This is a genomic window from Citrobacter sp. wls829 (assembly GCF_005280825.1).
Taxonomy (GTDB): Bacteria; Pseudomonadota; Gammaproteobacteria; order Enterobacterales; family Enterobacteriaceae; genus Citrobacter; species Citrobacter gillenii.
In genome coordinates, this window is sequence record NZ_SZWP01000069.1 from 1 (window position 1) to 57,671 (window position 57,671).

Sequence of the window (57,671 nt, forward strand, 5' to 3'; positions counted from 1 at the left end):
TCCTGACGGATGGGCTTTTTTGCGTCTGTGTTTTTGGGAAGTGCTTGCTCGCTGCCGGAATGGTAGGCCTGATAAGCGCAAAGTCATCAGGCACAATTTTGCAGATTACCGGTTGGTTAACGTCCCAGCCACTGTGCAACAAACCCTGCAATTTGTTGTACGTCGTTGATATCTAAAAGTGCGACATCCACTTCAAGTGGAACATCACTGGCAACCGCAACAACATACTCATCAATCGTCAATTCTTGTGCACTATGCCCGCAATTTTCACGAAAAAGCAGGATCTTGGCGACAGGTTCGTGTTTAAAACCCTCAACCAGTACCAAATCCAGTGTTGTAGCATCCATTCGGCTCACCAGATAGGCTAAATCTAACTCAGGTTCTGCCGGTGTTTCCGTCATTAACGCCCAGCGTTGTTGGCTGGCAACCAGTGTTTGCGCTGCGCCAGCTTTACGTAACTCATAGCTATCCTTGCCGGGTTTATCGACGTCCATGTTGTGGTGGGTATGCTTAATTAATCCTGGACGAATGCCTTTGGCGCACAGTTCCGGGATCAGTTTTTTGAGCAGTGTGGTTTTTCCTGTGCCGCTCCATGCGGCAATACCGAGCAATGGGATCATGATTTATCCTGCCATCTGGCCAATTCTTCAGGTGTGTTCACATTCACAAACGCATCTTTATGATCGCTAAAATCGATGGCGTGTCCGCCGGCCTGGCGCATAAAGACCATCACCCGTCGTTCACCTGCCTGAAGATACTCCTGCAGTAACGGCTGCATTGCTCTGTGCATCAGCGCAATTGTCGGGTGATCCCGCTCCCCATCATGCACCCACACCACTGGCGCATTTTGGCGCTGTTCTGCCAGTCTTGCGACCAGGTTGTGGGGAATATAGGGCATATCGCAGGGGCAGAATAAAAACCAGTCACCTGCCAGTTGTAAAAATACCGACAGCATTCCGGCCAGCGGGCCAGGGAAATCAGGTAATGAATCAGGGATAACTTTCAGACCACTTTGCTGATAAATATCCTGATGGCGATTGGCATTAACCACGACGGTCTCGACCTGTAAGGCGAGCGCATCGGCGACGTGCCGCCACAAAGGTTTGCCGTCTAGCTCAAGCAGTCCTTTATCTGCACCCCCCATCCGCCTGGCCTTACCGCCCGCCAGGACAACCCCTGTAATTGCACTATCCAGAATCACTGATATCGCCTCTTTTAATGTGGGATTGACCCTGCTAACGTATCTGTATTAAGCGTAAGGAGCACAACCATGAAATGTAAACGTCTGAATGAAGTTATTGAACTCCTCCAGCCAGCCTGGCAGAAAGAACCCGATCTTAACTTGATGCAATTTTTACAGAAACTGGCGAAAGAGTCAGGTTTTGACGGAGAACTGGCGGATTTAACTGATGACATTCTGATCTATCACCTGAAAATGCGTGACTCAGCGAAGGATGCGGTGATCCCAGGTATTCAGAAAGATTATGAAGAAGACTTTAAAACCGCATTGCTGCGCGCTCGTGGCGTAATTAAAGAGTAAAAGCTTGTAATCGCCGCCACCGAAAGTGCTGCGAAATGATATCCTGAATCATTCGTAGTAATTTCCGGATGATGGGATGAATAACAACGCTTTTACTTTCCAAACGCTACACCCGGATACCATCATGGATGCGCTGTTTGAGCAGGGGATCCGGGTGGATTCCGGGCTTACCCCGCTCAACAGCTATGAAAACCGTGTCTACCAATTCCAGGACGAAGACCGTCGACGCTTTGTCGTAAAGTTTTACCGCCCTGAGCGTTGGTCCGTCGATCAAATACAGGAAGAACATCAGTTTGCACTGGAACTGGTGCGTGATGACGTGCCGGTTGCGGCACCGATGGTGTTTGATGGTCAGACGTTACTGGGGCATCAAGGGTTCCACTATGCGATATTCCCCAGCGTAGGAGGTCGGCAGTTTGAAGCCGACAATATCGATCAAATGGAGTCGGTTGGCCGCTATCTCGGGCGTCTGCATCAAACCGGGCGAAAACAGCCCTTTGCTTTTCGACCGACCATTGGCCTCGACGAGTATCTGATTGAACCGCGTAAACTTTTCGACAGTGCACCGATTATTCCATCAGGACAAAAAGCGGCATTTCTGAAAGCAACGGATGCGCTTATCACCGTGGTTACCGAACGGTGGCATACGCGTTTTGACACTCTGCGTCTGCACGGTGACTGTCATGCCGGAAATATTCTGTGGCGCGATGGTCCGATGTTTGTCGATTTAGATGATGCCCGCAATGGCCCGGCCATTCAGGATTTATGGATGCTGCTTAATGGTGATAAAGCCGAGCAGCGCATGCAGCTTGAAACCATTATCGAAGCTTATGAAGAGTTTACTGAGTTCGACGTCGCTGAATTAGGACTCATAGAACCTTTACGCGCCATGCGTTTAGTTTATTATCTAGCCTGGCTGATTCGACGTTGGGATGATCCTGCGTTTCCAAAAAACTTCCCGTGGTTAACCGGAGAAGATTACTGGCACCGTCAGACGGCGACCTTTATTGAGCAGGCAAAAATTCTGCAACAACCCCCCTTACAATTAACGCCAATGTATTAATCGGAGAGACATGGACATGAAAAAAATATGGCTGGCGCTGGCTGGTATGGTTTTAGCTTTTAGCGCATCGGCAGCGCAGTTCCAGGATGGTAAGCAGTACATCACACTGGAAAAGCCTATTGCGGGTGAACCGCAGGTGTTGGAGTTCTTCTCCTTCTACTGCCCGCATTGCTACCAGTTTGAAGAAGTGCTTCACGTGTCTGATAACGTGAAGAAAAAACTGCCTGAAGGCACCAAGATGACCAAATACCACGTTGAGTTTTTGGGACCTCTGGGCAAAGATCTGACTCAGGCGTGGGCGGTTGCGCTGGCGCTGGGCGTAGAAGATAAGGTCACAGTACCGTTGTTTGAAGCGGTGCAGAAAACTCAGACCGTCCAGTCTACCGCTGATATCCGTAAAGTATTTGTTGATGCGGGTATTAAAGGTGAAGACTATGATGCGGCATGGAACAGCTTCGTGGTGAAATCACTGGTCGCTCAGCAGGAAAAAGCGGCTGCCGATCTGCAACTGCAGGGGGTTCCGGCGATGTTTGTGAATGGCAAATATCAGGTGAATCCGCAAGGCATGGATACCAGCAGCATGGATATCTTTGTACAGCAGTATGCCGATACCGTGAAATATCTGGTAGGCCAGAAGTAAACGAAAAAGCCGGTCAGAGACCGGAGGCTTTAATCGCATCTATTTGCGCATCTTTCTCGGCCCAGAGCGTATTCAGCCACAGCTGGAACCGACGCTTAAACCCTTTATCGTTGACGTAATCACCGTGTAATTCCTCTTTCACCGGCTCCAGATTCACCCGTACTACAATGCGCGTTAACTTACCGCTCAGCATGTCGTAGAAAGGATGGCTGCTGTTTTGCGGATAACACAGCGTGACGTTCAGCAACTTATCGAATTGCGATCCTAAGACATTCAGCGCCATCGCAATACCGGCAGCCTTAGGTGGCAGCAGGTTTTTATAGGGAGATCGGGTCTGCTGGCATTTCTCGTGGGTGAACCGTGAGCCTTCGACAAAATTCACGATCGTTGTTGGATGCACACGAAACTTCTCACAAGAAAGACGTGTTGTTTCCACATCTTTACCACGTCGTTCAGGGTGACGGAGCAAATAACCGCGCGAATAGCGTTTCATAAATGGCATATCCAGCGCCCAACATGCCAGACCAATAAAAGGCACCCAAGCTAACTGCTGCTTAAGAAAGTATTTATTCATCGGGATATGCTTACGAAACAAAACGCAAAGCACAACGATGTCGGCCCAGCTGTAGTGATTACAGATGAGCAGATACCAATTTTTCTTGCTCAGACCTTCCAGCCCCTCAACATCCCACTCCAGTCGTGGATTAAGGTGTAGCAATAGCGCCAGACCTTCACACCAGCAGTACATCATGAAATTACAAAAGAGGGATACCTTGCGCCAGACGAAAGGAATAGGCAAAAGCAGTTTTACAACTCCGGCCAGGATGATTGGCACGGAACATAAAATCGTGACCAATATGGTCAATGCGATACTCAGCAGCAGCGTTATCGCGGCGAGTATTCTCGCCATAATTAAATTATTCAAAAGGTTAGCCATAAATAGTGCGCTAAAAGGGCGCAAGGGGCTAATTTTATCAGAAAACGAACCAAATGATGGATCTTCGCTGAATAGAAAAAAAGGGAATATCTATCCACATCCAGCTATAAGCTGAAAAGATGATATAAAATTCTGCGTCATGAAATAACATAATGAAAAATATGCAGAATTATTATGATTCATAAATTATCTTGCTGTATTTAAAGGGCTGAAAATTATTTATTCACAAACTTATCCACAGCTCACATTGCGAACAACGCAGAAGATCTGCAAAAGTTTTTCGACAAATGCGGCGAAAAACTCATGTTTTCATCCTGTCTGTGGCATCCTTTACCCATAATCTGATAAACAGGCATGGACATTATGGTTCAGATCCCAGAAAACCCACTTATCCTTGTAGATGGCTCATCTTACCTGTATCGCGCATACCATGCGTTCCCACCGCTGACCAACAGCGCAGGAGAGCCTACGGGCGCGATGTACGGTGTCCTCAACATGCTGCGTAGCTTGATTTTGCAATATAAGCCGACGCATGCGGCGGTGGTATTCGACGCCAAGGGTAAAACCTTCCGTGATGAATTATTCGAGCACTACAAATCGCATCGTCCGCCGATGCCAGACGATCTACGCGCGCAGATTGAACCGCTGCACGCGATGGTAAAAGCCATGGGGTTACCCCTGCTGGCTGTTTCAGGCGTAGAAGCGGACGACGTTATCGGTACGCTGGCGCGTGAAGCAGAGCAAATTGGCCGTCCGGTGCTGATCAGTACCGGTGATAAAGACATGGCTCAGCTGGTGACGCCGAATATCACCCTCATCAACACCATGACCAATACGATCCTCGGCCCGGATGAGGTGGTAAATAAGTATGGCGTGCCGCCGGAACTGATTATCGACTTCCTGGCGCTGATGGGCGACTCTTCTGATAACATTCCTGGCGTGCCGGGCGTGGGTGAAAAGACGGCTCAGGCGTTACTCCAGGGGCTGGGCGGGCTGGATACGCTCTATGCTGAATCAGAAAAAATAGCGGGCCTGACGTTCCGTGGCGCAAAAACCATGGCTGGCAAGCTCGAGCAGAATAAAGAGGTGGCTTACCTCTCTTATAAGCTGGCAACCATCAAAACGGATGTCGAGCTGGAATTAACCTGCGAGCAGCTGGAAGTACGACAACCTGCAGCGGACGAGCTGTTAAATCTGTTCAAACAATATGAGTTCAAACGTTGGGTCACCGACGTTGAAGCCGGGAAATGGCTGCAGGCAAAAGGCACAAAACCTGCGGCAAAACCACAGGAAACCATCGTTATTGATGAAACGCCTGAGGAGCCCGCCACGGTTCTCTCATACGATAACTATGTGACGATTCTGGACGAGACGACGCTGGAAGCGTGGATTGCGAAGCTGAAAAAAACGCCGGTCTTTGCTTTTGATACCGAAACCGACAGCCTGGACAATATCTCCGCGAATCTGGTGGGACTCTCTTTCGCTATTGAACCGGGTGTGGCGGCGTATGTTCCTGTCGCGCATGACTACCTGGATGCCCCTGACCAAATTTCCCGTGATCGGGCACTGACGCTGCTGAAGCCGCTACTGGAAGACGAAAAAGCGCATAAAGTTGGGCAAAACCTGAAGTATGACCGTGGCGTCCTGGCGAACTACGGTATCGAACTGCGCGGTATCGTCTTTGATACCATGCTCGAATCCTACATTCTTAACAGCGTTGCCGGGCGACACGATATGGACAGCCTGTCTGACCGCTGGCTGAAACATAAAACGATCACCTTCGAAGAGATCGCCGGGAAAGGTAAAAACCAACTGACCTTTAACCAGATTGCGCTGGAAGAAGCTGGTCGTTATGCCGCAGAGGACGCCGACGTCACGCTACAGCTGCATCTGAAAATGTGGCCAGAGCTGCAAAAACATAAAGGACCGCTAAACGTCTTCGAGAATATCGATATGCCGTTGGTCCCGGTCCTGTCCCGCATCGAGCGCAACGGTGTAAAAATCGACCCTGCCGTGTTGCACAAGCATTCAGCAGAGCTGACGCTGCGTTTGAACGAGCTGGAGCAAAAAGCGCACGAGATTGCCGGGGAAGCCTTTAACCTCTCTTCCACTAAACAGCTGCAAACCATTCTGTTTGAAAAGCAGGGCATCAAGCCGCTGAAGAAAACGCCGGGCGGCGCGCCGTCAACGTCAGAAGAGGTGCTGGAAGAGTTAGCGCTGGATTATCCGCTGCCGAAGGTGATTCTGGAATATCGTGGGCTGGCAAAATTGAAGTCTACTTATACAGATAAACTTCCGCTGATGATCAACCCTAAAACTGGCCGTGTGCATACCTCTTATCATCAGGCCGTTACGGCGACCGGGCGTTTGTCTTCTACCGATCCTAACCTGCAAAATATTCCGGTGCGTAATGAGGAAGGACGCCGTATTCGCCAGGCATTTATTGCACCAGAAGATTATGTCATTGTCTCGGCGGACTACTCGCAGATTGAGCTACGCATTATGGCGCACCTCTCGCGTGATAAGGGGCTGCTTACCGCCTTTGCCGAAGGAAAGGACATTCACCGCGCCACGGCTGCAGAGGTCTTTGGCTTACCTCTTGATTCCGTGACCAGTGAACAGCGCCGCAGCGCGAAGGCCATCAACTTTGGTCTGATCTACGGCATGAGTGCCTTCGGTCTTGCACGCCAGCTCAATATTCCACGCAAAGAAGCGCAGAAGTACATGGATCTCTATTTCGAACGCTACCCGGGCGTACTGGAATATATGGAACGCACGCGTGCGCAGGCAAAAGAGCAAGGGTACGTTGAAACGCTGGAAGGACGTCGCCTCTATTTACCGGATATCAAATCCAGTAATGGTGCGCGTCGTGCAGGTGCGGAACGTGCGGCGATTAACGCCCCGATGCAAGGCACCGCTGCGGACATTATTAAGCGCGCTATGATTGCCGTAGACGGCTGGCTGCAAACCGAACAGCCTCGCGTACGTATGATCATGCAGGTACATGATGAACTGGTGTTTGAAGTGCACAAAGATGATCTCGATAGCGTCTCGAAAAAAATCCATCAGCTGATGGAGAACGGAACGCGAATTGATGTGCCGTTGCTGGTGGAAGTCGGAAGCGGTGAAAACTGGGATCAAGCGCACTAAGGGTTTGCTGAATAACACGCTCTTTTCGTAACTAAGCAACATAAGTTAGCGCTTTTTGTGATGACCATTAAAATTTCCTATGCCGGGAGTGAAAAAAAATTACAAAAAGTGCTTTCTGCGCTGCTCAAAAAAGAGTAAAGTTATTCTCGTAGGGTACAGAGGTAAGATGTTCTATCTTTCAGACCTTTTACTTCACGTAATCGGATTTGGCTGAATATTTTAGCCGCCCCAGTCAGTAATGACTGGGGCGTTTTTTATTGTGCGAAAGAAAGGTTTCGCACATGCTGTAGGCCGGATAAGACGCGCAGCGGCGCCATCCGGCATATCGGTAGGTTATTCCCCGTCCTGCATCTCTTCAATAGGCGCCAGTTCGCTAAACCAGGTATCCAGTTTCTGACGCAGTTTATCCACACCCAGCTTTTTCAGCGATGAGAATGCTTCTACCTGTACATCGCCATTAAACGCTAGCACTGCTTCACGCACCATATTCAACTGTGCTTTGCGTGCGCCGCTGGCCAGTTTGTCCGCTTTGGTCAGTAATACCAGCACCTGGACGTTGCTCTCTACGGCCCACAAAATCATCTGCTGATCGAGATCTTTCAGTGGATGGCGAATATCCATCAGTACGACCAAGCCTTGCAGGCTTTGACGTTTCTCCAGATATTCTGCCAGCGCGCGCTGCCATTTGCGCTTCATCTCTTCCGGAACTTCTGCATACCCGTACCCCGGCAAGTCAACCAGACGTTTACCGTCAACCACTTCAAACAAGTTGATGAGCTGAGTACGGCCCGGCGTTTTAGATGTACGTGCCAGACCCTTTTGATTTGTCAGGGTATTTAGTGCGCTGGATTTGCCTGCGTTGGAACGGCCAGCAAAAGCCACTTCAATTCCTGTATCGGAAGGTAAATGGCGAATATCAGGCGCACTCATCACAAAATGCGTCTGTTGATAATTCAAGTTAGTCAACGTGGTCGTCTCCATCAATCAAGGCTTTGCAGCGATTATACCTGAACACCAGCAAAAGGCGGATTTTTCGACGCGCGGGTTATGTAAGTTAAAAGCGCGGGCTTTGTGAGACATTGCCGATAGTATTTATGCGAGATGAGAGAGTGTATAACAATATAAATTAAATAAATCATATAATTACCATTAAGAAATATTCTGAAAAGCTGAAACTGTTAAGTCGGTTACTTGTGCGTGTTACCCAAAAGAGTAAAGTAGCGTCCATAGCAAGGGAGCTAACAGGATAAACGACTCAGGATGAGGGTCAGGAGCGCCAGGAGGCGAAGACGCAGGATTGTCAGGAAGACAAACGTCCGGAGACGTTAGTAAAAGGAAATGGAAACAACACGGAATGTTTCTGGCTAAGGGAAAAACAGGGTGTGTTGATAGCCGACAGGGATTGTAGGGCCCGTTAAGGGTTGAGAGTCAGGAAAAAAGGCGACAGATTACTCTGTCGCCTTTTTTCTTTATTTCTGCTAGATTCCGGCGCAATTATATACTGAATAAAAACAGCCAAAGACGAATCATGATGAAAACAACTTCTACACCTCGCGGGAAAGGTCCTGCAAAGGCGCGTCGTAAGACACGCGAAGAAATTAACCTGGAAGCTCGCGACCGTAAGCGTCAGAAAAAACACCGTGGTCTTGCGGCGGGCAGCCGTGCGACTGGCAGCGACGGTGCATCAGGTGGCGGAAACCAAAACAAACACAAAGATCCTCGTATTGGCAGTAAAACTCCCATTGCATTGGGTGTGACTGAAAAAGTCACCAAACAGCACAAACCGAAGAGTGAGAAACCTATGCTTTCACCACAGGCTGAGTTGGATTTACTGGAAACGGATGAGCGCCTGGATGCGCTGCTGGAACGTCTTGAAGCGGGAGAGATCCTGAGTGCTGAAGATCAGTCCTGGGTGGATGCCAAGCTGGATCGCATCGATGAGCTGATGCAGAAACTGGGGCTCTCTTACGATGATGACGAAGAAATTGACGAAGAAGAAGAAAAGCAGGAAGACATGATGCGCCTGCTGAAGGGCGGTAACTAACGGTTTTGTACCGTGGGTCTTCCCGTCCTGCTTATAACCCTTCCGGTTATATGTTATCTGGTGTGGTTATTCGTTAAACTACAGCGATTGTCGCGGCGCCAAAAGTGGCTGCGCAACCGGCTTATCACTCGCAGTGGGGGTAAGCCGGTACGCCGTACCCGCCAGAAACGCCATCGGAAGGAGTGAGCATGTCTGAGCAGCTAATCGACTGGGACCTGGCCCTGATCCAGAAATATAACTATTCCGGGCCACGATACACCTCGTATCCGACCGCGCTGGAGTTTTCTGCAGACTACGGTGCTGAAGCATTTCTGCAAGCCGTAGCGCGTTACCCTGAACGTCCACTCTCTTTGTACGTCCATATCCCGTTCTGCCATAAATTGTGCTATTTCTGCGGCTGCAACAAAATTGTGACCCGCCAGCAGCATAAGGCCGATCAATATCTGGACGTTTTAGAACAAGAGATTATTCATCGCGCGCCGCTGTTTGCTGGCCGTCATGTTAGCCAGTTGCATTGGGGCGGCGGTACGCCAACCTATCTGAATAAAGCGCAGATTAGCCGCTTAATGACGCTGCTGCGTGATAACTTCGATTTTAACGCGGATGCAGAAATCTCGATCGAAGTTGATCCGCGTGAAATCGAACTCGATGTGCTCGATCATTTACGTGCTGAAGGCTTTAACCGCCTGAGCATGGGGGTGCAGGACTTCAATAAAGAAGTTCAGCGCCTGGTAAACCGTGAGCAGGACGAGGAGTTTATCTTTGCACTGATTAATCGTGCGCGTGAGATTGGCTTTACCTCGACCAACATTGACCTCATCTATGGTCTGCCAAAACAGACGCCGGAAAGCTTTGCCTTTACCCTGAAGCGGGTGGCTGAGCTCAATCCCGACCGCCTGAGTGTCTTTAACTATGCGCACCTGCCAACGTTGTTTGCCGCGCAGCGTAAAATCAAAGATGCTGACCTGCCCAGCCCACAACAGAAGCTGGATATTTTGCAGGAGACCATCTCCTCGCTGACCGAAACAGGTTATCAGTTCATTGGAATGGATCACTTTGCCCGCCCGGATGACGAGCTGGCGATTGCCCAGCGCGAGGGTGTTCTGCACCGTAATTTCCAGGGTTATACCACCCAGGGCGATACCGACCTGCTGGGCATGGGCGTTTCCGCCATCAGTATGATTGGCGACAACTACGCGCAGAACCAAAAAGAGCTGAAGCACTATTATCAGCAGGTGGATGAGCAGGGAAATGCGCTGTGGCGCGGTATTGCACTGACCCAAGATGACTGTATTCGCCGGGATGTGATTAAACTACTGATCTGCAACTTCCGCCTCGACTACGCCGTCGTAGAACAGCAATGGGATCTGAACTTTGCTGACTATTTTGCTGAAGACCTGAAGCTGTTGGCTCCGCTGGCGAAAGATGGGCTGGTGGATGTGAATGAGAAGGGGATTCAGGTGACGCCAAAAGGTCGTCTGCTGATCCGCAATATTTGCATGTGCTTTGATACGTACCTGCGCCAGAAAGCACGGATGCAGCAGTTCTCGCGGGTCATCTAATGACGTTGCCCGGTGGCACTTCGCTTACCGGGCCTACGACATCTCAATATGTAGGTCGGGTAAGCGAAGCGCCACCCGACAAACCCGCTAGCTAAACAGCCCAACCAGCGCTGCACACAGCACCGCGGCAACCGCAGTTTGCGGCGTATGGCTTTCAACCGAGCCGCTCGACAGCAGATTAATAATTGATTCCAGCATGATGGCTTCCCCCGTTTTCCGGGCACGATCATACTTAACTCATCGGAACAGTAAAGCGCAAAATAGCAGCGCTTTGCGCTCAATTATCAATCTTTACACAGCGAAAATCCCTTACTCCATGCCAAGCTCTTTTAACTTACGCGTCAGGGTATTACGCCCCCATCCGAGTAAGCGCGCCGCTTCCTGTTTATGGCCCTGAGTATGGCGCAGCGCGGTGGTTAACAGCGTGCGTTCCATTTCAGGCTGCGCTTCAGAGAGTAAGTTTTGATGACCGGAACGTAGCGCCCGGTCAGCCCATTGTGCCAGCAGTGTTGCCCAGCTGTCAGGCTGCATATGTGAGGGCGCGTCCGGAACGCTTGCTTCAAATAGCTCAGCCGGCAGGTCCTGAATCAGCACTTCCTGCCCGGCGGCCATCACGGTTAACCAGCGGCAAGTGTTCTCTAGTTGACGAACGTTACCCGGCCAGGCCAGACGCGTCAGTGCGGCCTCGGTTTCAGGGTGTAACTGCTTGGCTTCCACACCCAGCTCGTGAGCGGCTTCCTGCAGGAAATGACGCGCCAGGCGAGGGATGTCTTCCCGTCGCTCGCGCAGCGGTGGTAAATGAACGCGAATGACGTTCAGTCGGTGGAACAAGTCCTCGCGGAACTTGCCTTCCTGTACCCGCAGTTCCAGATTCTGGTGCGTAGCCGCGATAATGCGCACGTCCACCTTCACCGGCGCATAGCCGCCGACGCGGTAAAACTGTCCGTCGGCCAATACACGCAGCAATCGCGTTTGCACGTCCAGCGGCATATCGCCAATCTCATCGAGAAACAGCGTGCCGCCATCCGCCTGCTCGAAGCGTCCCTGACGAATGGTATTGGCGCCGGTAAAGGCGCCTTTTTCGTGGCCAAACAGTTCAGATTCGATTAAATCCTTCGGAATTGCCGCCATGTTAAGGGCGATAAATGGCGATTTGGCACGCGGGCTGTGACGGTGGAGAGCATGAGCGACCAACTCTTTACCGGTCCCGGACTCACCGTTGATCAAGACGCTAATTGAAGAGCGGGAAAGCCGGCCAATTATGCGAAAGACATCCTGCATCGCTGGGGCTTCACCAATGATATCGGTGGTGGGGCCGTTGATCTGAACATTACGCGGCTGCTGCTGTTCCTGATAATGGCTTATGGCGCGTTCGACCAGCGCCACAGCTTCGTCAATATCAAACGGCTTGGGCAGGTAATCGAACGCCCCTTGCTGGTAGGCGCTGACGGCGGCGTCCAGATCAGAGTGCGCGGTCATGATGATGACCGGAAGCATCGGATGACGCTGTTTAATTTGTTTTAACAGCGTCAGGCCGTCCATCCCCGGCATGCGGATATCCGACAACAGCACGTCCGGCGTTTTACTGGCGAGCGCGTCCAGTACCTCTTTACCGCTTTCAAATGTGGTGCAGTTGAGTCCTGCCCCTGCGAGCGCACGTTCAAGCACCCAACGGATGGAACTATCGTCATCAACGACCCAGACTATTCCTCGTTGCATAAACGTCACCTCTATTTCCTGATAGGCAGGTAAACCGAGAACTCGGTATGACCCGGCCAACTGGTAAATTCAATTTTGCCGGAATGTTGATCAATCAAATTACGGGCGATAGATAATCCCAGCCCGGTTCCCCCCTCGCGACCGCTGACCATTGGATAGAACAGCGTATCCTGTAAATGTGGAGGAATACCCGGACCGTTGTCCTCAACGTCAATACGCGCCGCCAGGCGGTAACGCATGCCGTGCAATGTGAGCTGAAACGCGGTGCGGGTACGCAGAATAATCTCGCCACCTTCCGGTCCCAGCGCTTGTAACGCATTACGCACGATATTCAGCAGAACCTGTTCTATCTGGTCAGGATCGTGCAGTATTTCTGGCAGACTCGGGTCGTAATCGCGGATCAACGTGACGTTCTCCGGGAGTTCCATCGACACCAGTGCCACAACGCGTTCTGCCACCTTGTGAATACTTTCCGTGATGTGCATACCGGGTTGCTGCGGCCCCAGCAGGCGGTCGACCAGGTTACGCAGGCGGTCTGCCTGCTCAATAATGACTTGGGTATATTCCTTGAGGGCTGGATCCGGTAGCGCTTTACTGAGCAGTTGTGCTGCACCGCGTAATCCACCCAACGGGTTTTTAATTTCATGCGCCAGACCACGTACCAGATCGCGGGCGGCTATTTGCTGGGCATGCTGGAGCTGCTCCTGACTCAGACGGCGCTGGTTATCCATGGGCGCCATCTCCAGCAGAATAAGGCCATCAGGCAGCCTCTGGGCGGTCACAGAGAGGATATGCGAGTGGCTATCTATCACCAGCGTCACTTCGTTGTCCGTAAAGCCCTGACCCGCTTCCAGGCTCTCTCGCATCAGCCCGATGTTTAATGAGAAATAACTCAGCAGTTCAGAAAGCGGCGTGCCAAACAGTTTGCGGGAACTTTGGGCAAGCAGCTGCTGTGCCGCGGGGTTGGCGTAATGCACCGCCAGCTCATCGTCGACAAGTAAAATGCTGTTAATTAACGAATTGAGGATCTGCCCAGCATCGGGCAGCGTGCCGGTTGCCATTCAGCAGTCTCCTGAAAAAGGTTGCACCAATTTAGTGCATTATAGCTTTCACGTAGAAAAAGCGCGAAGGATCAGTTCGTTGGCGGAGAAAAAAGCCCATCGTGTGATGGGCTGAAAGTTTCCACGGCAACTCAATTCCAGGTTATCGCGCCAGCGCGTGACGCGACCTTATCTGGAAAGTACAACTCAAACGATTAAACGCTGTAGTACAACTCAAACTCTACCGGGTGCGGGGTCATGCGCACGCGGTCATCTTCTTCGCGACGCAGCGTAATGTACGCATCGATCGCTTCATTGGTGAACACGCCGCCTGCAGTCAGGAACTCGCGGTCCAGATCCAGTTCGTTCAGTGCTTCTTCCAGAGAGCCTGCAACCTGTGGGATCTCTTTTGCTTCTTCTGGAGGCAGATCGTACAGGTTTTTGTCCATTGCTTCGCCCGGGTGGATCTTGTTCTTGATACCATCAAGACCAGCCATCAGCAGTGCTGCAAAGCACAGGTACGGGTTAGCCGCCGGGTCCGGGAAGCGTACTTCAATACGGCGTGCTTTCGGAGAGGCAACGACTGGGATACGGATAGAGGCAGAACGGTTACGGGCAGAGTACGCCAGCATAACCGGTGCTTCGTAACCCGGGACCAGACGCTTGTAGGAGTTGGTGGTCGGGTTCGCCAGGGCGTTGATCGCTTTAGCGTGTTTGATTACACCACCGATGTAGAACAGCGCCTGCTCGGACAGACCTGCATACTTGTCACCGGAGAACAGGTTTACGCCGTTCTTGGACAGAGACATGTGGCAGTGCATACCGGAACCGTTATCGCCGAACATCGGTTTTGGCATAAAGGTCGCCGTTTTACCGAAGCGGTGCGCGACGTTGTGAACGACGTATTTGTAGATCTGAATTTCGTCCGCTTTTTTGGTCATAGTGTTAAAGCGGGTAGCAATTTCGTTCTGGCCCGCAGTCGCCACTTCGTGGTGATGCGCTTCAACGACAAGGCCCATCTCTTCCATGACCAGACACATGGTAGAACGGATGTCCTGGGAAGAATCGACCGGAGGAACCGGGAAGTAACCGCCTTTCACGCCAGGGCGATGACCTTTGTTACCACCTTCATATTTGGTGGAGGAGTTCCATGCGCCTTCGATATCATCGATAGCGACGTGGGAACCGGAAATAGAGCTGCCGAAACGGATGTCGTCGAACAGGAAGAATTCTGGCTCTGGCCCGAACAGCACGGTGTCTGCGATGCCGGTAGCACGCAGATATTCTTCAGCGCGTTTTGCGATGGAGCGCGGGTCGCGGTCGTAACCCTGCAGTGTGCCTGGTTCCAGGATATCGCAACGGATGATCAGAGTAGACTCTTCAAAGAACGGGTCAATGAGTGCAGTAGAAGCATCTGGCATCAGAACCATGTCTGATTCGTTAATGCCTTTCCAGCCACCGATTGAGGAGCCGTCAAACATTTTGCCTTCTTCAAAGAATTCGGCATTTACCTGATGAGCAGGAATCGTGACGTGCTGTTCTTTACCTTTAGTGTCAGTGAAGCGCAAATCAACAAACTTCACTTCGTGTTCGTTCAGCATCGTCAAAACGTGTTCAGCGGACATACTTACTCTCCCGGATTGGTCATTGTCGTCGTGGTAACGAGGTCTTCAATTCTGCAAAAATTGGCCGTGTCGCCGTAAAAAATATAAAGCGAAATCTGTGCCAACTTTTAAATTGCCCCCAAAAGGCGTTATCATGCGCATCATCGTGCAAAGGGGTTGCACCATGAAGGTTGTATTGCACCATTATAGTGCCTCTTTGTGAACATTAAGCACTATAATGGTGCAATTGACATGAGATTACCCCTTTTAACGCTCCGTGAATGTGATCACAAAGAAACTCTGCAATACTTGTTTGCGGAGGATGTTTGTGATCCTGTTTTGTACTGCGATTAATCCGTGTACAATAACGCGCTATTTCTAAAATGCCTGAGGCAAAGTTGTGATCGAAAATTTGCGTAACATCGCCATCATCGCGCACGTAGACCATGGTAAAACCACCCTGGTAGACAAGCTGCTCCAACAATCCGGTACATTCGACTCTCGTGCCGAAACCCAAGAGCGCGTGATGGACTCCAACGATTTGGAGAAAGAGCGTGGGATTACCATCCTCGCTAAAAACACCGCTATCAAGTGGAATGACTACCGTATCAACATCGTTGATACCCCGGGACACGCCGACTTCGGTGGTGAAGTTGAACGTGTAATGTCCATGGTAGACTCCGTGCTGCTGGTGGTTGATGCAATGGACGGTCCGATGCCGCAGACGCGCTTCGTGACTAAAAAAGCCTTTGCTCATGGCCTGAAGCCAATTGTTGTTATCAACAAAGTTGACCGTCCTGGCGCGCGTCCTGACTGGGTTGTTGACCAGGTATTCGACCTGTTCGTTAACCTCGACGCGACCGACGAACAGCTGGACTTCCCGATCGTTTACGCTTCAGCGCTGAACGGTATCGCAGGTCTGGATCACGAAGATATGGCGGAAGACATGACCCCGCTGTATCAGACCATCGTTGACCGTGTACCGGCTCCGAACGTTGACCTTGATGGCCCGCTGCAGATGCAAATCTCTCAGCTGGACTACAACAACTACGTGGGTGTTATCGGCATCGGTCGCATCAAGCGCGGTAAAGTTAAACCGAACCAGCAGATCACTATCATTGATAGCGAAGGCAAAACTCGCAACGGTAAAGTCGGTAAAGTTCTGACCCATCTGGGTCTTGAGCGTATCGAGAGCGACGTTGCAGAAGCGGGCGACATCATCGCGATCACTGGTCTGGGCGAACTGAACATCTCCGACACCATCTGCGATCCGCAGAATGTTGAAGCGCTGCCGGCGCTGTCTGTTGATGAGCCGACCGTGACCATGTTCTTCAACGTAAACACCTCTCCGTTCTGCGGTAAAGAAGGTAAGTACGTTACTTCTCGTCAGATCCTTGACCGCCTGAAAAAAGAACTGGTACACAACGTTGCACTGCGTGTTGAAGAGACTCCGGATGCAGACGCATTCCGCGTGTCTGGTCGTGGTGAACTGCACCTGTCCGTTCTGATTGAAAACATGCGTCGTGAAGGTTTCGAGATGGCGGTTTCCCGTCCGAAAGTTATCTTCCGCGAAATCGATGGCCGTAAACAAGAGCCATTCGAAAACGTAACGCTGGACGTCGAAGAGCAGCACCAGGGTTCTGTTATGCAGGCACTGGGCGAGCGTAAAGGCGACCTGAAAAACATGAATCCAGATGGTAAAGGCCGCGTACGTCTCGACTACGTGATCCCAAGCCGTGGTCTGATCGGCTTCCGTTCAGAATTCATGACCATGACCTCCGGTACCGGTCTGCTGTACTCCACCTTCAGCCATTACGACGATGTTCGTCCGGGCGAAGTGGGCCAGCGTCAGAACGGCGTGCTGATCTCTAATGGTCAGGGTAAAGCTGTTGCGTTTGCACTGTACAGCCTGCAGGACCGCGGTAAGCTGTTCCTGGGTCACGGCGCAGAAGTTTATGAAGGCCAGATCATCGGTATTCACAGTCGTTCTAACGACCTGACTGTAAACTGCCTGACCGGTAAGAAACTGACCAACATGCGTGCTTCTGGTACTGATGAAGCCACCACCCTGGTTCCAGCTCAGAAAATGACTCTGGAACAGGCTCTGGAATTCATCGATGACGACGAACTGGTAGAAGTAACACCAACGTCTATCCGTATTCGTAAACGTCACCTGACTGAAAACGATCGTAAACGTGCGATGCGTGGTCCGAAAGAAGACTAATTAACGCACTTTAATGACAAGACCCTGCCTTAAGAGGTGGGGTTTTTTTTTGCCCGCAATCCCTGGTTCCCGGCGGGATTACGTTGATTCCCTGCCTCAAGAAATACTCTCCCCTCAAGATGTCTGGCTTAAGAGAGCTTGGTCACAAATTTTTCTAAAGCTCAACGCGGGTGTTTGCTTTCTTTTTCATCGTCAGCGTATGATTAAACCATCTGGTTTAAACCAAGCGAATTAAACAATGACGAGTAATCAGTCGACCGTTGAGAATGCGAAAGAGAAGTTAGATCGTTGGTTAAAAGATGGGATCACCACTCCGGGCGGAAAACTGCCCTCGGAAAGGGAGTTGGGAGAGTTGCTGGGGATCAAGCGCATGACGTTACGTCAGGCGCTATTAAACCTGGAGTCTGAATCCAAAATCTTTCGTAAGGATCGCAAAGGGTGGTTCGTTACCCAGGCACGCTTTAACTACAGCCCGGAATTGTCAGCAAGCTTTCAGCGCGCCGCGCTTGAGCAGGGTAGAGAGCCTTCCTGGGGATTTATCGAGAAAAGCCGGGTTTCTCAGTACCCGGACGTTGCCGCGCCGTTGGTGTCAGCAACACCGTCTGATGAACTGTATCGGATAACGGGCTGGGGAGCGCTGGAAGGGCATAAAGTTTTCTATCATGAAACGTTTATCAACCCGAAGGTCGCACCGGGATTTATTGAGCAGCTTGAAAGCCAGTCATTTTCTTCGGTATGGGAAAATGAATATAAAAAAGAAACGGTAATCAAAAAACTGGCTTTTAAACCTGTCAGAATGGCCGGCGACATTAGCAAGTTTATTGGCGGTTCGACTGGAATGCCCGCCATTCTTATTGAAAAACACCGGGCTGACAGTGATGGAAATATCGTACAAATAGATATTGAGTATTGGCGATTTGAAGCAGTTGATCTCTTCATTAACTTGTAGGTACGTTTATGGTCACTAAAGACAATGCACATAAAATTCTGGCGCGGGTAGATAATCTTCCTCTTTATCTTCACGCTTATGCTTATCATTTGAATATGCGCGTTGAACGCATATTACCGAATGATTTATTAGATATTGCCAGTGAAAATAATCTGCGTGGGGTGAAAATCCACGTCCTTGATGGTGAACGCTATTCTCTTGAAAATATGAATGATGAAGCACTGTCAGCATTTGGCGACAAAGCGCGTCAGCTACAGCTTGATCTGCATATCGAGACCAGTTCTTCTGATAAAAAAGCTATTGACCAGGCTGTCGCTATCGCATTAAAAACAGGCGCCTCTTCGGTGAGGTTTTACCCGCGCTACGAAGGTAATCTTCAAGAGGTGCTTGCAATCATTACGCAGGATATCAAATATTTGCGCGATTGCTATCAGGATAGCGGACTGACCTTTACCTTAGAGCAGCATGAGGATTTAAAGAGTCATGAATTGGTATCGTTAGTTCAGAACAGTGATATGGAGTCGCTCTCTTTACTGTTTGATTTTGCTAATATGATCAATGCCAATGAGCATCCGTTGACGGCGTTAGACACAATGTCTCCGCATATTACCCAGGTGCATATTAAAGATGCATTAATTGTAAATGAGAATGCGGGACTGGGCCATAAAGCCTGTACTTCGGGTCAAGGGGATATGCCGTTTAAAGATCTGCTGACCAAACTTATTTGCTTAGGTGATGAGAAGCCGCAGGTAACGGCTTACGGGCTGGAAGAAGAAGTGGATTATTACGCCCCGGCATTTCGTTTCGACAATGAAGGAGATAACCCCTGGATCCCATGGCGCCAGATGAGCGAAACACCGCTACCGGAGCCAGAACTTCTCGAAGAACGTTTGATTAAAGAAAAAAATGATGCCATCCAACAAATACAATTTGTGCGTAGCGTGCTACAACAAATTAAAAATGAGGCGCATCACATTCTAACTCATTATTAATATCTAACGCCTTTATTTAGAATTCATAGTCCATTCCTGATGAATGGGCGTATTTTTATATTTAAAACAAATGATTAAATAAATCATTTAGGGGATGCTATGCTCACAAAAAAGAAATGGGCGCTTTTTAGCCTGTTAACGCTGTGTGGCGGTACAATTTACAAATTACCCTCACTGAAAGATGCGTTCTATATTCCGATGCAGGAATACTTCCATTTGACTAACGGTCAGATTGGTAACGCGATGTCAGTGAACTCATTTGTAACTACCATAGGTTTTTTCTTATCTATTTATTTTGCAGACAAACTTCCACGTAAATACACTATGTCTCTTTCCCTTATTGCTACGGGGCTGCTGGGGGTTTATTTGACCACCATGCCTGGCTATTGGGGGATCCTCTTTGTCTGGGCGTTATTTGGTGTTACCTGCGACATGATGAACTGGCCGGTGTTATTAAAATCCGTTAGCCGACTCGGCAACAGCGAACAACAAGGGCGTCTGTTCGGCTTTTTTGAAACGGGCCGCGGTATTGTGGATACGGTTGTCGCATTTTCTGCACTGGCCGTCTTTGCCTGGTTTGGCAGTGGTCTGTTGGGGTTCAAGGCCGGTATCTGGTTTTACTCTGCAATTGTCATTATGGTCGGGATCATCATCTTCTTTGTTCTGAACGATAAAGAGGAAATCCCCGCCGCAAAAATCCATGATGCTGAAGATGCGCCGAAAAATCCAAGCATGTCGTCAGTTCTGAAAGATAAGACTATTTGGTTAATCGCGTTTAACGTCTTCTTTGTTTATGCCGTGTATTGTGGGTTGACGTTCTTTATCCCATTCCTGAAAAACATTTATATGCTGCCCGTCGCGCTGGTGGGGGCTTATGGGATTATTAACCAATATTGCCTGAAAATGGTTGGTGGCCCGATTGGTGGACTGATCTCAGATAAAATCCTGAAATCACCGAGTAAATATTTATGCTACACATTTATGCTCAGCACAGTGGCACTGTTGCTGCTGATCGTTCTGCCGCATGAAAGTATGCCCGTTTATTTAGGTATGGTGTGTACGCTGGGCTTCGGCGCCATCGTATTTACTCAGCGCGCTGTATTCTTTGCCCCGATTGGTGAGGCCAAAATCGCAGAGAATCAAACGGGTGCGGCAATGGCGCTGGGTAGCTTTATCGGTTATGCCCCGGCGATGTTCTGCTTCAGTATGTACGGATATATTCTGGATTTGAACCCAGGGCTCATCGGCTACAAAATTGTGTTTGGTATTATGGCCTGCTTCGCTTTCTGTGGGGCGATTGCATCTGTTCTGCTGGTTAAGCGAATCAGTGAAAGAAAGAAAATGCTGCAAGCGGAACAGGCGTGATGCGCGTTTACGTCAGGTAGTATGAAAAAGCCGCTGATTGTCAGCGGCTTTTTCATCAATACGATCAGGATGCTTCCTGATCGGCAATGACCAATTCAATGTTCTCTACATCAAGCAATTGCTTGAAAGCATTGGGCGGCGGGGCATCGGTAAAAAATGCCCTGATTTTACGCATATTACCGATGGACACCGCGGCCGATGCGGTAAATTTGGTGTGATCGGCAACCAGTAGTGTATTACGCGTATGCTTGATCATTGTCTTGGCGACAAGTGCCTCGTTAACATCAAATTCTAGCAGTGTACCGTCTTCTTCAATGGCGCCAATACTGGTGATCAAATAGTCAGCCCGGAACCCTTCAATAAAGTTCACCGCCCCTGGTCCAACGATTCCGCCATTATGTGCGCGTAGCGTTCCACCAGGTACCATGACTTCAATATCTTGATTCTTATACAGGATCTGCGCGACGCGAAGACTGTTTGTGATAATGCGTAAGTCCCGACGATTTAACAAAGCGCGGGCGACGGCTTCCACTGTTGTACCGATGGTAATAAAAACAGTACACCGTTCCGGGAGATAATCGGCAACCGCCTCCGCTATTGCTTCTTTTTCCTGGGTAAGTGACAACTCTCGCTGCTCGAAGGCGGTATTCATGACGCTGGATACGCGTCCGGCCCCCCCATGATGGCGGGTGATCAGACCTTGCTCACTAAGCTTACGAATATCCCTGCGCACCGTTTGCGTGGAAACGTCCAGCAATTGCGCCAGTTCTTCGATATTCATATAGCCGCGTTCTGTAATGTAATGAACAAGTTGATCGTGTCGCGGATTACCGGTGACTTCAATGATGCTCATGAATACTCCTGGACTTCTTCCCCGTAAATACTGGCTATTTTACGCATAAAGTGACAAAAATGATTCGGTTTGCGCACGATTAGGAATTCCGGCACGCCCACCTGGCTGTGTACATTTCATCGCGGCCACTGCGCTTGCGAAGCGAATCGCTTTCTCGGTTGGCATTTTCTCCGCCAGGGCAACTGCCATGGCACCATGGAAAACGTCACCGGCCCCAGTTGTATCGACCACATTGACAGAAAATGCGCCCTGTTGACACAAATCTCCTTCGTCAATCCATTGTGATCCCTCACCACCCAACGTAACGTAGACTTTACCATCAGTTTGTTCGGCGGCTAGTTTCAGAGCCTGCTCTGCATCATCCAGGCCGGTCATCCGCTTAAGCCCTGGAGTCGAAAAAACCGCATGATCGGCAAGCGCCACTAATGGCGTAATGTCCTGAGGTGTCATATCGGCATCCAGCAGCGTCATGACACCGGCGGCACGTGCCAGTTGGAAGGATTTGAATGTTCCTTCATGCCAGCGTACATCGGCCAAAACCATGTCATAGCGAGTAAAATCAATCGACTCCAGCCACTGTGCATCCGTATCCAGGTCAGGGCTCGGGTAGTTGACGATGATTCGCTCCCCGTGCTGATCGACCAGAATGGCAGACTGCGATGAACGCGCGTTGGGATATTGACGGCAGAATTCAGTATTCACTCCCCAACTGCGAAGTTCATTCAGTAATGTGTTACCACAGCTATCGTCACCCACGCGGCCGATAAAATCGACGTCGATACCGAGTCGGGCAATTGCCACTGCCGCCGTTGCCGCTGGGCCACCCCCTGTCTCCATATACTGATTTGACTGATATTTCCCCCCGCCATCAGGCAGGCTGTTCAGAGAGTAGATTCGGTCCTGAACGGTGATTCCAACGCATGCAATTTTGGTCATATTTGTTTTGTCCTGTGTGATCTTGTCTTCTTTTGTTCATTTTAATGACATAAATGATCAAATTAGTGACGCGTGTCTTGTTTTTAGTCATAAATTACAAATATGCTCAAAAACAGACGAAAATGAGTTTTTAATTGTAATTATTTTGTCAACCTGAGACAGGAGACCGTTCATGACAACCGTTGCATTTTTGGGATTGGGCCAGATGGGTAGCCCAATGGCTAACAACCTGTTGCAACACGGATATGTATTACGCGTGTTTGACGTAAACCCGAAGGCCGTTACGGAGTTAGTACAAAAAGGTGCGATTGCCGCCCAAACTCCCGCAGAAGCCGCAAAAGACGCCGAATTTATTATCACCATGCTGCCAAATGGCGACATCGTTCGGCAAGTGCTGCTGGGCAAAGATGGTGTGAGCGAAACCCTGTCCCCTGATGCGCTGGTGATTGATATGTCCACCATTCATCCATTGCAAACTGATGCCTTGCTCAATGAGATGCAAGAAAAGGGTATCAGCATGATGGATGCGCCAGTGGGTAGGACCTCCGTTAATGCCATTGATGGAACTCTGCTGATTCTCGCAGGGGGGACACCTGAGCAAGTTGAGCGTGCGCGTCCTGTTTTGATGTGTATGGGCAATGAATTAGTGGAAGCCGGTGGTCCTGGAATGGGGATCCGCGTGAAGCTCATCAACAACTACATGAGTATTGCGCTGAATGCCTTATCTGCGGAGGCCGCTGTGCTTTGTGAGTCCCTGGGGCTAAGCCTGGATGTGGCCATTAAGGTCATGAGCGGTACTGCCGCAGGCAAGGGACACTTTACGACAACCTGGCCAGGAAAAGTGCTGAAGGGCGATTTGTCCCCGGCCTTTATGGTGGACTTGGCGTTGAAAGACCTGCGCATCGCCGTTGATGTCGCGAATCAGACCGGTGCCCCGCTCAATATGGGAGTGGCGGCAGAAACGTATTACACCCGTGCTAGTGAAAACGGCCGAGGTCGCCAGGACTGGAGCGCGTTGTTATCTCAGGTTCGTCAGTTGGCTGGCCGACCAGATTCTCTTTAAATTTTAAATGTTCACAGGAGTTACTATGTCTTCCCACAATACCCCCTACACGCTGAAAGATATTTCTCGCCCAGGCGGTGGATTTGCCATGCTAGCCGTCGATCAGCGTGAGGCGATGCGCCTGATGTTCGTGGCTTCTGGGCATCCAAAACCGGTTGCTGACAGCGTATTAACGGACTTTAAAGTCGCAGCAACCCAGATTCTTTCACCTTATGCTTCCGCTGTGCTTGCGGATAAACAATTTTGCCTCGACCAGATTGTGGCACAAGGTGCGGTTGCTGAATCTTGTGGTCTGATTGTGGCGGCTGATCATTTTGTCCCAGGCAACGGCATCCCGGTTGATAGTGTGGAAATCGATAGGGCAATTGACCCGCATAAAGCCCGTGAGATGGGTGCAAAAGCAATGAAGTTGCTGGTCCTTTGGCGTGAAGATGAACCAGCAGAAGCGCGTCTGGCTATGGTGGAGGAGTTTGTCCAACGTTGTCGTAGCGCCGGGTTGGTGAGCATCATCGAGCCGGTTGTTCGTCCTCCTCGCCGTGGTTGGGAGTTTGATCGTGAAAGTGCCATTCTCGCTGCTGCTGCTGAACTTGGCGGTACTGATGCCGATCTCTATAAAGTCGAAATGCCATTAGGTGGTAAGGGTGATGAACAGACCCTGCTTACCGCATGTCAAAAGCTTCATGAACACATGAAAATGCCATGGGTCATTCTTTCCTCTGGGGTTGATGCCGATATCTTTGGCCGTGCTGTCCGCATCGCCATGAAAGGTGGTGCTTCCGGGTTCCTGGCTGGCCGAGCTGTGTGGGCGTCGGTCGTGGGGGCTCAGGATCCGCAAACGATGCTGCGTGATGTGTCTGTTCCGCGTCTACAACGCCTCGCTGAAATTGTTGATGAAGGTATTTCTCAGCGTTAATCACCTATTGTTAGCGAATCTGGAGCAGAACCATGGAAAAAATTACCCAAGTTCTCTTTTCTGATATTGGGAAAGTGACGACCCAGTATATTGAGCTGCCGCACCAGGAACTAAAACCGCAGGAAGTCCGCATCGCACCGGTATTCTACGGAATTTGCGGCTCTGACCTGCATGTACTGAAAGGGGGTCATCCATTTGCCAAACCTCCGGTTGTGCCAGGGCATGAAATTGCGGCACGCGTAACGGAAGTGGGCAGTGAGGTGACGAATGTCAAAGCGGGCGATCATGTCGTTGTCGATCCGATCATGGCCTGCATGGAATGCCGTGCCTGTAAGGCCGGTCGCTTCAATCTGTGTGAGCCACCCCAAGTAGCTGGTTTCCGCGCGCCAGGATTTGCCCGCTCGCAGCATATTGTCCCGGCGCGAAACTGCCATGTTGCACCTGCCTCGCTACCGCTGAAAGCACTGGCTTTTGCCGAGCCGGCAGCCTGCGCGCGTCACTGTGTAAGCAGAATGCCGAAAGCCTCACTGGAGAGCGTGTTAGTGATTGGTGCAGGAACCATTGGCTTATCCATTGTTCAGGCTTTGCGCATTATGGGTGCGGGAAAAATCACCGTTATCGAACCTGATGCCGCCAAGCGTGCATTGTCATTAAAGCTTGGCGCGGCTGACGTTTTGGCTCCGGGTGAACTGGATCCGCAGGCTCGCTTTACGGGCGCGATAGATGTTGTTGCTGCTCAAGCCACGCTGAATGATGCCTTTACCCACGTCTATGCCGGGGGAACGGTGATGTGCATGGGTGTTCCGAGTGGTCCTCGTGAAATTCCACTGCCTATGATGCAGCGTTTTGAACGCGATCTGCTGAATTCAGGCATGTATATCCCTGAGGATTTTGATGCGGTAATTGAGTGGCTGGCAGATGGGCGGTTTGACACCAGTGAACTGGTGACCGATCTCTTCCCGGTTGAGGATGCAGCAAAAGCATTTGAACGTGCGCAGCAAAATGACTCGATAAAAGTCATGCTGCAATTTGCTGAGGCTTGATGGCATTACCCTCTGTCTGGCGCTGCTTCACGGCGGCGCCACCCTACAACAATGAAAAAAGGATACTGCGATGAGTCACATCACCAGTCCTGCACCTTATTCAATCGGTCGTCCCCAGGACGTGATTGATATTGTTAATAAACATTCAGCAGTAAACACCAGCGTTGGCATCATTTTTATCGCGCTGGGCGGAATCCTTATCGATGCTTATCAGGCGGCAATGGTTGGGTTTGGTAATAAATATATCGCCATGCAATTCGGTATCTCACCGGGGCTTGCGGCAACGGTTAATGCCTCTGTTTTAGTGGCAGCTTTGATTGGTGGGCTGCTGGCGAACCGCGTGATTAATCGCTTTGGTCAAAAGCGCGCATTTATCATCGGGATGGGTTTGTGCACGATTGGTGCTGCAGCCGTTGCGATAGCGCCCAACATCTGGTGGGTGCTGGTTTGTCGGGTGATTATGGGATTCGGTCTGGGCATTGATTTCCCGTTGGCAACGAATGCTGTTGCCGAACTGCGTGGTTCAACGTCCAAGAAAACCGGTTCGTCAGTCAACCTCTGGCAAATGGCCTGGTATGTATCAACTACTGTTGTTTATCTTGTGCTGCTCCCGCTACTGCTGTCGGGCATCGCTGAAGAGCAATTATGGCGTTACGGGATATTCGTAGGTGCGATTTTCGCGGTCATTATCATGATCCTGCGATACTTTTTTATTGGTGAGTCCGCCATGTGGGCGGCGCGAGTCGGACGTTATGATGAGGCGTGCGGCATTCTGGCCAAGCGCTATGGTGTTCACGCTCGCGTTGCGGCGCCTTCACAACGTGGAGATGGCTCTGCGGAAAAAACAGAAAGTAAGTTTCATGGCGGGTATGGCATCTTATTTAATTCCCGTTATCGTAAACGGACCATCCTCGGCTGCGTCGTGGCCACTATGCAGGCCTGGCAATACAACGCCGTGGGCGTTTATTTGCCGCTGACGCTGGCGGGGATTCTTAGCGGAGGATTAACCGGAGCGCTCACTGGTTCAGCGGTCGTGAATGCGCTGTGTGGTATCACCGGTGGGTTAATCGGCTCGCTTATCCTCCAGCGTTTAGGTACCCGCCTCCAGTCGATGTATGGCTTTGCTATTGTGACGATTGCGCTACTGGCATTAGGTGCTTTGGCAACGACAAACCCATGGCTTTCATTAGGTCTGTTAGGTGCCATTATTTTCTTCCATTCGGCAGGCCCTGGTGGCTTAGGGATGACCATCGCCACGTTGTCTTACCCACCTACGATTCGCCCTACAGGGGTTGGATTCGCCCGCGCCATTATGCGTACCGGCGCGATAGCTGGGCTTATTTTCTGGCCGATGTTGTGGGGCGCGTTAAAGACGGAAGCATTCTATTGGTTAGCGATCGTTCCTTTCCTCGGATTCCTGACGTGCGTATTGATTAAGTGGGAACCCCTTGGTGCCAATGTTGACGCTGAAGATGCTGAGGTTCTGGCTGAACTGGAGAAATAGTCAGTAAGCGCGTCGGTATAGATCGGCGCGCTTTATTTATTCATCAATGGTTTTATTCTGCGGATTTCTCACCGACCCGGAGAGGAAAGTTATGGCTGAAAGTGAACAGGTACCAAAAGAAGGACTATCCGGCAAAGCCATGAGACGCGTTGTCATGGGGAGTTTCGCCGGTGCGTTAATGGAATGGTACGATTTTTTTATTTTTGGAACAGCTGCAGGGTTGGTCTTTGCCCCGCTATTTTTCCCTGACAGCGATCCGTTTATTGGTTTAATCGCCGCCTTCGCGACCTTCGGTGTCGGTTTTTTATCGCGTCCGCTGGGGGGCATTGTGTTTGGCCACTTTGGCGATAAAGTTGGCCGCAAGATAACGTTGATTTGGACATTAGGTATTGTCGGTACCTCAACGTTCTTAATTGGTTTTATACCTACCTACCAGGACATTGGGATCTGGGCTCCGATTATATTGATGGTTCTGCGCCTGATTCAGGGATTTGGTCTGGGTGGGGAATATGGTGGGGCGGCGTTGATGACTATTGAATCTGCGCCCGAAGCGAAGCGCGGATTTTTAGGATCGCTCCCGCAAACGGCGGCTTCGGTTGGGATTATGCTGGCGACAGGCGTGTTCGCGCTATGTAATCACTTCCTGACTCAGGAGGAATTTCTTTCCTGGGGATGGCGCATTCCCTTTTGGCTCTCTGCTGTCATGTTGATTGTTGGATTGTTCATTCGACTTCATACCGAAGAGACGTTGGATTTCCAACAACAGCAACCGGCCAGACCACATGAAAAATCAACGCCCCCGCTGATTGAACTCTTCCGTAAACATCCACGTAATATTTTGCTGGCGCTAGGTGCCAGGCTGGCGGAGAGCGTTTCGTCCAATATTATTAATGCCTTTGGGATTGTCTATATTTCCAGTCAGCTTGCGTTATCAAGGGACATTCCGCTAACCGGTATGCTTATCGCATCGGCGATTGGCATTGTGTGTTGTCCCCTGATTGGCTGGATTTCCGACCGCGTAGGGCAGCGGAAAATGTACTTGTTTGGGGCCGGTTTTTGCATCCTGTTTGCCTTTCCTTTCTTCATGTTGCTGGACACAAAAAGCACGCTCATTATCTGGTGCAGTATGATCCTGGGTTATAACCTCGGCCCAATGATGATGTTTGCCGTACAGCCCACGTTGTTTACTCGCATGTTTGGTACTCGGGTCCGCTACACGGGCCTTTCATTTGCCTACCAGTTCTCTGCGATTTTGGGTGGGTTAAGCCCGCTTATTGCTTCCAGCCTGTTGGCCTTAGGCGGTGGTAAGCCGTGGTATGTCGCACTGTTCCTGTTTGTTATCTCAATACTTTCATTTATTTGCGTCTGGCTTATCGAGCCCCATTCAGACAATAAAAATGACGCTAACGCGAATTAACTTCTTACCGAAATATCAGAGAACCATTACATGAACACTGAATTTAATACTGAACATCGACAAGCATTACAGCGTGCGTTTGATGCCCCTTGGCCGGGTCCTGTTGGTCAATCTGTTCTGCTTGAAAAAGGAAATATTCGTCTGCAGCTTTTCCCGCAAGACGGTGCCAGAATCACGTCATTACAGGCGTTTGGTTTTGAAGTGTTGCGACAATGGGAACCGCAGCGAAGAGCATTTCAATACGGCTGCTTCCCCATGGTACCTTGGGCGGGACGCCTTGGGTATGCGACGCTGAACGTGGGGGAGAATCAGTATGCTTTGCCTGCTAATAAGCCGCCTCATGCTCTGCACGGCATGGCTTGTTACTCATCGTGGGAGATCGTTGAGCAAAAGGCGGATGCCTTGACGCTGCGTATGCCGTTGGAATCCCCATGGCCCTGGCAGGGCGAAGTGCTGCAAACGCTGACCCTTGAAGAGGATACGCTCATTCTACGCCTTGAAATTCATTCAGGTGCAGGTTCATTCCCGGCATCAGCGGGCTGGCATCCTTGGTTTGCTAAACGCCTCGGCTTGCAGCATGAGGATGCAGAACTGCAGGTGTTATTCAATGCTGACTGGCAGGAGGAGGCTGGGAGCAATGAACTTCCGACAGGCAACAAAATTCCTCCGCAATCGGGTCCGTGGGATGACTGCTTCGGTTTTTCTTCCGGTCTGAATGTCAGATTACAATGGCCAGGTAAGCTGAGTATGGTGATGACATCGGCGGCACAAAGCCTGGTCGTCTTTGATAAACAACCTGACGCGACATGTGTTAATCCACTCACTCAGGCACCTAATGCCATTAACCTGACGCCGCAGTTTGTCAGCGCTGGTTTACCGCTGGTGATTGAGTCTCGCTGGCAATTTAACGATGAAGGCGAATAATCGCGACTGGCACGCATAGTCAAACTTCTCCTTTCCCGCTACAGTTATTCATCCATGGCGAGTAAGGAGAAGGACATGCTCTATATCTTTGATTTGGGTAATGTGATTGTCGATATCGACTTCAATCGCGTGTTAGGCACATGGAGCGATCTGAGCCGTGTCCCGCTGGCTTCGCTAAAGCAAAGTTTCACCATGGGGGAGGCTTTTCGCCAACATGAGCGGGGTGAAATAACCGATGAGGCGTTTGCCGAGGCGCTGTGTCACGACATGGCGCTGCCGTTGAGTTACGAACAGTTTTCCCATGGCTGGCAGGCCGTTTTTGTTGCGCTACGCCCCGACGTCATCGACATCATGCATAAACTGCGTGAGCAGGGGCATCGTGTCGTGGTGCTGTCGAATACCAACCGCCTGCATACGACATTTTGGCCGGATGAGTACCCAGAAGTTCGCCAGGCTGCGGACCATATCTATCTTTCTCAGGAACTCGGCATGCGTAAACCCGAAGCGCGGATTTACCAGCATGTTCTGCAGTCCGAAGGTTTTTCTGCCGCAGATACGGTCTTTTTTGATGATAACGCCGATAATATTGAAGGGGCTAACCAGTTAGGGATCACCAGCATCCTGGTCGTTGATAAAACGACCATACCTGACTATTTCGCGACGGTGTTATGCTAAAAAACGTGCATCAAAAAGCCAGGCACCATACGCGTCCTGTACGGGCCTGGCTGAAGTTATTATGGCAACGCATTGATGAGGACAACATGACGACACTGGCGGGCAACCTGGCTTACGTCTCGTTGCTTTCGTTAGTGCCGCTTATCGCCGTTGTTTTTGCGCTTTTCGCCGCATTTCCCATGTTTTCCGACGTCAGCATTCAGCTGCGACATTTTATATTCGCTAATTTTATTCCGGCCACCGGCGATGTTATTCAGCGCTATATCGAACAGTTTGTCGCGAACTCGAACAAAATGACCGCCGTCGGCGCATGTGGGCTGATTGTGACGGCTCTGTTGCTGATGTATGCCATCGACAGCGCACTGAATACCATTTGGCGCAGCAAACGCACCCGGCCCAAAGTGTATTCGTTTGCGGTGTACTGGATGATTTTAACGCTGGGCCCGTTGTTGGCGGGTGCCAGTCTGGCGATCAGCTCTTATCTTTTGTCCCTGCGCTGGGCCAGCGATCTCAATACCGTTATTGATAACGTCCTGAGGGTATTGCCGCTGGTGCTCTCCTGGCTCTCATTCTGGCTGCTGTACAGCATTGTACCTACCACGCGCGTACCCAATCGCGATGCGGTGATCGGCGCTTTTGTCGCCGCGGTGTTGTTCGAAGCTGGGAAGAAAGGATTTGCGCTCTATATCACGATGTTTCCGTCTTATCAGTTGATTTACGGCGTGCTGGCGGTGATCCCCATTTTATTCGTCTGGGTATACTGGACGTGGTGTATCGTCTTGCTAGGCGCGGAAATAACTGTCACTCTCGGTGAATACCGCAAACTCAAACAAGCCGCAGAACAAGAAGAAGCAGAATAAATATGATTGCATTGATTCAGCGCGTAACCCGTGCCAGCGTCACCGTGGAGGATGAGGTGACGGGTGAAATTGGCCCAGGACTTTTAGTTTTATTAGGTGTCGAAAGGGATGATGACGAACAGAAAGCGAACCGCCTTTGCGAGCGCGTGCTCGGCTATCGAATTTTTAGCGATGCCGAAGGTAAGATGAACCTGAATGTACAACAGGCGGGTGGCAGCGTGCTGGTGGTCTCACAGTTTACGCTGGCGGCAGATACCGAACGGGGCATGCGCCCGGGCTTCTCAAAGGGCGCTGCGCCCGATCGTGCAGAAGCGTTATATGAATACTTTGTTGAGCGCTGTCGCCAACAGGAGATGAATACGCAAACCGGACGATTCGCTGCGGATATGCAGGTTTCACTGGTTAATGATGGCCCCGTGACGTTCTGGTTACAGGTATGAACCAGCTTCCGGCGTGGTCGCGGGTAACAAGAGAGAATACAACTATGTATCACCTTCGAGTGCCGCAAACAGAAGAAGAATTGGCGCGTTACTACCAGTTTCGCTGGGAGATGTTGCGTAAACCACTGCATCAGCCAAAAGGCTCCGAGCGGGATGCCTGGGATGCGATGGCGCACCACCAGATGGTGGTGGATGAAGAGGGCAATCTGGTCGCGGTAGGGCGTTTGTATATCAATGCGGATAACGAAGCCTCCATACGCTTTATGGCTGTAGACCCGTCCGTGCAGGAGAAGGGCTTAGGCACGCTGATGGCGATGACCCTGGAATCTGTGGCGCGTCAGGAAGGGGTCAAGCGCGTAACCTGTAGCGCCCGTGAAGATGCGGTCGAATTTTTTGCCAAGCTGGGTTTTGTGAGCCAGGGTGAAATCACCACGCCGCAAACCACGCCGGTACGCCACTTTTTGATGATCAAGCCCATTGCCACACTGGATGATATTCTTCATCGCGGTGACTGGTGTGGACAGCTTCAGCAAGCCTGGTACGAACATATTCCGCTGAGCGAGAAAATGGGCGTGCGTATTCAGCAGTATACCGGGCAAAAATTCATTACCACGATGCCCGAAACCGGCAATCAAAACCCGCACCATACCCTGTTTGCCGGAAGCCTGTTTTCTCTGGCTACGTTAACCGGTTGGGGGCTGATCTGGCTAATGCTGCGCGAGCGCCATTTGGGCGGAACGATTATCCTCGCCGATGCGCATATCCGCTACAGCAGACCGATCACCGGCAAGCCGACGGCCATTGCCGATCTGGGTTCGCTGAGTGGTGATCTTGACCGTCTGGCGAGAGGCCGTAAGGCGCGTGTCCAGATGCAGGTAGAGGTCTTTGGCGATGATGCGGCAGGTGTGGTGTTTGAAGGCACCTACATTGTGCTACCCGCAAAACCATTTGGTGCCTACGAAGAAGGTGGAAACGAAGAGGAGTAGGGGCAAATCCCTGTTTTTCATTCTACCCCGTTCGCTATTGCTAACGATTCCAGACGAGTTATTCAGGCATTAAGCGTCTAAAGGACAACCCGGCAGCGTGAAATGCTCACCGGGTTGTGAGTAGACTTACTCCCCTTCACCCGGGAACAGGAACGGGTTGATGGAGCTGCGGGCAAAGCCCTCTTGCTCCATGTGCGCGTCCAGCATCAGCGAGGCGAGGTCGTCGGCAACGGCTTCGACATTGGGGTCTTTTTCCTGATACAGAATCTTCAGGTAAGTCCCGCAGTCGCCGCAGCTTTCAGCTTTAATCGCAGACTGTTCGTTATCCAGTGACCAGTAGTTCAAATCACGGCTTTGCTCGCAGTTGCTGCACTTCACGCGCACCACGTGCCACTCGGTTTCACACAGGTTGCAGTGCAGATAGCGCAGCCCCTGAGTGGTACCGATTTGCACCATGCTGGAGACTGGCATCGAACCGCACACCGGGCAGAACTGGCGCTGTTCACCGTATTCCGCTCGGGCTTTGCCGGGGATCAGGCTGGCCATTTGTGCCCAGTAGAGCGACAGCGCGGCCCAGATGAACGGCGCTTTATCACTGCTGACCGACGCAAAATCAGAAGCAAACAGCGCGCTGGCCATCAGTTCCAGCTCTTGCTCGGAGGCTTTTTCCAGATTCTCGATCACCGCTAACGCAGGGCCGCTCATTTCTGGTTTCAGCTCAGCAATTAACGATTGCAGCAGTTTTTGCCAGTGCTTATCGCGTGGCAGAACGTGGATATCCAGCGGCGGTTTACCCTGATCGTTCGCTTCTTTGATGCGCGCGGTCAGGTCCATCTGCAGCGGATGGTCGTACAGCACCACTTCCTGCGCATGAGCGATCAGCGCAGCAAAGCGCAGATAATCACCCAACGGGTTGTTTTCGGCCAGCTCGCGCAGACGCTCAGCACGGCGGTTATACAAATTTTTGAGTCTGGGGAACAATAACGGCGGAATCATATCCGCCGTGCGTTTCTCGCTCGAACCCAGCTCATCTTGCGGGATTATGCGAATACTCATTCAGATGACTTTTCCTGTTTCTGGCGGACTTCACGGTACCAGCGTGGGTGATGTTTCTTCGCCCATGAGCTGGTGACCCATCCTTCCACCATCGCGGTAATGGTGCCTTTCACCCAAAGGGCGGCGTAAATGTGCACCATGATAACCACAATTAACGCTACTGCGGCAAATGAATGCAGCATTAACGCGAATCGGATCACCGGGATTGAGAAAGCAGGCGCAAAATACGGGCGCCAGATGATCACTCCGCTCACCAGCAACAGGACCAGGAAGATAATCGCCGCCCAGAATACGCATTTCTGGCCGAAGTTATAACGTCCCGTGTCACCTACTTCCTCGTTGACGACGATCTTACGAATATTCTTCGCCCAAAAGATATCATCCCGATTGATTAGATTGTGGTGCCAGTAACGGAAAAACATGATGATAAACGAGGCAAACATAATCACGCCGACAAACGGGTGCAGAATTCGCGCCAGCTGCGGGGTGCCCATGATTTGCATCAGCCAGTTGAAGGATGGGAAGAAAAAGCCCAGCCCGCTTATCGCCGCCAACATGAAGCAGAAGGCGGTGACCCAGTGGTTGATGCGTTCCGGCGCTGTATAGCGCACGATGGTGTCACGTCGTTTCATTTGCGCACCTCGTCTTTTTCTTCATGCAGATTGTCTTCTTCCTCTTCCGCACGGTTCGGACCTACGCCGACGTAGTGGAAGATGCTGGCCGCAAATGTCGCTGCAAAGCCGACCGCTGCGAGGGGTTTCCAGATGCCTTTCCAGAACTTCACGGTGGCGCTGATTTCCGGGTTTTCCGGCAGGCCATGGTACAGATTCGGCTTGTCGGCATGATGCAGTACGTACATAACGTGCGTACCGCCAACGCCTATCGGATCGTACAGTCCGGCGTTATCGTAGCCACGGGTCTTCAGCTCTGCCACGCGCTCGCCTGCCAGCGTTTTCATCGACTCTTTGGTGCCGAAATGAATCGCGCCGGTTGGGCAGGTTTTCACGCAGGCCGGTTCTTGTCCTACCACAACACGGTCAACGCACAGCGTACATTTATAGACGCGATTGTCTTCCGGGTTGAGGCGCGGCACGTCGAACGGACAGCCTGCAATGCAGTAGCCGCAGCCAATGCACTGCTCGGACTGGAAGTCGACAATGCCGTTGGCATACTGAATGATTGCCCCTTCCGCCGGACACGCCTTCAGGCAGCCCGGATCGGCACAGTGCATGCAGCCATCCTTGCGGATCAGCCACTCCAGTTTGTCGTCTTGTTCCACTTCCGAGAAGCGCATCACCGTCCAGGATTTGGCGGTCAAATCGGCGGGGTTGTCGTACACCCCAACGTTGCTGCCGATTTCATCGCGGATATCGTTCCACTCTGAGCAGGCCACCTGACAGGCTTTACAACCGATACAGGTGGTGACGTCGATGAGCTTGGCCACTTCCTCCTGGTGATCCCGCGCCTGAGGCGCGGGGGTGAAACCGTTAGTGGCGGATCGACGAATGATGTCTTGCGATTGATAAACCATAGGTCGTCTCCGTTACACCTTTTCCACGTTCACGAGGAAGGACTTAAATTCCGGCGTCTGCGTGTTCGCATCACCGACGAATGGCGTTAACGTGTTAGCGATAAAGCCTTTTTTCGCCACACCTTCGTAGCCCCAGTGGATCGGAATACCGATGGTGTCGATATCCTGACCGTTGGCCTTCAGCGTGCGAATACGTTTGGTCACCACCGCTTTGGCTTTGATGTAGCCGCGGTTAGAAGAGACCTTAACGGTATCGCCGTGGGAGATGCCGAGCTTGTTTGCCAGCTTCTCGCCAATTTCCACAAACTGTTCCGGCTGAGCGATGGCGTTTAGCAGCGCGTGCTTGGTCCAGTAGTGGAAGTGCTCGGTCAGACGGTAGGTCGTCCCGACGTACGGGAACTTATCCGCTTTGCCCAGTGCTTCTTCATCGCCTTTAAAGATACGGGCAGCCGGGTTAGAGATAACGTTCGGATGCAGCGGGTTGGTGCCCAGCGGCGTTTCAAACGGCTCGTAGTGTTCCGGGAACGGCCCTTCCGCCATCTTATCGATAGCAAACAGGCGTCCCATCCCTTCGGGCTGCATGATAAACGGCCCGACGTTGCTGCCCGGTGCGGCGGCGCTGTAGTCCGGAATATCCATCCCGCTCCATTTCGCCCCATCCCATTTCAGGATCTGACGTTTTGGATCCCACGGATTCCCCTGCGGGTCAGCGGAGGCGCGGTTATACAGAATGCGGCGGTTGAGCGGCCATGCCCATGCCCAGCCCAGCGTATTGCCCAGGCCCGACGGGTCGGCGTTATCACGACGCGCCATCTGGTTGCCTTCCGGTGTCCAGCTACCGGCAAATATCCAGCAGCCACTGGAAGTGGTGCCGTCATCGCGCAGTTGGGCAAATGAACTAAGCTGTTGGCCTTTCTTGACGATCACCGCACCGGTGGCCGGGTCGGTGATATCAGCCAGGGCTTTACCGTTGCTCTCCATCGCTACTTCTTCTGAAGCAGGTTCATGCGGCGTGGAGTAGTTCCAGGTCATGCTCAGCACCTGTTCCGGGTTCGCTCCCCCCTGTTCGGCGTACATCTTGCGCATGCGCAGGAAGATACCTGCGAGGATTTCACCGTCGGTGGCGGCAATCCCTGGGGCATCCGCGCCTTTCCAGTGCCACTGCAGCCAGCGTCCGGAGTTAACGATTGAGCCGTTTTCTTCGGCGAAGCAGGTGGACGGCAGACGGAACACTTCGGTCTGGATTTTTGACGGATCCACATCGTTCGACTCACCGTGGTTTTGCCAGAAGGTGGACGTTTCGGTGTTGAGTGGGTCGATAGTCACCAGGAACTTCAGTTTTGACAGTGAAGCCACGACCTTGTTTTTGTTCGGGAATGAGGCGACCGGGTTGAAGCCCTGGCAGATGTAGCCATTCACTTTGCCCTGGTTCATCATCTCGAAGTACTGCAGCACGTCGTACCCTTTATCCCACTTCGGCAGCCAGTCGAAGCCCCAGCTATTTTCCGCTGTCGCTTTATCACCAAAGAAGGCCTTCATCATCGAGACGAAGAATTTCGGGTAGTTGCCCCAGTAGTTTACCTGACCTTCCAGCAACGGTTTTGGCGTGTTGGCCGCAAGGTAAGTTTGCAGGTCGGTTTGCTTTTCGCTTGGCAGCGTCATGTAACCAGGCAGGCTCTGCGACAGCAGGCCTAAGTCAGTCAGACCCTGAATATTGGAGTGACCGCGCAGGGCGTTAACGCCACCGCCTGCCATCCCCATATTGCCGAGCAGCAGCTGGATCATCGCCATGGTGCGAATGTTCTGCGCGCCCACGGAGTGCTGCGTCCAGCCCAGCGCGTACAGGAACGACGCGGTTTTGTCTTTGGCGCTGGTTTCAGCGATGTATTCGCAGACTTTCAGGAAATCAGCCTTCGGCGTACCGCAAATGTTTTCGACAACATCCGGCGTGTAGCGGGAAACGTGCTGTTTCAGCAGATTCCACACGCAGCGCGGGTGTTGCAGCGTAACATCGCGTTTGGCGAAGCCTTTTTCATCCAGCTCGTAGTTCCAACTGGTTTTATCGTACTTGCGTTTGTCCGCGTCATAGCCGGTGAACAGGCCATCTTCAAAGCCATAATCTTCACGCACAATCAGGCTGGCGTTGGTGTAGGCTTCGGTATATTCGCGGTTGAATTTTTCGTTATTCAGCAGGTACAGCAAGACGCCTGACAAGAAGGCAATGTCAGTACCGGAACGAATGGGTGCATAGAAATCTGCCACCGCTGCGGTTCGCGTAAAGCGAGGATCGACCACAATCAGCTTCGCGCCGTTGTGAATTTTGGCTTCCATCGCCCAGCGGAATCCGACCGGGTGAGCTTCAGCGGCGTTACCGCCCATCACCACAACGAGGTTGGCATTTTTAATGTCGACCCAGTGGTTGGTCATCGCACCGCGACCAAATGTTGGAGCAAGACTTGCTACCGTTGGTCCGTGTCAGACGCGCGCCTGGTTGTCGACCGCGAGCATACCCAGCGCGCGGGAGAATTTTTGCGTTAAATAGCCGGTTTCATTACTGGAGGCGGAAGCACACAGCATCCCGGTGGAAAGCCAGCGGTTAACGGTGACGCCTTCGGCGTTCTGCGCAACGTAGTTAGCGTCGCGGTCTTCTTTCATCAGCTTCGCGATGCGGTCAAATGCCTCATCCCAGCTAATTTGTTGCCACTTATCGGAGCCTGGTGCACGGTATTCCGGGAATTTCAGCCGGCTTTCGGAGTGGATGAAATCCACCAGACCAGCCCCTTTCGGGCACAGCGCGCCACGGTTCACCGGATGGTCCGGATCGCCCTCGATATGGAAGATGGATGCTTTGGCGTTTTTCGCACCGTCACCGAGACTGTACATTAACAGTCCACAGCCAACGGAACAGTAAGTGCAGGTGTTACGGGTTTCGCGGGTACGCAGCAGTTTATATTGCCGTGTTTCCGCTAGCGCTACGCCGGGTGCAAAACCCAGTGCCGCTGCCGTGGTGCCTGCCATACCGCCAGCGCAGATCTTAAAGAACTGCCTTCTGCTGACCTGCATGGTTCGCTCCTTGTTTCGACATTGTCACGTTCCCTTCGCGTAGGTGTATCGCGATCGCGAGGGAAGTGGTTGTTATTTTTCTTTGCGGACGGGACCGCAAAGGTCCAGAATTGGGTGAATTTCCCTCCGTCCAGGAGGGATTTGTAAAGAATACCACAATGTTGGTATGTGTGTTCCAATATGGTTAAAAGAAAGTGAATAAGATTATTCAAGAAAACATCGAAAATGTGACAACTTTGACGGGATCGCGCCAGTTGACCCTCTGGAAACGCGAGGATTTGCAACATCCTCAGCCGGATGTCGTCGCTGAAGAAGTGCCCGTTGCGTTGGTGTACAACGGGATTTCGCACGTGGTGATGATGGCGTCACCGAAAGATCTTGAGCATTTTGCGATGGGCTTTTCACTTTCTGAAGGCATTATTGAGTCCCCGCAGGATATCTACGGCATGGAAGTGGTGCCTTCCTGTAACGGATTAGAAGTTCAGGTTGAACTGTCCAGCCGCCGTTTTATGGGGCTGAAAGAGCGCCGACGTGCGCTGGCCGGTCGTACCGGTTGTGGCGTTTGCGGCGTGGAACAGCTCAATGACATTGGCAAGCCGGTTCAGCCTTTGGCGTTTACTCAGACGTTTAACCTGGCGGACCTCGATCGCGCGTTAAAGCATCTACACGACTTCCAGCCCGTGGGGCAACTGACGGGCTGTACGCACGCAGCGGCCTGGGTCCAGCCGTCGGGGAACCTGGCGGGAGGGCATGAAGATGTGGGCCGTCACGTGGCGCTGGATAAACTGCTCGGGCGGCGTGCAATTGAAGGCGAAACATGGCGGCAGGGAGCCGTTTTAGTCTCCAGTCGCGCCAGCTATGAGATGGTGCAAAAGTCGGCGATGTGCGGCGTGGAGATTCTGTTTGCTGTCTCTGCCGCGACGACGCTGGCCGTAGAAGTAGCCGAACGCTGTAACCTGACGCTGGTGGGTTTTTGTAAACCGGGCAGGGCGACGATTTATACGCATCCGGAACGTTTGGTGGCGGAGTAACGCCACCAGGCTGCCACAATGCTGCCTGAGAATGCCAGCTCCATCATGACAGCAACGGGCGAGCCGACGATGGCATTGTTCAGTAGCCAGCACAGGCTACCGCACAATGTGTATCCACGTAATTTTCCACCCTGTGTCTGAAACGACGCATAGGTCATCAGCAGGCTTCCTGCGAGCGGCAGCAGGCCCCACATTTCCTGCCAGAGATAAGCACTACACAGCAGTGACCCCATCATGAATCCCCACATGGCCCAGCGGCGTTGCGTCACGATGGCTATCGCATAACGACAGGCGGCGATGAGCATTAATCCTGCGGCGGCGGGTTGATGCAAAAGATAAAAATGAATGGCCAGCAGGCTGGTTGAGCTGGTCAACAGCACTAACGTCATCGCCCGACGCCGGAAATGAAAGGCTGAAATATCCAGCACAAAGCTGATGCAGGCCAGCAGCTGAGAGAGAAAAAATGCGTTCATCATGCGCGCCATCTTGTGAAGAGTGGCGGGACAATAATCTATGCGAAAAGCGAATGCGTTAACCTTTGTTAAGGCGCTGGCGAATGCGGGACAGGCTAACGGGCGTAATGCCAATGTAGTGGGCGAGGTCCCGCTGAGTGAGCTGCAATTCCCAACTGGGAAAGTGTGTCTGAACATACTGGTAGCGTTGTTCTGGCGTATTAAGTAGCAGCATTTGTTCTTTTTTCTCTTTGTAGATCAACTGCTGGACCAGGAGCTGTGTCTTGATGTCCTGATGTTCCGGCGCATCCAGCAATGCCAGCGAGATTTCACTGATTTCGCCCGGGGTGATCATTTGCAGGCTGTAATCTGCCGAGGTGTGGGTTAGCCAGTTCAGGTACAGAAAACAATATTCACCCGGGAAGTAAAACTCTTTCACCCGTTCTGAACCGTTGTCTGCGTGATACACCGCACGGGCAACGCCATGATGTAAATAATAAATTTTGCTTTGCCTTTCACCCTGACGCAGTAACCAACTGCCCGCAGAGCGTGGTTTTTTTCGCGAGCCTGACAGCAATTTTTGATCGTATTCGGCTGACATGTTATCTCTCAAATAATTTGAATAAGAATGGCAAATCCTTCCGCTTTTAGTTGTGCGGTGTGAGGGCTATTATTTATCACATCAAGGCACGGTGCCTTACTCAAGCAACTAAATTAAAGGGTTTACATCATGAAAAGCATCAAAACTTTTGTCGCAGTTATCGCTCTTGCTACCTCTTTCGGTTCTTTCGCTGCTCAGTCTGTTACCGCTACCGGGTCAACTCTGGAAAGCACTGAAGCAAAAATTGCCGCTCAGGCGGAACGTGCTGGCGCAAGCGATTATAAAATCACTCAGGCCTACAGCGGTAACCGTGTGCATATGACCGCTGAACTGCTGAAATAAAATACCTCAGTACTGTCGAAAGAGCGCCCTTGAGGCGCTTTTTTAGTTTATTCCCGCCATCCTTAACAACGCCGTCATCACAGCAGCGGCGATAATCACCATAATCAACGGCACTTTGCGCCAGGCGAGGAACACTGCAAACCCCACGCCGAGAACGCGCGCCATACCAGCAAAGTGCTCACCTTCGTAAAAGGTGGTCGCCAGGGCGACGGAGAACAGTAATACCGTCGCGGCATCGGAAAGCAGCGCCTGCGAGCGCGTGGAAAATGCCAGACGGCTCCCCAACTTTGCTCCACCTAAACGCATTAAATAGGTTCCCAGAGAGAGTACGGCGATACCGACGATAAACAGCGTCATGTTGCCCATTATTTTTTCCTCGTCAGTAAGCCAAACAGTGAAAGCAGTACCGGCAGGCCCACCGGCGCAAACGGGACGGCGGCGAGCGACAGCGCAGCACCGCTGCAGGCGCGAACCAGCGTGGTACGGTTTTTAAATGCCGGGACCACTAAGGCCAGCAGAATGGCAGGGAAAACGGCATCCAGGCCGATGGTTTCTGGGGCGGGCAGTAGCTTGCCAACCATCGCCCCAAGCAGCGTGCCCAGCGGCCAGACAATGGCTACGCCCAGTCCGCACAGCCAGTAGGCGGCTCTGCGCTGCTCCGGCGTTTTTTGCGACAGGCCAAACACCACGCTTTCATCGTTCATGATATGGCAGCCGAGGAAACTGGCGGCCCGCGTTCCCACCAGATCGCGTACCGTCACGCCAAACGGCACGTGGCGTGCGTTGACCAGTAAACCGGCAGCAGCAGCGGCAAGCGGATTACCACCGCTGGCAACAATCCCGATAAACATAAACTCAGACGCACCCGCCAGCACTGTAATCGATAGCACAAACGGCACCCACAGCGGGAAGCCGTAAGCCATCGCCAGCGAGCCGTATGACATGCCGACTACGCCGACAGCCAGACAGACTAAAAATATAGCTTTTATCGTGTCGCCTTTGAGACTGGAAAAATAATGTTTCATCCTGCTTTGGCCATATCGAACGAATTTCCATTATAATGAACGCAACAAGATTGCTTTACAAGCCGAACGATTCGTTCGATATAAAGAACATGGAGTCATGTATGACCCAACCCATCAGTATAATTGCGAAAAGCCTGGTGCGTGAACGTCAGCGTACCGGTCTGTCGCTGGCAGAAATCGCCCGCCGCGCGGGCATTGCAAAATCGACGCTCTCGCAGTTGGAGGCGGGCAATGGCAATCCTAGCCTGGAAACGCTGTGGTCGCTGTGTGTGGCGCTGGATATTCCCTTTGCGCGATTGCTGGAGCCTGTGGTGCAAAAAACCCAGGTGATACGCCGGGGTGAAGGGACCAAAGTGGTGGCGGAGCAGGCCCATTATCAGGCTATTTTACTGGCAGCCTGTCCACCGGGTGCACGGCGAGATATCTATCTATTGTTGACGCAACCGGGTGCCGACCGCATCTCACACCCGCATCCGCCGGGGTCTGTTGAGCATATTATTGTGACGCAGGGGAAGGCGCTGGTGGGACTGACCGACGCGCCGGAAGAGTTAGGCGAAGGGGATTACATTTGTTATCCCGCGGACCAGGCACATATCTTTAAAGCGCTGGAACCGGATACCCAAGCGATTCTGGTTTCTGAGCAGAACTAACTGTTATGTTGCGTTGTGCCGGATGCGGCGCGTTAGCGCCTTATCCGGCCAACAATACTACTGCAGATAAAACACTTCTTTTAATTCCGCGCTCACCGGGCTGTTGTCCGGGTTGGTGGGCATCACGTCACGCATATGCTTCCACCAACGCTGACACACGTCGGTGCTGGCGACGGCATTCCAGCGCTCTTCGGATTCAATCTCAACGGTGGCAAACAACAGGCTGCGCTCCTGGTCGAGATAAATCGCGTAGTGATGCGCGCCGTGGGCTTTCAGTACGGCTTCCAGCTCCGGCCAGATGGGATTATGCCGACGCTGATACTCAACGTGCGCGTCGGCATTCACCTGCATCACAAAGGCTTTGCGGATCATAACGCCTCCAGATACAGCGCACGGACGTCTTCGCGGCTGGCGGTGCGCGGATTGCATGGTGCGCACGGATCGGCGAGTGCTTTGTCCAGCCACCCCTCAATGTCCTCTTTGGTCACGCCTAGCTGGCTGAAGCCTGCCGGAATGCCCACGCGCTTGCTCAGGGCACGGATCGCGTTGATGGCTTCCATGCTTGCCACTTTATCACTCATGTTGCGTGTATCGACGCCCATGGCCTGTGCTATGCGGGCAAAGCGTGCCACGGCGTTTGGACGGTTAAAGTTTTCGATAATCGGCAGCAGGATAGCGTTGCAGACGCCGTGCGGCAGATTGTGCGTCGCGCCCGGCTGGTGTGCCAGCGCATGCACCAGACCCAGACCTGCACTGTTGAACGCCATCCCCGCCAGATACTGACCAAATGCCATTTGCTCACGGGCTTCGAGGTTGTGACCCTCGTCGACGGCTTTAGGCAGCCACTGGTTGATCAGGCGAATAGCTTCCAGGGCATTGGCGTCGGTTAACGGGTGCGCGCCAACAGAAACATAGGCTTCCACCGCGTGGGTCAGGGCGTCCATACCGGTAGCGGCGGTGACTGAGGCAGGAATTTCCAGCATCACGCTGGCGTCATCGACGGCGATATCCGGAATAATGTTCGGATCGATGATGACTTCTTTCACCTTGCGTGCGGAATCAATGATCACCGCATTGCTGGTCATTTCTGCGGCCGTACCCGCGGTGGTGTTAATGGCAACCAGCGGTACGCCGGCATTTTTAACTTTGCCCACGCCGGAATAGGCGGTAGAAGGGCCAGGGTTGGCGGTCAGGATTTTCACCGCTTTAGCGGTATCGATCGGGCTGCCGCCGCCGAAAGCGATGATGTAATCACATTCAGCGTCCTGGTATGCGGCAAAACCTTGCTGGACCAGTTCTTCCGTTGGGTTCGGGAATACGTCGTCGAACAGATGATACGACATTTTATGCGCATCAAGGGCGGTAAACAGGCTGTCCAGCAGGCCCAGTTTGACCAGTTGACCGTCGGTTACGATCAGCGCCTTACCCCATTGCTTGTTCGCCACGAGGTTGACCATATCACCAATCGCACCAGCGCCGTGCAGACTGATTTTTGGCAGTGCCAACATAAAGCTCATAAGTATTCTCCTGAATAATAAATCCCTGGTGCCCGATGGCGCTTCGCTTATCGGGCCTACGGTTAAATAGGGACCGTCATGTGGGCCGGATAAGGCAAAGCCGCATCCGGCGTTGAATGAGGGAGGTATCAGTACAGCTCTAATGCGCTGGCCAGTGGGGTCACGCCAAAACGTTTGCCGAGAGCAATGAGCTCTTCACGCGTGATGGTTTGCTTCATACCGCCCATCGAATAGATTTTGACCAAAACTTCGGCCGATTTCTCTGCGGTATCTATCAAACCGAACGCTTCGTCGAGCGTCGGGCCGCTGCCAAATACGCCGTGGAACGGCCACAGCACCAGAGAATGCTGCTGCATTGAAACTGCCGTTGCTTCACCGATTTCGTCGGTACCCGGCACCATCCACGGCAGAATGCCGACGCCGTCCGGGAACACCACCAGACATTCGGTGCTGCCTTCCCACAGTTTGCGGGTGATCAGCGCAGTGCTGTTTTCCAGTACATAGGTCAGAGCAATCAGATTGGTGGCATGGCAGTGCATGATCACGCGGTCTTTGCCATCGGTGGCTTTAATGCGCTCGCAGTGGGAAAGGAAGTGTGCGGGCAGTTCGGAGGTCGGTACGGCTTCGTGGGTCAGCCCCCAAAGAATGTGGTAGCCAGCGCCGTCGCTGTCGATTTTTACCACACCTAAATTGGCTGCCGGATCGAGCTGGACGTTGCGGAAGAATTTGCCGGAACCGGTAACGATAAACGGCGTGTTAGCCAGCAGCGGCATCGGCTGGCTCAGCGCGATGTAGCGCGGTTCTTCGTGGAAATCAGCGGTAAAGGGGGCGATATCAGCCTCATCCAGGCGCAGCGTCAGGTTGCCGCCGTTACGCTCATCCCAACCTTTCAGCCAGGCATCAGAAGTGGCTTTGATCATCCCCTGGACGAACCAGGAGGTAGTAATGTTTTGCATGGTCGGTGTTCCTGTTTATTGCCCGAACGGGTGTCGGGTCTTACGTAGGCCGGATAAGCGCAGCGCCATCCGGCGTAGTGTTTTGTCCGTTGCCGGATGGCGGCGCTAACGCACCTTATCCGGCCTACAAGGCAGACAGCGCCTTTAGCTACGCTTGCTCAGTACGTCTTTTTCATACGTGCGGACGTTGTCCAGCCACTGGCTGCCGGCTGGGGTGTCGTGACGCTGGCAATACATCTCCCAGACGGCCTGCCATGGCAGCGATTTCTGTTCTTCCAGCAGGGCCAGGCGGGCGGTGTAGTCGCCGCTAGCTTCGAGTTGGCGCAGTTGCTCAGTGGGTTCTAACAGCGCACGCAGCAGGGCTTTCTTCATATTGCGGGTGCCGATCACCCATGCGGCAATGCGGTTGATGGAGGCGTCGAAGAAGTCGAGGCCAATGTGTACGCGGTCGAACAGATTATGGCGTACGATCTCGCTGGCAATCGCCTGAGTTTCATCATCCAGCAATACCACGTGGTCGCTGTCCCAGCGCACCGGACGGCTGACGTGCAGCAGCAGGCGCGGCACGTACAGCATGGCGGCAGAGATCTTGTCGGAAATCACTTCAGTCGGATGGAAGTGACCTGCATCCAGGCACAGTGCGGTCTGGCGGCTGGTGGCGTAGCCCATGTAAAACTCGTTGGAGCCAACGGTGTAGCTTTCTGCGCCGATACCAAACAGTTTGCTCTCGACGGCATCAATATGATGCGCCGGGTCGAACTTCTCGCTGATGACGTCGTCCAGTGCTTCCAGCAGGCGCTGGCGTGGTGCCAGGCGGTCAATGGTGATGTCTTTCATGCCATCCGGGATCCAGATGTTCATCACCGACGGCGTACCCAGCTGTTCGCCAAAGTACGCGGAGACGCGACGGCTGGCTTTGCAGTGGTCAATCCAGAACTGACGGATGCTGTCGTCAGCATGTGCCAGCGTGAAACCGTCGGCACTCAACGGATGCGAGAAGCAGGACGGGTTGAAATCCAGACCTAACTGGTTCGCTTTCGCCCATTCCACCCAGTTTTTAAAGTGTTCAGGTTTGATTTGGTCACGGGATACCGGGGTATCGGATTCCAGGTAGATAGCGTGTAGGTTCAGACGCTTAGGACCCGGGATCAGGCTCAGTGCCTGCTCCAGATCGGCGCGCAGTTCAACGGCGTTACGCGCTTTACCTGGATAGTTACCGGTGGCCTGAATGCCGCCGGTGAGCGAACCTTCCGGGTTTTCGAATCCGGCGACATCATCGCCCTGCCAGCAGTGCATGGAGACCGGCAGACGATCGAGCTGGCGTAATGCCTCCTCGACATCGATACCTACCGCGGCGAAACGCAGTTTTGCCAGTTCCCAGGCTTGTTCAAGTTGAGTGGTCATGCGCAAAGCTCCTTTGTCTGTCGTGTTGATTGAAACTGCGCCTGGTAGCGGGCAATTTCACTGTCAGTATTTGGGATGAAGGTTGTCAGGTCGTAGTTAGCGGTCACCACCTGGCGGAAATCATCGACGTTGTTAAGTTCGTCCAGCGTCATCAGCTGAACGCCAATATTGCCGAGCGTAGAGGCCTCAACAGGCCCGGACATGACGCGGATACCGCATGCATCCGCGCACAGTTGGTTGAGCAGGGCGTTCTGGCAGCCGCCGCCAACAATGTGCAGTTGGTTGAAGGCGTGACCACGAAGGTGTGCCAGTTCCTGCAGGACGTCGGCATACAGCAGCGCCAGACTGTCGAAAATACAGCGCGCCAACTCAGCATCCTGAACCGGAATGGGTTGACCGGATTCGCGGCATGCGGCCTGAATTTCTGCGCTCATATCAACTGGGTTGATAAAGCGATCGTCGTTCGGGTTGACCAGGAATTGGCAGGCCGGTAGCGCTTCGGTTTTCGCGATCAGCGCGGGCAGGTCGGTAATCTGCCGCTCTTTTAATACGCGTTGCAGCAGCCATAGCCCCATAATATTTTTCAGCACGCGGTAACGTCCTTCCGCGCCGCCTTCGTTGGTGATATTTGCCGCCAGCGCGGCCTCGTTGGCATACGGTGTTTTGCTCTCAAACCCCATCAGGGACCAGGTACCGGAAGAGAGATAAGCGCTGTTGTTATCGGCCAGCGGTGAAGCGATGACCGCGCTGGCGGTGTCGTGGCTGGCGACGGCAACCACCGGGATCTGATTTTTCTGCGGGCAGATCCAGTGACCAATCACGTTCCCCGGATGCGTTGGGCGACCAAACCAGGCTTTGTCTGCGCCGGTCCATGCCAGCAGGGTGTCATCCCAGTCGTCGGTGTTGATATTGACCAACTGCGTAGTGGTGGCGTTGGTATATTCCCAGTTCATTTCGCCGGTCAGGCGGTAGCCGAAGTAGTCGGGGATCATCAGGGCATGCGCCACCTGTGGGACCAGCTCTGGCTGCTGTTCGACCAGCGCGCGGAGCTGATACAGGGTGTTAAAGGGCAGAAACTGAATGCCGCTCCGACGATATATCTCGCTGTTACCCAGTTGCGCTAAAGCTTGCGACATCACGCCGGTAGTGCGGCTGTCGCGGTAAGAGACCGGCAGACCGACGCGCTGACCGTCTTTACCGATCAGGACGTAATCCACGCCCCAGGTATCAATCCCGATGCTGTCAATCAGGATGCCTTGATCGCAGACCTTCTTCAGCCCCAGGCGAATGTCGTTTTCCAGGCTGTCGATATCCCAGGTGTCAAAACCGTCTGTTTTTTGCAGACAGTTCGCGAAACGGTGGATTTCACGCAGCGTCAGGGTGCGGTGGTCACTGTCGTAACGTGCCAGCATTACGCGTCCGCTGGATGCGCCGAGATCGACAGCGACACAATGGCGAAGAGTCATAGCGAGGTCCTTCTGAGTTTTATTGCACTCAGTCTAAGAACCCCTGGAACGGCGTACCTTCTTGTTAGTGACAGTCACAATAAGCCGCTGGCAGCATGGCAAAGGTGAACGTGATGCTGTTCACAGTTTTGTGTAATGGGCGGGATTTTGTCTGATGTGACCCCTTCCGCATTTCCCGATCTTTCCTGTCGTTTCTTGAAGAATTAACCGTGTTTACGCACTTTGGCGTCAAAAATTTAAGGTGAGGGTCATAACCCTTAATTACTATGCAGCCATGTTCATTTGATCTGGAAGGAAGTCATCATGACCGTACTGCATTGCGTGGATTTTTTTCCGACAGGTAAAGCGCCTGTGGCGATCGAACCGCGACTGCCCCAGACTGCTTTTCCCGAGCATCATCATGATTTTCATGAAATTGTGATAGTTGAGCATGGAACAGGTATTCATGTTTTCAATGGACAGCCCTACACCATTAGCGGCGGGACGGTCTGTTTTGTCCGCGATCATGACAGACACTTATATGAACATACTGACAACCTGTGCCTGACAAATGTACTGTATCGTTCCCCTGATGCGTTTCAGTTTCTGGCCGGGTTAAACCAGTTGTTACCTCAGGAGCAGAACGGTCAGTATCCGTCCCACTGGCGCGTGAATCAGGGCGTACTGCAGCAGGTCCGTCACTTGGTGGGGCAAATAGAGCATCTTGGTGAGGAGATGGATACGCCGACGGCGGCCAATCGCGAGATCCTGTTTATGCAACTGCTGGTGCTGCTACGCAAAAGTAGTCTGATGGAAGCGGCAGCGGATAACGATGCGCGACTAAACCGGCTGATGGCGTGGCTGGAAGATAATTTTGCCGACGAAGTCTGCTGGGATGCGGTGGCTGAGCAGTTTTCGCTCTCTTTACGCACCTTGCACCGCCAGCTCAAACAGCAAACCGGGCTGACGCCGCAGCGCTATCTCAATCGCCTGCGGCTAATCAAAGCACGGCACTTATTGCGCCATAGCGATGACAGTGTTACGGACATCGCTTATCGCTGCGGTTTTGGCGACAGTAACCACTTTTCGACGCTATTTCGCCGGGAGTTTAACTGGTCACCGCGCGATATTCGCCAGGGCCGCGACGTCATGGCCGGAAGCAGCCTCCAGTAACGCGAAAGCTATCAACGTTTTTTACCGTCCGTTTGCTGATAATCATACCCTTTAATGCCGGATGGCGGCTGCACCTTGTCCGGCCTACATGAATGCCCTGTAGGCCGAATAAGCGCAGCGCATCCGGCAAGCGTTCAGGTTGAGGTGATGTGGTGGCGAATCAGCTAGTCCTTCTGAAATCAGACTTTTTTGCGAGCGAACAGCAGGCCGTCGCCGTCGCCGATCGCTATCCGCAGGATGTGTTTGCCGAACATACTCATGAGTTTTGTGAGCTGGTGATGGTCTGGCGTGGCAATGGTCTGCATGTTCTCAACGATCGGCCGTATCGAATAACCCGTGGCGATCTGTTTTACATTCGCGCCGCAGACAAACACTCGTACACCTCTGTTAACGACCTCGTCCTGCAGAATATTATCTACTGCCCTGAGCGGTTGACGCTGAATCTGGGATGGGAAGATGTGATCCCCGGTTTTAACAACGGCACGCCGTGCCAGCCCCACTGGCGGCTGGGCAGTGCCGGTATGGCTCAGGCTCGACAGGTGATTAGCCAACTGGAACACGAAAGCCAGCAGCGCGATCCGTTATGTAATGATATGGCGGAGCTGTTGTTCGGACAGTTGGTGACGCTTCTCAAGCGCCATCGTTATGCCACGGATAGGCTCCCGGCCACCACCAGTGAAACACTGCTGGATAAGCTGATCACCGCGCTGGCCGGCAGCCATGAGCATACCTTTGAACTGGATAAATTCTGTCAACGGGAGCAGTGCAGCGAGCGCGTGCTGCGTCAGCAGTTTCGCAGCCAGACTGGAATGACCATCAACCAGTATCTTCGACAGGTGCGGGTCTGCCACGCTCAGTATTTGCTGCAACATAGCAAGTTGATGATTGGTGAGATTTCTATGCGTTGTGGCTTTGAGGACAGTAACTACTTTTCGGTGGTGTTTACGCGAGAAACCGGGATGACGCCGAGCCAGTGGCGTCATCTCAGTAATCCGCAGGACTAGCTGGCCATTCCCAGACCGACAATGTTTGCGGCAAGGATAATCACCACGCAGCCGAGGCTCAGCACGCTGACAGGGCGTTTTCCCGCATTGCTCCACTCTTTCATGATCAGGCCGACGATACCGCCGCACAGGACGTAGAAACTCATGTGCAGCATCCAGCTCATGTAGTCATACTGCGCCGGAATTTTGGCATGGCCCCAGGCGTAAAAGAAGAACTGGAGATACCACATCAGACCAGCAAGGGCCGAGAACAGGATGTTGCTGATAATAAGTGGTTTTGCTAACGAGAAGTCGGCTTTTACCGACAGGTTCTTCATTTTTGCCAGACGAATGAAGCAGAATCCCAGGTTGATCACCGCACCGCCGCCCATAATGACTACGTAGCTTGGCAGAGCGACATACAAAGGATCGATACCGAGCGCAGCGGCGGCTTCGTGCATCGGTTTAGCCGCATCCATGGCAAAGGACATCCCTGCGGAGAAAAAGCCGCACATCACCGCCAGTATTAGACCTTTTTTCAGGTTGAACTCTTCGGCTTTGATACCCATCTTGCGTTCTTTTAACTGTCCTGCTCGAGTGACTATCGCCACGCCGATCAGCGCGACCAGCACACCAAGCAGGGTCATACGCCCACCCGGCGTGCCGATGAGCACGTCAAATTTACCGGCAATGATTGGTGTCATTAAGGTGCCAACAATCAGCGTAATGCCGATAGCGATGCCGATCCCCATCGACATGCCGAGATAGCGCATGGTCAGGCCATAGTTGATATTACCGATCCCCCACATTGCGCCGAATAAAAATACCGGTAGTAGTGTGGACGCGCTGAATGAACTGTAATAGGCCCAGAAGTCTGGCAGCAGGATTGCGCTGACGAGCCAGGGCAGGATCAACCATGAAACAAAACCGCCTATGGACCACATAGTCTCCCAGGACCAGTGTTGTACCTTTTTAAAAGGGGCATAAAAACAAGCGGCACTAGCGGCACCGATAAGATGCCATAATATCCCCATCGTAATTGCGTTACCCATTCTGGTTCCTTTTAAATTGTCGTTCTGGCTGGATGAAAATCACCCGTTTTGATATTCAAAAGTCTAAAGAGTGAGCAATGAATTAACCTTCAGCATGCTGCCGTAGGATGGGCAATGCTGGCAAAATTCAGGGGATGAAAAGGATGTTGATCACAAATGCTGATCCGCCCCTCTTTTTTGAGAAGGGCGATAATATTAAGGGTTAGCAGATTTTTACCGTCTGAATACCCAGTAGCCAGGCGAGTTTTTCCAGTACCTCACCATGATGACCAAGGCCAATGCTGCAATGATGGGCTGGACCGCCCATGCACCATTGTGTGGTGAAATCGCGAGCCGATAACGGGAAGCGATAGCGGCTGTTGGTATTGCCGATATCCAGGACTTCACCTGCCACTGCTTCCCCTTCGGCATACTGCAAACGCACCCCGTTTTCGGCATCTTCAATGACCGAAAGAAAGGTTACCGGGCCCGGTTTCACGGTCATCTGGATAGACACACCTTTACCCGGTTTACCATGATAAACCGGCAGCGGAACCAGACGCACCGGACCATCGGCCATCAGCGGGTGCGCCGGGCCATCATGTCCCCACAATACAACATCATCAATAAATTCAATTCCATATGGCTCAGAGAATGAACCACCCGCCCCCAGAAGCTGCTGAATTTTCATCGCCAGTACATTTTTGATTTCATATTCACCTGCCACGGGAATACCACGGTGGGTGAGTAGTGTGTTGCCAAGAATGATTGAGGTGATGATGTTCTCGTAAGCATTGCCGTTTCTACCTTCGTAGTAGTAGGCCAGTGCACCGAGTGTGTTCTGGGCAATCAGTTTATCCATGGCGCAGGCGGTGGTAAGTGCGCGATCAAGCTCTGCCGGTTCGCATGTCGGATCCAGCTGAAGCACACGGTACATTTCCTGTTGTTTGACGCTGAGATCTGTCTCGCTGACCTGCTCGCGGTATTCCGCCAGCTCACACATTTCCAGTGGCTTAAAGCGTACGCCTAATTTGGCGGACAGGTTCGTCATATTGCTGTAAACGTCCACCATGCCGTCATAATAGTGTCCGAGTACGCCGACCTGACAGTTTGCCAGCATCTGGCGGGCATTAAGGGCCTGTAACCACTGTGCCATTTGTTGCCAGATGTACTCATCGCCCTGTAACGCACCAACAATCAACTGAAAGCGGATATTCGCACGATTAAATACGTTTGCCAGTTCGGGCGCGCTGCAGGCCTGGCAGTGCGCCAGCCACTCTCCAGTACGTCCGCCCCGATCGGGAATTTGGCGGATTGCCGAATAGGGCAGACCAGGCTCCGGCTGTAGGGCCATAATAATAACTGGCTTATTGATACTCTGTACAAGGGGTAGAACCGTTGCGCTGAGTGCGTAGGTGCTAATGTAAAGACAGACCGCATCGACCGGCTGCTGTTGTAATCGCCTGATAAGAGCATCGGCTTTATCGACGTTATCAATCAGGCCGCCATTAATGACGGTGGCCTGTTGCGCCGTCAGACGCTCATCAATCGTTTGCAGGTAACCCTGCAAGCGTGACTCCAGGCCAGCAAACTGGGGCCAGTATGTGTCGAGGCCGATTCCGAAAAGGGCGATGTTGACAGACATAGCAATATTTCCTTGTGAGATAATCCGCAGACTATCTCGTGCTTTGTCTCCCATGTCCTTTATGTCTCTGCCTGTTTCCTACGCAGGTTGGCAAAATTCGCCTGATTTTCCCGGTGGCGCTCACATTTTCATCTTGCAATAGCCCTGTAAAAAGTACGGCATTGATAATCATTTTCAATATCATTTAATTAACTATAATGACTCAACTGCTTACGCGGCGTTAACACTGGCCGCCCGACAATACTGGAGATGATTATGAGTTATACACTGCCATCCCTGCCGTACGCTTATGATGCCCTTGAACCGCACTTTGATAAGCAGACGATGGAAATCCACCATACCAAGCACCACCAGGCCTATGTAAACAACGCGAACGCTGCGCTGGAAAGCCTGCCTGAATTCGCTAGCCTGCCTGTTGAAGAGCTGATCACTAAACTGGATCAGCTGCCAGCGGATAAGAAAACCGTACTGCGTAACAACGCAGGCGGCCACGCTAACCACAGCCTGTTCTGGAAAGGTCTGAAAACCGGTACTACGCTGCAGGGTGACCTGAAAGCGGCTATCGAACGCGACTTTGGCTCTGTTGATAACTTCAAAGCTGAATTTGAAAAAGCAGCGGCAACCCGTTTCGGTTCTGGCTGGGCATGGCTGGTACTGAAAGGTGACAAACTGGCTGTGGTTTCTACTGCCAACCAGGATTCCCCGCTGATGGGTGAGGCTATCTCTGGCGCTTCCGGCTTCCCGATCGTGGGCCTGGACGTTTGGGAACACGCTTACTACCTGAAATTCCAGAACCGTCGCCCGGACTACATCAAAGCGTTCTGGGACGTGGTGAACTGGGACGAAGCAGCGGCGCGTTTCGCGGCGAAAAAATAAGCCCCATACAGCCTGATGGCGTAGAGCGGTAACGCTGTATTGCCTGATGCACTTACCCGGCCCACATCATGATGCGGGCCGGGTAATATTAACGCCCAAACACCTCATCAATTATTCGGCATTGGTCCTCGTTTAACTCCCCACCTGCATTACGCGAAACGCCGGTGCAATAGCCAAACTTACGCGACACCACGGTTTTAATGGTGGTGACAAAATCCTCGCCAATAGCGTAGATGGACATGTACGTGCCAATCTTATCCTGAATATCACGCAACGCTGCCAGGTCGCCCTGTTTAAACGCCTCGCGTGCGTGGACAAACAGCTCAGGCATCACGTTATTTAGGCCAGAAATAATCCCAGCGCCGCCTGCCAGAAGGTTGGGGATGTAATATTCGTCGTAACCGGAGAGTACGGCAAAATCTTTGCGTACAGCGCGGGTGGTCTGAATCATACTGCGGGTATGGGACTGGCAGTCCACGGTGTCTTTGATACCGGCGAAGTTCGGGAATTCCCCGGCCAGGGTAGCAACCAGCTCAGGTGTTAAATCACAGCCGGTACGGGCCGGGAAGTTATAGGCAAACCATTGACCGCTGAGTTGTTGCCCTAACTGGCGGAAGTAGCTCAGCAGCTGCGTTGCCGTTTGTCCGTAATAGTAAGGTGGCAGGATCATGACGGCATCGTACCCCGCGTGATACGCTTCCTGCGCCATCAGTAGCACATCATTCTGGCAGGTGGATGAGACGTTGGCGACCATCTTCAGCGAGCTCATAGCTCGGGCTTCACGGATCAACTGCAGCCTTTCGTCGAGCGTAAAGGAGGCAAATTCCCCAATGCTTCCCATCAGCAAAATAACGTCGATCTGTGCCTCGGTAAGGCGTTTGAGATGCTGGCTCAGACCGTTGAAATCGATCTTGCCGTCATTGTCCATTGGCGTAATGGAAGGACACCAGACGCCAGCAAATTGCGATTGACCCGTCACGTTGTCGACTCCTTAATTGAAATATTGTTTCAAAACCAACTTGCATTGATAGCATGTGTCCCTACGTTTCACACCAACCGTGCTCTCATTTTGAGCGAATAGGGTAGAATAAATAGGGTGTAATGGGGAAAAGTTATCGGGAGAGGGAACAGATGCGATATCCGGTTGATGTATTTGCAGGCAAGATTCGGGATTACACGGGAAGCCGCCCCAGTGCGATTGCGAAAGTTCAGGTCGATGGCGAGCTGATGCTGACCGAATTAGGGTTGGCAGGGGATGAACAGGCAGAAACGAAAATTCACGGTGGGCCGGACCGCGCGCTGTGCCATTATCCGCGTGAACACTACCTACACTGGCGACAGGCTTTTCCTGAACAGGCAGAGTTGTTTGTCGCGCCCGCTTTTGGCGAGAACCTGTCAACGCAGGGCATGACGGAAGAGAATGTTTTTATTGGTGATATCTTCCAGTGGGGTGAGGCGCTGATTCAGGTCACACAGCCACGCTCGCCGTGTTTTAAGCTGAATTTTCATTTTGCTATTAGCGACATGGCAAGCCAGATGCAGGATGCGGGCAAGACCGGCTGGTTGTGCAGCGTTATCGCACCCGGCATGGTATCGGCGGATGCGCCGCTGGTACTGGCATCTCGTGTGAGTGATGTTAGCGTGCAAGAGGCCATCGCCATTGCCTGGCATATGCCGTTTGATGACGACCAGTATCACCGTTTACTGTCGGCTGCGGGGCTGTCAAAGAGCTGGACCAGAACCTTGCAGAAACGCCGCTTAAGCGGCAAGATCGAAGATAATTCGCGGAGATTGTGGGGAAAATAAGGCGATTATTGAACCTGTCGGCCGGATAAGATGCGTTAGCATCGTCATCCGGCGCAACAGGCACAATTACGCACGTTTATACAGCGGCAGCCAGAGCACCAGGCGCAGACCACCCAATGGGCTGTCTTCGGCCTTGACCCAGCCACGATGCTGCTGAATAGCGGTTTCAACAATTGCCAGACCCAGACCAGTACCGCCAGATTCGCGATCGCGCGCTTCATCGGTACGATAGAACGGACGGAAAATCTGTTCTCTGTCTTCGGGGCTCACGCCCGGACCATCATCGTCCACGGTGATGGTAATCCCGTCTTTATCCACCGCGAAGCCCACTTCAATCCTGGTGTGTGAGTAGCGCAGGGCGTTGCGAACAATGTTCTCCAGCGCACTTTCCAGCGTATTCGGGTTACCGTACAGCGGCCACGGCCCTGGCGGGAAGTTAACTGTGAACGATTTGCCCATCTGCTCGGCTTCAAAGGCGGCGTTATCCAGCACGTCACCCCACAGGTGATTCGCCTTCACGGTTTCACTGACCAGCGCGTTTTTCTGCTGATTGCGCGACATGACCAGCAGATCGTTGATCATGCTGTCCAGTCGATGCGCTTCCATTTCAATACGCTCCAGCTCTTTGCTCTCGCCGCTACGACGGCGCAGCAGCGCGGTCCCCAGTTGCAGACGCGTTAACGGCGTTCTCAACTCGTGAGAGATGTCCGACAGCAGGCGTTGCTGTGAGGTCATCATGCGTTCCAGCGCCGTCACCATCTGGTTAAAGCTGGCACCTGCCGCCAGGAATTCTTGCGGACCGGCTTCCAGTTCAGGATGCTGACGCAGGTTACCCTGTGCCACTTCATCCGCCGCATTTTTCAGCTTACGTGCCGGTTTTGCCAGACTCCAGGCCAGCCAAAGCAGCAACGGAGAGCTGACTAACATGGTCACGATCAGCAGTAACAGCGGTCGGTCAAACAGCAGGTTGATGAAGTCAGATTGTGAACTGCTGGCAGGCCGAATGAGGTACAGTTGGTAGTTATCTTCGCCATCTCTGACGGAGAAAGGCCCAACCATTTCAACACGACCGTATTTTTTCTTTTGCGGATGATCGGCGTTATCGGCCTGACCAATAAAGTTACGAATGATCTGCATTTCGTTGCGTTCTGCGCCGATCACGCGTCCTTCCGTCGTAACAAGTAATAACCGCTGTCCCGGCGGCGCCCACTTGTCTATCGCACGAAACAAGCGACGCCACCACATCAAATCGTTGGGTGGATCGTTCGCCAGTTCAGCTTCAACGTGCTGCTCAATCATCAACCCCTGGCGCTGTTCGCTATCCAGTAGCTCGGTCATCTGGCGTGAGTCGAGCTTGGGTAACATCAGCACCAGCATCAGCACCAGTGCCAGCGTTAACCAGAAGATGGCAAAGATGCGTGCGGTTAAACTTCCTATCATGAAGCGGAGACCATCAGATAGCCGCGACCGCGCAGGGTTTTAAACCACGGGTGCCCGTCTTTACGCTCCGGCAGCTTACGACGCAGGTTCGAGATATGCATGTCGATAGCACGATCGAACGGTGTCAGGCGTTTGCCCAGCACTTCCTGGCTTAAATGTTCACGAGAAACCACCTGGCCGAGATGCTGCGCCAGCAAATACAGCAGGGTGAATTCGGTACCGGTTAACTCCAGGGTTTGCCCGTCAAAGCTGGCTTCCTGGCGACCCGGATTGAGGCTTAACGCATCCACCTCCAGCGTCGGCGAGCCGTTATCGCTGTTCTGCTGCTGTTCGCTCCAGTGGGAGCGGCGCAGAATGGCGCGGATACGCGCGACCAGTTCGCGGTCGTTAAACGGTTTGGGTAAATAATCGTCCGCGCCCAGCTCAAGGCCGAGTACGCGATCCAGTTCGCTGCCGCGGGCGGTCAGCATGATTACGGGGGTCTGGTGTGTCTGGCGAAGTGCTTTCAGTGTATCAATGCCGTTTTTCTTCGGCATCATGACGTCGAGCAAAAGTAAATCGATGCTGTCATCCAGAAGCTCCAGTGCCTGCTCCCCATCATGGGCAACCAGCACATCGAAACCTTCCATTTCGAGCAGCTCCTTTAACAGGGATGTCAGCTCTCGGTCATCATCAACTAGCAGTATTTTATTCATTTTTTACGTACCTCCGAGGCAGAAATTACGACATCAGGCGGCGCTAATCTATGACTTTACGTTGTTTTACACCCCCTGACGCATGTTTGCAGCCCGAATCGTAAACTGTCTCTCGTTGAATCGCGACAGAAAAGATTTTGGGAGCAAGTGATGGGCAAAGTTACCGCTGCCGTCATGGCCTCAACGCTGGCACTCAGTACGTTTAGCCATGCAGCTGAAGTCGTCACAGGCGATCACTGGCACCTGGGTGAAAGCTCTTCGCAACGTAATGCGCAGAGACACATGTTTGACGGTATCAGTTTAACCGAACATCAACGTCAACAGATGCGAGATTTAATGCAGCAGGCCAGACATGAGCAGCCTCCTGTTAATGTTAGCGAAATGGAGACAATGCATCGTCTTGTCACCGCAGAGAATTTTGATGAAAGCGCCGTGCGCGCTCAGGCAGAAAAGATGGCACAACAGCAGGTTGCCCGCCAGGTTGAAATCGCCAAGGTCCGCAACCA

At 52.3% G+C, this 57,671-nt stretch carries 55 protein-coding genes and 2 pseudogenes (1 of these 57 running past the window's edge); 29 read left to right on the forward strand and 28 right to left on the reverse strand.

Translation table 11 applies throughout. The features are described from left to right. Nucleotides 1-116: 116 nt before the first annotated feature. Nucleotides 117-620: a molybdopterin-guanine dinucleotide biosynthesis protein MobB gene (mobB, locus tag FDW88_RS14625; RefSeq protein ID WP_137362834.1), complete on the reverse strand. Its 504-nt coding sequence runs from the start codon at nt 618-620 to the stop codon at nt 117-119. Next, nucleotides 617-1,201: a molybdenum cofactor guanylyltransferase MobA gene (gene mobA / locus FDW88_RS14630; RefSeq protein WP_135912788.1), complete on the reverse strand. Its 585-nt coding sequence runs from the start codon at nt 1,199-1,201 to the stop codon at nt 617-619. The genes mobB and mobA overlap by 4 nt, the downstream gene beginning before the upstream one ends. A gap of 69 nt (nt 1,202-1,270) precedes the next feature. Here mobA and FDW88_RS14635 point away from each other — a divergent pair, with 69 nt between their 5' ends. The 3 genes from FDW88_RS14635 to dsbA all read left to right on the forward strand — a co-directional run bounded on the left by FDW88_RS14635 (nt 1,271) and on the right by dsbA (nt 3,243). Beyond that, complete coding sequence (locus FDW88_RS14635) at nt 1,271-1,540, forward strand: YihD family protein (protein WP_042325406.1); 270 nt, start codon at nt 1,271-1,273, stop codon at nt 1,538-1,540. Between the two features lie 76 nt (nt 1,541-1,616). After that, nucleotides 1,617-2,603 carry a serine/threonine protein kinase gene (locus FDW88_RS14640; protein ID WP_135912787.1) on the forward strand — a complete coding sequence of 329 codons (987 nt, stop codon included), beginning with the start codon at nt 1,617-1,619 and terminating at the stop codon, nt 2,601-2,603. A gap of 16 nt (nt 2,604-2,619) precedes the next feature. Next, nucleotides 2,620-3,243, forward strand: a complete 624-nt coding sequence (gene dsbA, locus FDW88_RS14645; RefSeq protein ID WP_096758891.1) for a thiol:disulfide interchange protein DsbA — start codon at nt 2,620-2,622, stop codon at nt 3,241-3,243. A gap of 13 nt (nt 3,244-3,256) precedes the next feature. On the opposite strand, the gene FDW88_RS14650 is transcribed toward dsbA, so the two are convergent. Beyond that, a complete protein-coding gene (locus FDW88_RS14650; protein WP_137362835.1) occupies nt 3,257-4,180 on the reverse strand; it encodes an acyltransferase in 924 nt (307 codons plus the stop codon). Nucleotides 4,181-4,543: 363 nt separating this feature from the next. On the opposite strand from FDW88_RS14650, the gene polA reads away from it, so the two are divergent. Then, entirely contained in the window at nt 4,544-7,330 is a 2,787-nt protein-coding gene (polA, locus tag FDW88_RS14655) for a DNA polymerase I (RefSeq protein WP_137362836.1), read from the forward strand. Nucleotides 7,331-7,663: 333 nt separating this feature from the next. Here polA and yihA read toward each other — a convergent pair whose 3' ends face one another. After that, the gene (gene yihA, locus FDW88_RS14660; RefSeq protein WP_096759489.1) at nt 7,664-8,296 is read right to left on the reverse strand and encodes a ribosome biogenesis GTP-binding protein YihA/YsxC; all 633 of its coding nucleotides are present in this window, start codon (nt 8,294-8,296) and stop codon (nt 7,664-7,666) included. Between the two features lie 227 nt (nt 8,297-8,523). Here yihA and FDW88_RS14665 point away from each other — a divergent pair. The 3 genes and pseudogenes from FDW88_RS14665 (at nt 8,524) to hemN (ending at nt 10,936) form a co-directional block, all read left to right on the forward strand. Beyond that, nucleotides 8,524-8,748: pseudogene (locus FDW88_RS14665) on the forward strand (hypothetical protein). Nucleotides 8,749-8,858: 110 nt separating this feature from the next. Continuing rightward, nucleotides 8,859-9,374 (forward strand): Der GTPase-activating protein YihI, encoded by a 516-nt coding sequence (gene yihI / locus FDW88_RS14670; RefSeq protein WP_096758888.1) that lies wholly within the window; start codon nt 8,859-8,861, stop codon nt 9,372-9,374. Between the two features lie 188 nt (nt 9,375-9,562). Beyond that, nucleotides 9,563-10,936: an oxygen-independent coproporphyrinogen III oxidase gene (gene hemN, locus FDW88_RS14675; protein WP_137362837.1), complete on the forward strand. Its 1,374-nt coding sequence runs from the start codon at nt 9,563-9,565 to the stop codon at nt 10,934-10,936. Nucleotides 10,937-11,023: 87 nt separating this feature from the next. On the opposite strand, the gene FDW88_RS14680 is transcribed toward hemN, so the two are convergent. The 4 genes from FDW88_RS14680 to glnA form a co-directional block, all read right to left on the reverse strand. Beyond that, the gene (locus tag FDW88_RS14680) at nt 11,024-11,134 is read right to left on the reverse strand and encodes a YshB family small membrane protein (protein ID WP_096758886.1); all 111 of its coding nucleotides are present in this window, start codon (nt 11,132-11,134) and stop codon (nt 11,024-11,026) included. A gap of 111 nt (nt 11,135-11,245) precedes the next feature. Next, entirely contained in the window at nt 11,246-12,655 is a 1,410-nt protein-coding gene (glnG, locus tag FDW88_RS14685) for a nitrogen regulation protein NR(I) (RefSeq protein ID WP_115260010.1), read from the reverse strand. 11 nt (nt 12,656-12,666) lie between these two features. Continuing rightward, a complete protein-coding gene (gene glnL, locus FDW88_RS14690; protein ID WP_115259821.1) occupies nt 12,667-13,716 on the reverse strand; it encodes a nitrogen regulation protein NR(II) in 1,050 nt (349 codons plus the stop codon). A 194-nt stretch (nt 13,717-13,910) separates the two neighbouring features. Further along, the gene (gene glnA, locus FDW88_RS14695) at nt 13,911-15,320 is read right to left on the reverse strand and encodes a glutamate--ammonia ligase (protein ID WP_096758883.1); all 1,410 of its coding nucleotides are present in this window, start codon (nt 15,318-15,320) and stop codon (nt 13,911-13,913) included. A gap of 379 nt (nt 15,321-15,699) precedes the next feature. Between glnA and typA the strand changes: the two genes are divergently transcribed. From typA to FDW88_RS14715, 4 genes are all read left to right on the forward strand, one after another. Further along, entirely contained in the window at nt 15,700-17,523 is a 1,824-nt protein-coding gene (gene typA, locus FDW88_RS14700) for a ribosome-dependent GTPase TypA (protein ID WP_115259820.1), read from the forward strand. A gap of 238 nt (nt 17,524-17,761) precedes the next feature. Then, nucleotides 17,762-18,472: a GntR family transcriptional regulator gene (locus FDW88_RS14705; RefSeq protein WP_096758881.1), complete on the forward strand. Its 711-nt coding sequence runs from the start codon at nt 17,762-17,764 to the stop codon at nt 18,470-18,472. 8 nt (nt 18,473-18,480) lie between these two features. Next, a complete protein-coding gene (locus FDW88_RS14710; RefSeq protein WP_096758880.1) occupies nt 18,481-19,464 on the forward strand; it encodes a sugar phosphate isomerase/epimerase in 984 nt (327 codons plus the stop codon). Between the two features lie 99 nt (nt 19,465-19,563). Next, entirely contained in the window at nt 19,564-20,829 is a 1,266-nt protein-coding gene (locus FDW88_RS14715) for an MFS transporter (RefSeq protein WP_096758879.1), read from the forward strand. Nucleotides 20,830-20,893: 64 nt separating this feature from the next. Here the strand turns inward: FDW88_RS14715 and FDW88_RS14720 are convergent, their stop codons facing one another. Together FDW88_RS14720 and FDW88_RS14725 are read right to left on the reverse strand one after the other, a co-directional pair. After that, entirely contained in the window at nt 20,894-21,682 is a 789-nt protein-coding gene (locus tag FDW88_RS14720) for a DeoR/GlpR family DNA-binding transcription regulator (RefSeq protein ID WP_115259818.1), read from the reverse strand. Between the two features lie 39 nt (nt 21,683-21,721). Further along, on the reverse strand, nt 21,722-22,618 hold the full coding sequence (locus tag FDW88_RS14725) for a sugar kinase (RefSeq protein WP_135912782.1): 897 nt from the start codon (nt 22,616-22,618) through the stop codon (nt 21,722-21,724). A 172-nt stretch (nt 22,619-22,790) separates the two neighbouring features. Here FDW88_RS14725 and yihU point away from each other — a divergent pair, with 172 nt between their 5' ends. The 10 genes and pseudogenes from yihU to fabY all read left to right on the forward strand — a co-directional run bounded on the left by yihU (nt 22,791) and on the right by fabY (nt 32,443). After that, entirely contained in the window at nt 22,791-23,681 is an 891-nt protein-coding gene (gene yihU / locus FDW88_RS14730) for a sulfolactaldehyde 3-reductase (RefSeq protein WP_115259816.1), read from the forward strand. Between the two features lie 25 nt (nt 23,682-23,706). Then, a complete protein-coding gene (locus FDW88_RS14735; RefSeq protein ID WP_115259815.1) occupies nt 23,707-24,594 on the forward strand; it encodes an aldolase in 888 nt (295 codons plus the stop codon). A gap of 32 nt (nt 24,595-24,626) precedes the next feature. Further along, the gene (locus FDW88_RS14740) at nt 24,627-25,637 is read left to right on the forward strand and encodes a zinc-binding dehydrogenase (RefSeq protein ID WP_135912780.1); all 1,011 of its coding nucleotides are present in this window, start codon (nt 24,627-24,629) and stop codon (nt 25,635-25,637) included. Nucleotides 25,638-25,707: 70 nt separating this feature from the next. Beyond that, nucleotides 25,708-27,141: an MFS transporter gene (locus FDW88_RS14745; protein ID WP_115259813.1), complete on the forward strand. Its 1,434-nt coding sequence runs from the start codon at nt 25,708-25,710 to the stop codon at nt 27,139-27,141. Nucleotides 27,142-27,232: 91 nt separating this feature from the next. Continuing rightward, nucleotides 27,233-28,599, forward strand: a pseudogene (locus FDW88_RS14750) (MFS transporter). Then, complete coding sequence (locus FDW88_RS14755; RefSeq protein ID WP_135912777.1) at nt 28,589-29,482, forward strand: aldose 1-epimerase; 894 nt, start codon at nt 28,589-28,591, stop codon at nt 29,480-29,482. The pseudogene FDW88_RS14750 and the gene FDW88_RS14755 overlap by 11 nt, the downstream one beginning before the upstream one ends. Nucleotides 29,483-29,557: 75 nt before the next feature. After that, the gene (yihX, locus tag FDW88_RS14760; protein ID WP_096758866.1) at nt 29,558-30,157 is read left to right on the forward strand and encodes a glucose-1-phosphatase; all 600 of its coding nucleotides are present in this window, start codon (nt 29,558-29,560) and stop codon (nt 30,155-30,157) included. Next, nucleotides 30,151-31,017 (forward strand): virulence factor BrkB family protein, encoded by an 867-nt coding sequence (locus FDW88_RS14765; protein WP_115259810.1) that lies wholly within the window; start codon nt 30,151-30,153, stop codon nt 31,015-31,017. Before yihX ends, FDW88_RS14765 begins: the two co-directional genes overlap by 7 nt. A 2-nt stretch (nt 31,018-31,019) precedes the next feature. After that, the gene (gene dtd / locus FDW88_RS14770; protein ID WP_096758864.1) at nt 31,020-31,457 is read left to right on the forward strand and encodes a D-aminoacyl-tRNA deacylase; all 438 of its coding nucleotides are present in this window, start codon (nt 31,020-31,022) and stop codon (nt 31,455-31,457) included. A gap of 44 nt (nt 31,458-31,501) precedes the next feature. Continuing rightward, nucleotides 31,502-32,443 carry a fatty acid biosynthesis protein FabY gene (fabY, locus tag FDW88_RS14775; RefSeq protein WP_153064726.1) on the forward strand — a complete coding sequence of 314 codons (942 nt, stop codon included), beginning with the start codon at nt 31,502-31,504 and terminating at the stop codon, nt 32,441-32,443. A gap of 126 nt (nt 32,444-32,569) precedes the next feature. On the opposite strand, the gene fdhE is transcribed toward fabY, so the two are convergent. The 4 genes from fdhE to fdnG are packed head-to-tail and all read right to left on the reverse strand — an operon-like array spanning nt 32,570 to nt 38,093. Beyond that, nucleotides 32,570-33,499, reverse strand: coding sequence for a formate dehydrogenase accessory protein FdhE (gene fdhE, locus FDW88_RS14780; RefSeq protein WP_096758859.1), 930 nt, complete (start codon nt 33,497-33,499; stop codon nt 32,570-32,572). Beyond that, on the reverse strand, nt 33,496-34,131 hold the full coding sequence (gene fdoI, locus FDW88_RS14785; RefSeq protein WP_096758858.1) for a formate dehydrogenase cytochrome b556 subunit: 636 nt from the start codon (nt 34,129-34,131) through the stop codon (nt 33,496-33,498). The genes fdhE and fdoI overlap by 4 nt, the downstream gene beginning before the upstream one ends. After that, complete coding sequence (fdoH, locus tag FDW88_RS14790; RefSeq protein ID WP_137362839.1) at nt 34,128-35,030, reverse strand: formate dehydrogenase O subunit beta; 903 nt, start codon at nt 35,028-35,030, stop codon at nt 34,128-34,130. The genes fdoI and fdoH overlap by 4 nt, the downstream gene beginning before the upstream one ends. A gap of 12 nt (nt 35,031-35,042) precedes the next feature. After that, nucleotides 35,043-38,093, reverse strand: a complete 3,051-nt coding sequence (fdnG, locus tag FDW88_RS14795) for a formate dehydrogenase-N subunit alpha (protein WP_117343643.1) — start codon at nt 38,091-38,093, stop codon at nt 35,043-35,045. A gap of 194 nt (nt 38,094-38,287) precedes the next feature. On the opposite strand from fdnG, the gene fdhD reads away from it, so the two are divergent. Continuing rightward, nucleotides 38,288-39,124, forward strand: a complete 837-nt coding sequence (gene fdhD, locus FDW88_RS14800) for a formate dehydrogenase accessory sulfurtransferase FdhD (protein ID WP_117343644.1) — start codon at nt 38,288-38,290, stop codon at nt 39,122-39,124. On the opposite strand, the gene FDW88_RS14805 is transcribed toward fdhD, so the two are convergent. Further along, a complete protein-coding gene (locus FDW88_RS14805) occupies nt 39,091-39,600 on the reverse strand; it encodes a YgjV family protein (RefSeq protein ID WP_249354890.1) in 510 nt (169 codons plus the stop codon). The two genes, fdhD and FDW88_RS14805, sit on opposite strands and share 34 nt — an antisense overlap. Before the next feature lie 55 nt (nt 39,601-39,655). Next, the gene (locus FDW88_RS14810; RefSeq protein ID WP_137362840.1) at nt 39,656-40,177 is read right to left on the reverse strand and encodes a Crp/Fnr family transcriptional regulator; all 522 of its coding nucleotides are present in this window, start codon (nt 40,175-40,177) and stop codon (nt 39,656-39,658) included. A gap of 129 nt (nt 40,178-40,306) precedes the next feature. Between FDW88_RS14810 and FDW88_RS14815 the strand changes: the two genes are divergently transcribed. After that, a complete protein-coding gene (locus FDW88_RS14815) occupies nt 40,307-40,519 on the forward strand; it encodes a YdgH/BhsA/McbA-like domain containing protein (protein WP_135912774.1) in 213 nt (70 codons plus the stop codon). 42 nt (nt 40,520-40,561) lie between these two features. On the opposite strand, the gene FDW88_RS14820 is transcribed toward FDW88_RS14815, so the two are convergent. Both FDW88_RS14820 and FDW88_RS14825 read right to left on the reverse strand, forming a co-directional pair. Beyond that, the gene (locus FDW88_RS14820) at nt 40,562-40,885 is read right to left on the reverse strand and encodes an AzlD domain-containing protein (RefSeq protein ID WP_137362841.1); all 324 of its coding nucleotides are present in this window, start codon (nt 40,883-40,885) and stop codon (nt 40,562-40,564) included. Next, the gene (locus FDW88_RS14825) at nt 40,885-41,544 is read right to left on the reverse strand and encodes an AzlC family ABC transporter permease (RefSeq protein WP_137362842.1); all 660 of its coding nucleotides are present in this window, start codon (nt 41,542-41,544) and stop codon (nt 40,885-40,887) included. Before FDW88_RS14825 ends, FDW88_RS14820 begins: the two co-directional genes overlap by 1 nt. 101 nt (nt 41,545-41,645) lie before the next feature. On the opposite strand from FDW88_RS14825, the gene FDW88_RS14830 reads away from it, so the two are divergent. Beyond that, the gene (locus FDW88_RS14830) at nt 41,646-42,194 is read left to right on the forward strand and encodes a helix-turn-helix domain-containing protein (RefSeq protein WP_137362843.1); all 549 of its coding nucleotides are present in this window, start codon (nt 41,646-41,648) and stop codon (nt 42,192-42,194) included. A 57-nt stretch (nt 42,195-42,251) separates the two neighbouring features. On the opposite strand, the gene rhaM is transcribed toward FDW88_RS14830, so the two are convergent. The 5 genes from rhaM to rhaB form a co-directional block, all read right to left on the reverse strand. Beyond that, nucleotides 42,252-42,566: an L-rhamnose mutarotase gene (gene rhaM, locus FDW88_RS14835; protein WP_096758846.1), complete on the reverse strand. Its 315-nt coding sequence runs from the start codon at nt 42,564-42,566 to the stop codon at nt 42,252-42,254. Next, nucleotides 42,563-43,711 carry a lactaldehyde reductase gene (gene fucO / locus FDW88_RS14840; RefSeq protein ID WP_115259800.1) on the reverse strand — a complete coding sequence of 383 codons (1,149 nt, stop codon included), beginning with the start codon at nt 43,709-43,711 and terminating at the stop codon, nt 42,563-42,565. The genes rhaM and fucO overlap by 4 nt, the downstream gene beginning before the upstream one ends. A gap of 128 nt (nt 43,712-43,839) precedes the next feature. After that, entirely contained in the window at nt 43,840-44,667 is an 828-nt protein-coding gene (gene rhaD, locus FDW88_RS14845; protein WP_115259799.1) for a rhamnulose-1-phosphate aldolase, read from the reverse strand. 144 nt (nt 44,668-44,811) lie between these two features. Continuing rightward, nucleotides 44,812-46,071, reverse strand: a complete 1,260-nt coding sequence (gene rhaA, locus FDW88_RS14850) for an L-rhamnose isomerase (protein ID WP_137362844.1) — start codon at nt 46,069-46,071, stop codon at nt 44,812-44,814. Continuing rightward, nucleotides 46,068-47,537 (reverse strand): rhamnulokinase, encoded by a 1,470-nt coding sequence (gene rhaB, locus FDW88_RS14855; protein WP_137362845.1) that lies wholly within the window; start codon nt 47,535-47,537, stop codon nt 46,068-46,070. Before rhaB ends, rhaA begins: the two co-directional genes overlap by 4 nt. Before the next feature lie 303 nt (nt 47,538-47,840). On the opposite strand from rhaB, the gene rhaS reads away from it, so the two are divergent. Further along, a complete protein-coding gene (gene rhaS / locus FDW88_RS14860; protein ID WP_096758841.1) occupies nt 47,841-48,689 on the forward strand; it encodes an HTH-type transcriptional activator RhaS in 849 nt (282 codons plus the stop codon). 152 nt (nt 48,690-48,841) lie between these two features. Then, nucleotides 48,842-49,693: an HTH-type transcriptional activator RhaR gene (gene rhaR, locus FDW88_RS14865; protein WP_117343676.1), complete on the forward strand. Its 852-nt coding sequence runs from the start codon at nt 48,842-48,844 to the stop codon at nt 49,691-49,693. On the opposite strand, the gene rhaT is transcribed toward rhaR, so the two are convergent. Both rhaT and FDW88_RS14875 read right to left on the reverse strand, forming a co-directional pair. Further along, entirely contained in the window at nt 49,690-50,724 is a 1,035-nt protein-coding gene (gene rhaT / locus FDW88_RS14870) for an L-rhamnose/proton symporter RhaT (protein ID WP_117343650.1), read from the reverse strand. The genes rhaR and rhaT overlap by 4 nt on opposite strands. Before the next feature lie 202 nt (nt 50,725-50,926). Beyond that, on the reverse strand, nt 50,927-52,348 hold the full coding sequence (locus tag FDW88_RS14875; protein ID WP_137362846.1) for an L-fucose/L-arabinose isomerase family protein: 1,422 nt from the start codon (nt 52,346-52,348) through the stop codon (nt 50,927-50,929). Nucleotides 52,349-52,603: 255 nt separating this feature from the next. Between FDW88_RS14875 and sodA the strand changes: the two genes are divergently transcribed. Next, nucleotides 52,604-53,224 carry a superoxide dismutase [Mn] gene (sodA, locus tag FDW88_RS14880; RefSeq protein WP_096758838.1) on the forward strand — a complete coding sequence of 207 codons (621 nt, stop codon included), beginning with the start codon at nt 52,604-52,606 and terminating at the stop codon, nt 53,222-53,224. Between the two features lie 88 nt (nt 53,225-53,312). Here sodA and FDW88_RS14885 read toward each other — a convergent pair whose 3' ends face one another. After that, the gene (locus FDW88_RS14885) at nt 53,313-54,203 is read right to left on the reverse strand and encodes a dihydrodipicolinate synthase family protein (protein WP_115259794.1); all 891 of its coding nucleotides are present in this window, start codon (nt 54,201-54,203) and stop codon (nt 53,313-53,315) included. A 152-nt stretch (nt 54,204-54,355) separates the two neighbouring features. Here FDW88_RS14885 and yiiM point away from each other — a divergent pair, with 152 nt between their 5' ends. Further along, nucleotides 54,356-55,030 (forward strand): 6-hydroxyaminopurine reductase, encoded by a 675-nt coding sequence (yiiM, locus tag FDW88_RS14890; protein WP_137362847.1) that lies wholly within the window; start codon nt 54,356-54,358, stop codon nt 55,028-55,030. 66 nt (nt 55,031-55,096) lie between these two features. Here yiiM and cpxA read toward each other — a convergent pair whose 3' ends face one another. Together cpxA and cpxR are read right to left on the reverse strand one after the other, a co-directional pair. Further along, nucleotides 55,097-56,470 carry an envelope stress sensor histidine kinase CpxA gene (gene cpxA, locus FDW88_RS14895; RefSeq protein WP_096758834.1) on the reverse strand — a complete coding sequence of 458 codons (1,374 nt, stop codon included), beginning with the start codon at nt 56,468-56,470 and terminating at the stop codon, nt 55,097-55,099. After that, the gene (gene cpxR, locus FDW88_RS14900) at nt 56,467-57,165 is read right to left on the reverse strand and encodes an envelope stress response regulator transcription factor CpxR (protein ID WP_005121756.1); all 699 of its coding nucleotides are present in this window, start codon (nt 57,163-57,165) and stop codon (nt 56,467-56,469) included. The genes cpxA and cpxR overlap by 4 nt, the downstream gene beginning before the upstream one ends. Before the next feature lie 150 nt (nt 57,166-57,315). On the opposite strand from cpxR, the gene cpxP reads away from it, so the two are divergent. Further along, nucleotides 57,316-57,671: the 5' portion of a cell-envelope stress modulator CpxP gene (gene cpxP / locus FDW88_RS14905; RefSeq protein WP_137362848.1), read on the forward strand. Its footprint extends 145 nt past the window's final position; the window shows 356 of its 501 coding nt (coding positions 1-356); the start codon lies at nt 57,316-57,318; its stop codon lies beyond the right edge, outside the window.

Coding starts and splice junctions, on each gene's coding strand:
- mobB (WP_137362834.1), bottom strand. CDS start 620: ATGATCCCATTGCTCGGTATTGCCGCATGGAGCGGCACAGGAAAAACC.
- FDW88_RS14635 (WP_042325406.1), top strand. CDS start 1,271: ATGAAATGTAAACGTCTGAATGAAGTTATTGAACTCCTCCAGCCAGCC.
- FDW88_RS14640 (WP_135912787.1), top strand. CDS start 1,617: ATGAATAACAACGCTTTTACTTTCCAAACGCTACACCCGGATACCATC.
- dsbA (WP_096758891.1), top strand. CDS start 2,620: ATGAAAAAAATATGGCTGGCGCTGGCTGGTATGGTTTTAGCTTTTAGC.
- FDW88_RS14650 (WP_137362835.1), bottom strand. CDS start 4,180: ATGGCTAACCTTTTGAATAATTTAATTATGGCGAGAATACTCGCCGCG.
- polA (WP_137362836.1), top strand. CDS start 4,544: ATGGTTCAGATCCCAGAAAACCCACTTATCCTTGTAGATGGCTCATCT.
- yihI (WP_096758888.1), top strand. CDS start 8,859: ATGATGAAAACAACTTCTACACCTCGCGGGAAAGGTCCTGCAAAGGCG.
- hemN (WP_137362837.1), top strand. CDS start 9,563: ATGTCTGAGCAGCTAATCGACTGGGACCTGGCCCTGATCCAGAAATAT.
- FDW88_RS14680 (WP_096758886.1), bottom strand. CDS start 11,134: ATGCTGGAATCAATTATTAATCTGCTGTCGAGCGGCTCGGTTGAAAGC.
- glnG (WP_115260010.1), bottom strand. CDS start 12,655: ATGCAACGAGGAATAGTCTGGGTCGTTGATGACGATAGTTCCATCCGT.
- glnL (WP_115259821.1), bottom strand. CDS start 13,716: ATGGCAACCGGCACGCTGCCCGATGCTGGGCAGATCCTCAATTCGTTA.
- glnA (WP_096758883.1), bottom strand. CDS start 15,320: ATGTCCGCTGAACACGTTTTGACGATGCTGAACGAACACGAAGTGAAG.
- FDW88_RS14705 (WP_096758881.1), top strand. CDS start 17,762: ATGACGAGTAATCAGTCGACCGTTGAGAATGCGAAAGAGAAGTTAGAT.
- FDW88_RS14710 (WP_096758880.1), top strand. CDS start 18,481: ATGGTCACTAAAGACAATGCACATAAAATTCTGGCGCGGGTAGATAAT.
- FDW88_RS14715 (WP_096758879.1), top strand. CDS start 19,564: ATGCTCACAAAAAAGAAATGGGCGCTTTTTAGCCTGTTAACGCTGTGT.
- FDW88_RS14720 (WP_115259818.1), bottom strand. CDS start 21,682: ATGAGCATCATTGAAGTCACCGGTAATCCGCGACACGATCAACTTGTT.
- FDW88_RS14725 (WP_135912782.1), bottom strand. CDS start 22,618: ATGACCAAAATTGCATGCGTTGGAATCACCGTTCAGGACCGAATCTAC.
- yihU (WP_115259816.1), top strand. CDS start 22,791: ATGACAACCGTTGCATTTTTGGGATTGGGCCAGATGGGTAGCCCAATG.
- FDW88_RS14735 (WP_115259815.1), top strand. CDS start 23,707: ATGTCTTCCCACAATACCCCCTACACGCTGAAAGATATTTCTCGCCCA.
- FDW88_RS14740 (WP_135912780.1), top strand. CDS start 24,627: ATGGAAAAAATTACCCAAGTTCTCTTTTCTGATATTGGGAAAGTGACG.
- FDW88_RS14745 (WP_115259813.1), top strand. CDS start 25,708: ATGAGTCACATCACCAGTCCTGCACCTTATTCAATCGGTCGTCCCCAG.
- FDW88_RS14755 (WP_135912777.1), top strand. CDS start 28,589: ATGAACACTGAATTTAATACTGAACATCGACAAGCATTACAGCGTGCG.
- yihX (WP_096758866.1), top strand. CDS start 29,558: ATGCTCTATATCTTTGATTTGGGTAATGTGATTGTCGATATCGACTTC.
- FDW88_RS14765 (WP_115259810.1), top strand. CDS start 30,151: ATGCTAAAAAACGTGCATCAAAAAGCCAGGCACCATACGCGTCCTGTA.
- dtd (WP_096758864.1), top strand. CDS start 31,020: ATGATTGCATTGATTCAGCGCGTAACCCGTGCCAGCGTCACCGTGGAG.
- fabY (WP_153064726.1), top strand. CDS start 31,502: ATGTATCACCTTCGAGTGCCGCAAACAGAAGAAGAATTGGCGCGTTAC.
- fdhE (WP_096758859.1), bottom strand. CDS start 33,499: ATGAGTATTCGCATAATCCCGCAAGATGAGCTGGGTTCGAGCGAGAAA.
- fdoI (WP_096758858.1), bottom strand. CDS start 34,131: ATGAAACGACGTGACACCATCGTGCGCTATACAGCGCCGGAACGCATC.
- fdoH (WP_137362839.1), bottom strand. CDS start 35,030: ATGGTTTATCAATCGCAAGACATCATTCGTCGATCCGCCACTAACGGT.
- FDW88_RS14805 (WP_249354890.1), bottom strand. CDS start 39,600: ATGATGAACGCATTTTTTCTCTCTCAGCTGCTGGCCTGCATCAGCTTT.
- FDW88_RS14810 (WP_137362840.1), bottom strand. CDS start 40,177: ATGTCAGCCGAATACGATCAAAAATTGCTGTCAGGCTCGCGAAAAAAA.
- FDW88_RS14815 (WP_135912774.1), top strand. CDS start 40,307: ATGAAAAGCATCAAAACTTTTGTCGCAGTTATCGCTCTTGCTACCTCT.
- FDW88_RS14820 (WP_137362841.1), bottom strand. CDS start 40,885: ATGGGCAACATGACGCTGTTTATCGTCGGTATCGCCGTACTCTCTCTG.
- FDW88_RS14825 (WP_137362842.1), bottom strand. CDS start 41,544: ATGAAACATTATTTTTCCAGTCTCAAAGGCGACACGATAAAAGCTATA.
- FDW88_RS14830 (WP_137362843.1), top strand. CDS start 41,646: ATGACCCAACCCATCAGTATAATTGCGAAAAGCCTGGTGCGTGAACGT.
- rhaM (WP_096758846.1), bottom strand. CDS start 42,566: ATGATCCGCAAAGCCTTTGTGATGCAGGTGAATGCCGACGCGCACGTT.
- fucO (WP_115259800.1), bottom strand. CDS start 43,711: ATGAGCTTTATGTTGGCACTGCCAAAAATCAGTCTGCACGGCGCTGGT.
- rhaD (WP_115259799.1), bottom strand. CDS start 44,667: ATGCAAAACATTACTACCTCCTGGTTCGTCCAGGGGATGATCAAAGCC.
- rhaA (WP_137362844.1), bottom strand. CDS start 46,071: ATGACCACTCAACTTGAACAAGCCTGGGAACTGGCAAAACTGCGTTTC.
- rhaB (WP_137362845.1), bottom strand. CDS start 47,537: ATGACTCTTCGCCATTGTGTCGCTGTCGATCTCGGCGCATCCAGCGGA.
- rhaS (WP_096758841.1), top strand. CDS start 47,841: ATGACCGTACTGCATTGCGTGGATTTTTTTCCGACAGGTAAAGCGCCT.
- rhaT (WP_117343650.1), bottom strand. CDS start 50,724: ATGGGTAACGCAATTACGATGGGGATATTATGGCATCTTATCGGTGCC.
- FDW88_RS14875 (WP_137362846.1), bottom strand. CDS start 52,348: ATGTCTGTCAACATCGCCCTTTTCGGAATCGGCCTCGACACATACTGG.
- sodA (WP_096758838.1), top strand. CDS start 52,604: ATGAGTTATACACTGCCATCCCTGCCGTACGCTTATGATGCCCTTGAA.
- yiiM (WP_137362847.1), top strand. CDS start 54,356: ATGCGATATCCGGTTGATGTATTTGCAGGCAAGATTCGGGATTACACG.
- cpxA (WP_096758834.1), bottom strand. CDS start 56,470: ATGATAGGAAGTTTAACCGCACGCATCTTTGCCATCTTCTGGTTAACG.
- cpxR (WP_005121756.1), bottom strand. CDS start 57,165: ATGAATAAAATACTGCTAGTTGATGATGACCGAGAGCTGACATCCCTG.